We start from the raw sequence: 56,784 nt of genomic DNA on the forward strand, positions 1-56,784 counted from the left end.
AGTAAAACATGCCTCCTGCGCAGATAAAAGGCAGGTCACCATCCTCGCTTGTCAGAGTAATGAAACGTGTTCTAGCCTGACGGAATGGGTAACCCTGTCATCGTTGAAGCCACTCGTAGCCCCATCGGCAAGCGGAACGGATGGTTGTCCGGTCTGCACGCCACCGAGCTGTTGGGTGCGGTCCAGAAGGCGCTGGTCGAGAAGGCCGGCATCGACGCCGGCGACGTCGAACAGGTCATCGGCGGCTGCGTGACACAGTACGGCGAGCAGTCCAACAACATCAGCCGGGTCAGCTGGCTGGTGGCCGGGCTGCCGGAGCACGTCGGCGCCATGACCGTGGACTGCCAGTGCGGCAGCGGTCAACAGGCCAACGGCCTGGTCGCCGGCCTGATCGCGGCGGGCGCGATCGACATCGGCATCGCGTGCGGCATCGAGGCCATGAGCCGCGTCGGGCTCGGCGCGAACGCCGGTCCGGACCGCACCATCCTGCGGCCCGCATCGTGGGACATCGACCTGCCCGACCAGTTCACCGCGGCCGAGCGCATCGCCAAGCGGCGCGGCATCACCCGTGAGGACATCGACGAGTTCGGCCTGGCGTCCCAGACCAAGGCCAAGCAGGCCTGGGAAGAGGGGCGCTTCGACCGCGAGATCTCCCCGATCGAGGCCCCGGCGCTCGACGAGAACAAGCAACCGACGTCCGAGCGCGTGACCATCAGCCGCGACCAGGGCCTGCGCGACACCACGCTGTCGGGGCTGAGCTCGCTGAAGCCGGTCCTCGAGGGCGGAATCCACACGGCGGGAACCTCGTCGCAGATCTCCGACGGGGCGGCGGCCGTGCTGTGGATGGACGAGGACAAGGCCAAGGCGCTGGGCCTGCGGCCGCGGGCCCGCATCGTCAGCCAGGCGCTGGTCGGGGCCGAGCCGTACTACCACCTGGACGGCCCGGTGCAGTCGACGGCGAAGGTGCTGGAGAAGGCCGGGATGAAGATGGGCGACATCGACATCACCGAGATCAACGAGGCATTCGCTTCCGTGGTGCTGTCGTGGGCGCGCGTGCACGACCCGGACATGGCCAAGGTCAACGTCAACGGCGGCGCCATCGCGCTGGGCCACCCGGTCGGCAGCACCGGCAGCCGGCTGATCACCACCGCGCTGCACGAGCTGGAACGCACCGATCAGACCACCGCGTTGATCACCATGTGCGCGGGCGGCGCCCTGTCGACGGGCACCATCATCGAGCGCATCTAGCGCCCGGCCGGTTTCCATCTCTCTGGTGAGCGTCTCCGACGACAGCCGCATCGCCGCGGCGCAGGCCTACATCGACGCGTTGGTCAACCACGACGGTGACGCCGTTCCGTTCGCGCGCAGGTGCACCCGCATCGAGCAGGGAATCAAGAACGGTTTCTCCGGAAATCACCTGCGGCGCAGCCTCAATCGCGGGCTGCAGTACCGGTTGCTCGCGGACACCACGCCACCGGACTACCGCGTCGACGGCGACCGGGTGCACGCGACATACCAGGTGCTGACCAAGGTGGCGTTCGTCGGCCGGCGCCTGGCCGCGCACGTCAACGAGACCTTCGTGATTCCGGCCGAAAGCCCAAGCGGGAAGGCCGAAATCCACCACATCAGGGTTCGCTTCCAACCATTCATCCAGCGTTAGGGACGTCAAGGAGCTCCCATGCCGAAACCGAAGCCACGTGCACTGAATGCGCCCTGGGTCAGCTTCATCATCAAATGGATGGCCAAGGGCAACGCGTGGATCTACAAGCGCAGCAACGGAAAGTTCGGCGACACGTTTCAGAAGGCTCCGGTCGCGCTGCTCACCACCATCGGCCGCAAGAGCGGCGAACCGCGGGTCAGCCCGCTGCTCTACCTGCGCGAGGGGAACCGGGTGATCCTGGTCGCCTCCAGGGGCGGCAGCGACAAACACCCGCAGTGGTACCTCAACCTCAAGGCCGATCCCAAAGTCTCTGTGCAGATCAAGGACGAGGTGCTGCAGCTGCAGGCGCGCGATGCCACCGAGGCGGAACGCGCCGAGTACTGGCCGAAGCTGGACCCCATGTACCCCTCGTTCGACGATTACCGGGCCTGGACCGATCGGGTCATCCCGATCGTCATCTGCGATCCCTAAGTTTCATCTCACCCAGGTGGGGAATCATCTGGGCACCATGTCCGACCGCCGCTGGATTCGCAACTCGCGCCCGATTGCGCTGCTGCTCAAGTATTTCGCGCGCGCCCACATCTGGGTGTACCGACGAACAAACGGCAAGGTCGGTGCCAAGCTGCTGCGGTTCCCGGCGGCCTTGCTGACCACCACCGGACGCAAATCCGACGAGCCGCGAACCACCGCGACGCTGTACCTGCGCGACGGCGAGCGGGTGATCCTGCCCGCGTCCTTCGGCGGGCGCGACGAGGATCCGCTGTGGTATCTCAACCTCAAGGAGAACCCCGACGTGCGGGTGCAGATCCGCGCCCAGCGCCTGGACCTGGTCGCCCGCGACGCCACCGACGCTGAGCGCGAACGGTATTGGCCACGATTGACGCGGATGTACCCGCCCTATCGCAAGTACCGCGAGACCGCCGACCGGGTGATTCCGCTGGTGGTGTGCGAGCCGCGCTAGGCGCCGTAGACCGGGACCGGGGGTCGCGCCTTCGCGAGCAGATCGGCGACGACGCGTCCCAGTTCCGCGGGATCCCACCTGGCGCCCTTGTCGATCTCCGGCCCGTGCGCCCAGCCCTCGGCGACCCGGATCTTGCCGCCCTCGACCTCGAACACCTTGCCGGTGACGTCGCGCGATTCGGCGCTGCCCAGCCAAACCACCAGCGGTGAAATGTTTTCCGGCGCCATGGCGTCGAAGTCCTGGTCCTGCGTCGCCATCATCTCGGCGAACACCGTCTCGGTCATGCGGGTGCGAGCCGAGGGCGCGATGGCGTTGACGGTGACGCCGTAGCGCCCCATCTCGGCGGCGCCGACCAACGTCATCGCCGCGATGCCGGCCTTGGCGGCGCTGTAGTTGCCCTGCCCGACGCTGCCCTGCAGGCCGGCGCCCGAACTGGTGTTGATGATCCGGGCGTCAACGGTTTTGCCCTCCTTGGACAGCCCGCGCCAGTACGACGCGGCGTGGCGCATCGTGGCGAAGTGCCCCTTGAGGTGCACGGCGATGACGGCGTCGAATTCCTCTTCGCTGGTGTTGGCCATCATCCTGTCGCGCACGATGCCGGCGTTGTTCACCAAAACGTCCAGGCCGCCGAAGTTTTCGACGGCGGTCTGGATCAGGCTCGCCGCCTGCTCCCAGTCGGCGATGTTGGATCCGTCGGCGACGGCTTCACCCCCGGCGGCGACGATTTCGTCGACCACACTCTGGGCGGCGCTGCCACCGCCGGCCGGCGAACCGTCCAGGCCCACCCCGATGTCGTTGACCACCACACGCGCGCCTTCTTCCGCGAAGGCCAGCGCATGCGCGCGACCGATACCGCCGCCCGCTCCGGTGACGATGACGACGCGGCCGTCAACCACTCCCATGCTTTTGTCTCCTCTACTTAATCGCGCTCGCGTTGGTGCTGGCCAGATAGTGCGGCGGCTCGCCGCCGCCGTGCACCTCCAACGACGCCCCGCTGATGTAGGACGCGGCGTCGGAAGCCAGAAAGGCTGCGGCCCAACCGATATCGGCGGGCTCGGCCAGCCGGCCGAGTGGCACATTCTTCGAAATCGCCGCGATGGAGTCGGCATCCCCGTAGAACAGTTCGGACTGCTCGGTCTCCACCATGCCGACCACGCAGGCGTTCACCCGGACCTTCGGACCCCACTCCACCGCCAGGGTCTGCGTCAAGCTTTCCAGGCCGGCCTTGGCCGCACCGTAGGCACCTGTTCCGGGAGACGGCCGGCGGCCGGACAGGCTGCAGATGTTGATGATCGAGCCGCCCTGCTGCTGGCCTTGCATGTGAGCGTTCGCATGCTGCGAAACCGACAGCGCACCAATCAGATTGAGTTCGATGATCTTGCGGTTGAAATTGGCGCTGGACTCCGCGGTCAGCACGTAGGGCGATCCGCCGGCGTTGTTGACGACGACGTCGAGCCGCCCGTGCCGGTCCACGATGGTGTCGATCAATCCCTTGACGGCGTCGTCGTCGCGGACGTCGCATGAGTGGAAGTCGTAGGGCAATCCGTCGACCGCCCGTCGCGCGCAGGTGACGACGGTGGCGCCCTGCCTGGCGAAAACGGAGCTGATGCCGGCACCCACCCCGCGGACACCGCCGGTGACGAGAACGACCCGCCCGGCCAGCCCCAAGTTGATGGCGTCGGATGCTTCGGCGCGAGTCACTGTGCTAGCGTACCAAGCAAGTGCTTGCTTAGGTAGTTACCCCCCACAAGGAAGTGGCACCTTGCCCATCACATCCACCACCACCGAGCCGGGCATCGTCGCGGTCACCGTCGACTTCCCGCCCGTCAACGCCATCCCGTCGCGCGGCTGGTTCGAACTTGCCGACACCATCACCGCGGCAGGCCAAGACCCCAACACCCACGTGGTGATCCTGCGCGCCGAGGGCCGTGGCTTCAACGCCGGGGTCGACATCAAGGAGATGCAGCGCACCGAGGGATTCACCGCGCTGATCGACGCCAACCGCGGCTGCTTCGCCGCGTTCCGCGCGGTCTACGAGTGCGCGGTGCCCGTCGTCGCCGCCGTCAACGGCTTCTGCGTCGGCGGCGGCATCGGGCTGGTCGGCAATTCCGACGTCATCGTGGCGTCCGACGACGCCACGTTCGGGCTGCCGGAGGTGGAACGAGGCGCGCTCGGTGCGGCGACGCACCTGTCGCGACTGGTTCCCCAGCACATGATGCGGCGGCTGTTCTTCACCGCGGCCACCGTCGACGCCGCCACCCTGCACCACTTCGGCTCGGTGCACGAAGTGGTGCCGCGCGATGAGCTCGACGAGGCCGCCCTGCGGGTCGCGCGCGGCATCGCCGCCAAGGACACCCGCGTTATCCGCGCGGCCAAGGAGGCGCTGAACCTGATCGACGTGCAACGAGTCAACTCGAGTTACCGCATGGAACAAGGCTTTACGTTCGAGCTCAACCTCGCGGGCGTTTCCGACGAGCACCGCGACGCGTTCGCCGGCACCGAGAAGGGCAACAAGTGAGCGACAAACGCACCACCCTCGACGAGGCCGTCGCCCAGATCAGCAGCGGCATGACCATCGGGATCGGCGGCTGGGGATCGCGGCGCAAGCCCATGGCGTTCGTGCGTGCGCTGCTGCGCACCGACATCACCGACCTGACCGTTGTCACCTACGGCGGGCCGGACCTGGGCCTGCTGTGCTCGGCCGGCAAGGTCAAGCGGGCCTACTACGGATTCGTCTCGTTGGACTCCCCGCCCTTCTACGACCCCTGGTTCGCCAAAGCCCGTGTCGATGGCGCGATCGAGGCCCGGGAGATGGATGAGGGCATGCTGCGCTGCGGACTGCAGGCCGCCGCACAACGGTTGCCGTTCCTGCCGATTCGGGCCGGGCTGGGCAGCTCGGTGCTGGACTTCTGGGAGGGCGAGCTGCAGACGGTGACCAGCCCGTATCCGGCACCCGGCGGTGGGCACGAGACCCTGATCGCGATGCCGGCGCTGCGCCTGGACGCCGCCTTCGCGCATCTTAATCTCGGTGACGCGCAAGGCAATGCGGCCTACACCGGCATCGACCCCTACTTCGACGACCTCCTCCTGATGGCCGCCGAGAAGCGCTTCCTGTCGGTTGAGCGCATCGTGTCCACCCAGGAATTGGTCAAGGCGGTCCCGCCGCAGGCGCTGCTGGTGAACCGGATGATGGTCGACGGCGTGATCGAGGCGCCGGGCGGCGCTCACTTCACCACCGCGGCGCCGGATTACGGGCGCGACGAGAAGTTTCAGCGGCACTACGCCGAGGCGGCCTCCACCGACGAGGGTTGGCAGCAGTTCGTGCAGACTTTCCTGTCGGGCAGCGAAGAGGACTATCAGGCGGCCGTGCGCACGTTCAAAGAGGAGGCCTCGTCATGAGCGGCGATGCGATCACCCGACCCGAGATCTGTGCGATCGCCTGCGCCGAATTGTTCAGGGACGCCGGCGAGATCATGGTCAGCCCGATGACCAACATGGCCTCGGTCGGCGCGCGGCTGGCCCGGTTGACCTTTTCACCGGACATCCTGCTGACCGACGGCGAAGCGCAGCTGATGGCCGAGACCCCGGCCCTGGGCGCGTCTGCTCCCGTCGAGGGCTGGATGCCCTTCGGCCGGGTCTTCGAGACCCTGGCGTGGGGCCGGCGGCACGTGGTGATGGGCGCCAATCAGGTTGACCGCTTTGGCAATCAGAACATCTCGGCGTTCGGTCCGCTGCAGCAGCCCAAGCGCCAGATGTTCGGCGTGCGCGGTGCGCCCGGCAACGCCGTCAACCACGCGACCAGCTACTGGGTGGGCAATCACTCCAAGCGGGTGTTCTGCGAGAAGGTCGACATCGTCTGCGGAATCGGCTGGGACAAAGTGGACTTCGACAACCCGGCGTTCCGCTTCGCGAACACCTATCGGGTGGTGTCCAACCTCGGCGTGTTCGACTTCGGCGGGCCGGACCGCGCCATGCGCGCGGTGTCGCTGCATCCCGGAGTCACGGCCGATGAGGTCGCCGAGAACACCTCGTTCGAGGTGCATGGGCTGGAGGACGCCGCGGAGACCAGGCTGCCGACTGACGACGAGCTGCGCCTGATCCGCGAGGTCATCGACCCGAAGTCGCTGCGCGACAGAGAGATCCGTTGATGAATATTTCGTCTCCTCATCGCTTCGTCCCCCTCGCCGCTTCGCGGCTGGGGGTGCCCCCACTGCATCGTCGGCGGCGGATATGAAGCTGCGCACGCCGCTGACCGAGCTGGTCGGTGTCGAGCACCCGGTGGTCCAGACCGGGATGGGCTGGGTGGCCGGCGCCCGGCTGGTTTCCGCCACGGCCAACGCCGGCGGGCTGGGCATCCTAGCCTCGGCCACCATGACGCTGGACGAACTGGCCACGGCCATCGCCAAGGTCAAGGCCGCCACGGACAAGCCGTTCGGGGTGAACATCCGCGCCGACGCCGCCGACGCCGGCGACCGCGTGGACCTGATGATCCGCGAAGGCGTCAAGGTGGCGTCCTTCGCCCTCGCGCCCAAACAGGAACTCATCGCGCGGCTGAAAGAGGCCGGCGCGGTGGTGATTCCGTCGATCGGCGCCGCCAAGCACGCCCGCAAGGTGGCGAGCTGGGGCGCCGACGCGATGATCGTGCAGGGCGGCGAGGGCGGTGGCCACACCGGGCCGGTCGCCACGACCTTGCTGCTGCCCTCGGTGCTGGATGCCGTGCAGGGCAGCGGGATCCCGGTGATCGCGGCCGGCGGATTCTTCGACGGACGCGGCCTGGCGGCCGCGTTGAGCTACGGCGCCGCGGGCGTCGCGATGGGTACCCGCTTCCTGTTGACCTCGGATTCGACCGTGCCGGATGCGGTGAAACGCCGTTACCTGGAATCGGCGCTGGACGGCACGGTCGTCACGACGCGGGTGGACGGCATGCCGCACCGGGTGCTGCGCACCGGCCTGGTCGAGAAGCTGGAAAGCGGTACCCCGATCAGGGGTCTGACCGCCGCGGTGCGCAACGCCGCCAAGTTCAAGCACATGTCTCAGATGACGTGGCGATCGATGATCAGCGACGGCCTGGCGATGCGTCACGGCAAGGAGCTGACGTGGTCGCAGGTGGTGATGGCGGCCAACACCCCGATGCTGTTGAAAGCCGGCCTGGTTGACGGGGACACCGATGCCGGCGTGCTGGCTTCCGGCCAGGTGGCCGGCATCCTCGAGGACCTGCCGTCATGCGCCGAACTGATCGACTCGATCGTGCGCGACGCGGTCAAGCACCTGCAGGCGGCATCCGGGCTGGTGGAAGGGCCGTAACCGACCGAGTCAATGATTGAAGTGCATAGCTAAAGTTTTGTGCTATTAAGCTATAATCTTCATATGGTCCGGATGAAGCATTACCCTTCACCGCGAGCAACCCTCATCGGCGACGTCGTCGGCTCCCGGCGCGCCGTCGACCGGCCGAAGCTGCACCGGGACCTGGCGACCGCCCTGCGGCAAGTCGCCGGCGACGCCATCGACCCCCCGGCGTTCACCGTCGGCGACGAGTTTCAGGGCAGCTACCCCTCCGTGGGTGCCGCGATCGATGCGGCCCTGTCGCTGCGGCTGGTCGTCGGCCCCGAAGTCGACGTCCGGTTCGGCATCGGCTGGGGCGCGGTCACCGTCCTCGATGCCGACGCGGGAATCCAGGACGGGCCGGGCTGGTGGACCGCGCGGGAGGCCATCCAGCAGACCGCAGCGGCTCAGCGGCAGCCGGGCTTCACGCTGGTGCGCACGACGTTCCGGGCCGACGGCGACACACGCGACGACGTCGCGGCGGTCAACGCGGCCCTGATTTGTCGGGACCATCTGCTTGGATCGCTCGATGAGAGATCGTTGCGGATTGTGACGGGGTTGATGACAGGCCGGACCAAAAGAGAGCTCGCCGCCGACGAGGGCATCAGCCCGTCGGCGGTATCGCAGCGCGCCAGTCGCGATGGCCTGGATCTGATTGTCCTTGCCAGCCAATATCTTCGGAGCCTGCCGTGAGCGCCATCGCGGTCTTTCTCATCGCACTGGGCGTCGCCGACCTCTGCCGGCGGGCGACCCGCGCCCTCTGGCCGCCGCTGTTGATCGGGCCGGTGGTGGTACTGGCATGCGCGGCACTCGGGGCCCTGTGGCATGCCGGCGACATCGCATTGCTGGTGCCGGCCGCCGGGGCGGTCATCGCCTGGGAATGGCTGTGCGCGCGAAGCGAGCGCAGCGGCACCGCGCAAGGTGCACCGTTGGCCGTCTTCGGCTCCACGCTGGCGCTGCTGACGGTGTCGTCCGGCTGGTCCTCGCCGGCCAGCGGCGCCGTCGCGCGGTGGTCGGCCTGGGTTCACCTGCCGCTCGACCATGTCGCGCCCACCCGGCTGCTGATGCTCGTCGGTGTGGTCCTGGTCCAGTTCGCCACCGCAAATCAGTTGGTGCGCTTGGTGCTTGGCTCGGTGGGCGCGGTGCGCCCGGCCGGCGAGCCGCAGCCGTCGGACCGGCTCAAGGGCGGCAGGCTGTTGGGACCGATGGAGCGCCTGCTGATCCTGAGCCTCGGTGTCGGCGGACAGGTGGCCGCGGCCAGCGCCGTCGTCGCCGCCAAGGGCATCATCCGATTTCCCGAATTGAACGCTCAGACAAACCGCAACGGCGACGTCGGCATCGACGAGGTGACCGAGTACTTCCTGGTGGGCAGCTTCACCAGTTGGCTGCTCGCCCTGGGCGGCATCGGGATGGTCGTGGCCACCCGCTAGCGCGGCAGCGAGTTACAGACGCTCGATGATCGTGACGTTGGCCGTGCCACCGCCTTCGCACATGGTCTGCAGGCCGTAGCGACCGCCGATGCGCTCCAGTTCGTTGAGCATGGTGGTGAACAGCTTGGCGCCGGTGGCGCCCAGCGGGTGGCCGAGCGCGATCGCGCCGCCGTTGGGGTTGACCTTCTCCGGGTCGGCCTTGATCTCCTTGAGCCAGGCCAACACCACCGGCGCGAACGCCTCGTTGATCTCCACGGTGTCGATGTCGTCGATGGACAGCCCGGCCTTGTCCAGCGCGTAGCGGGTCGCCGGGATGGGCCCGGTCAGCATGAAGACCGGGTCGGCGGCGCGGGCGCTGATGTGGTGGATGCGTGCCCGCGGCGTCAAATTGTGCTCCTTGACGGCCTTTTCGGACGCCAGCAGCACGGCACTGGCACCGTCGGAGATCTGGCTGGCCATGGCCGCCGTCAGCCGGCCCCCTTCGACCAGCGGCTTGAGTCCGGCCATCTTCTCCAGCGACGACTCACGCGGGCCCTCGTCAACCCGGAACGGCCCGGATTCCGTTTCGACGGTGATGATCTCGTTGTCGAAGTGACCGCCGCGGATGGCCGCGAACGCGCGCTCGTGACTGGTCAGCGCGTAGCGTTCCATCTCCTCGCGAGACAGGTTCCACTTCTCCGCGATCAGCTCCGACCCGCGGAACTGCGAGATCTCCTGGTCGCCGTAGCGGTGCAGCCACTGCTTGGACTCGTTGGTGGGCGAGGTGAATCCGAACTGCTCGCCCACCGTCATGGCCGACGAGATCGGGATCTGGCTCATGTTTTGCACGCCGCCGGCGACGATCAGGTCGGCCGTGCCGGACAGGACCGCCTGTGCGCCAAAGGAAATGGCCTGCTGGCTGGAACCACACTGCCGGTCGACGGTGACGCCGGGAACCTCTTCGGGATAGCCGGCGGCCAGCCACGAGAGCCGGGCGATATTGCCCGCCTGCGCGCCGATGGCGTCGACACAGCCGGCGATCACGTCGTCAACGGCGGCGGGATCGACGTCGACCCGGTCAAGCAGTCCGCGCCAGCCCAGGGCACCCAGATCCACCGGGTGAACCCCGGCCAGCGATCCGCCTCGCTTACCGACCGCGGTACGCACAGCGTCGATGACGTACGCCTCTGGCATTTCAGACTCCTTCTTCGATCTTCTTCGATTCCGCAGTAATTCCGCCAAGAACGATGGCGAGGTATTGCTGGCCCACCTGCTCCGCGGTGAGCGGCCCGCCCGGCTGATACCAGCGCACCGACACCCACGTGGTGTCCCGGATGAAGCGGTAGATCAGGTCGACGTCGAGGTCGGGCCGAAAGTAGCCCTCCGCCACGCCCTGATTGAGCAACTCGAGCCACATCTTGCGCTGCTGCCGGTTCATGTCCTCGATGTAGGAGAACCGGGGCTGGGACAACAGTCGCTGGGCCTCGTCCTGGTAGATGACGACCTGCGCGTGCCGGTGCTCGATCGCCTCGAACGACACCATGAACAATCCCTTGAGCCGCTCCAGGGGATTGGCTTCGCTGTCCACGATCTCGCGGTAGCGCGCGAACAACCAATCCAGGAAACTGCGCAAGAGCTCGTCGACCATCTCCTCCTTGGAGGAGAAGTGGTGATACAGGCTGCCGGACAGGATGCCGGCGCTGTCGGCGATGTCGCGCACGGTGGTGGCACGCAATCCACGCTCGGCGAACATGGTCGCCGCAAGCTCCAGTAGCTCGTCTCGCCGGCTGTTGGCCTGACCGGGCACTCGGTCCACCCGATCAGAGTATCAACCAAGCGCTTGCTTGGCCACCGAGGTGTGGTTTCCCGTCGCCGGGCCGCCCCCGAGGGTCAGCGCAGCGAGACCACCGGCGGGTTCTGCGACTCGTCGGCGTTGCCGGACACGAACGCGTTAACCACGCTCGTTTTGGTGCCTCCCGATCGGGTCTGTGCGGTCAGCGGGAAGTTGACCGGCCCGGAGAACGACGCCTCGAGACGGAACGGGTCGAACAGATTGATCTTGAGGCCACTGATGTCCGGCTTGCCCCACGCCGCGGTCCCGTCCACCAGGTCGTAGTCGAACGCGTGCTGGGGGCAGTCCGCCGGCCGCAGCTGGGTGGAGTTCGCGCAATTCGCCAGCGCCGCCGAGATCGCGGAACTGGTCGCAGCCACACCCTTGTCGCTCAGTTTGAATTCCAGGTCGTTGAAGTACGCGCCCGCGGTCGTCAGATTGTCAAGCAGGAACGGCTTTTTCGGGTTGACGGCCAGATTCGGGTTGCTGCTGGCAACGTCCAGCCAACCGGGAAAGACGTAGACCGGTGCGGTGCCGACGGGCTTGCCGAAGAACGTCGCGGTTTTGACGGCGGCCTGTTCGATGCCCGCGTTGAGGGTGTCCACCTTGATCGCGGCGTGGTCGAGCTTCCAGTCGTTGCCGGCCTTCTTGATCGACATGGTCACGTCCGAGGTGTTGTCGCCGAATTTCGCCGACACATGCACCTGCCCGAAGCCGAAGCCGCGCGCGGAATTGTCGTCGAGGATCTTGATATCGGTGATCGGCCATCGCGCGATCTGCCGTTTGAGGATGTCGTCGGTCAGGAATTCCTTCGACGCCGGCTGGTCGGTGCTGTACGTCAGCGCGGCTTGCGCGTCCCCGCGGGCAAGCGCTTCCAGGTAGCCCTTGGCGGCATCACCGGCGCTGCCCGATCCACCGCCGCTGCTGACGGCGATCACGACGATGACGACCACGACGAGCACGGCGGCCGCCACACTCAGTCCGATGATCAACGGCTTGCGATTGCGTTGACCGGGCGGCCCACCGTGCGGCCCGTTGAAGTGCGCGACGGTGACCGGCGGCGCCGACGACCACGGGCCGTACGCGGGCTGGTCGAAAGGCGTTGCCTGGCCGCCCTGCCCCCACTGTTGCGGCCAGCCCGCGCCCGATTGCCACGGGGCGCCCGGAGGCTGGCCGGGTGTGCTTGCGGGAGTCGGGTTCTCACCCCACGGCCGGTGACCCGGTCCTTCGCTCACAGCGTCCTCCCACCTGCATCAACCGCGTTGGTCGACAATTGTAAACACGTCGCGGGCTCGCGCTAGTCAGCGAGATCGCAGCTCACGGGTGCTGGCTGGAAACCGAGATGACCTCGCCGGTCAGGTAGCTGGAGTAGTCGCTGGCGAGGAACGCGATGGTGGCCGCCACCTCCCACGGCTCGGCGGCCCGCCGGAAGGCCTCGCCGGCGGACAGCCGGTCGAGCAACTCCGACGACGACGTCTTCTCCAGGAACTTGTGCCGCGCGATGCTCGGCGACACCGCATTGATCCGCACGTCATACTCGGCGGCTTCGATTGCGCTGCAACGGGTCAGCGCCATCACCCCGGCCTTGGCCGCGGCATAGTGCGACTGCGAGTGCTGCGCGCGCCAGCCCAGGACGCTGGCGTTGTTGACGATCACCCCACCGTGCGGCGCGTCACGGAAGTAGCGCAGCGCCGCGCGGGTGGCGCGAAACACCGACGTGAGGGTGACGTCCAGGACGCGGTCCCATTCCTCGTCGGTCATGTCGACCACCGGGGTCTGCCCGCCCAGGCCGGCGTTGTTCACCAGGACGTCGATGCGTCCCATCCGCGCGGTGGCCGACGCGAACAGCCCATCGATCTGAGCGGTGGACGTCACGTCGCACAACACGCTTTCGACGCGGCCCTGCCCCAGTGCGGCCAGCTCCTCGGCGGTCTCCCCCAGCCGGCGTTCGTGGTGATCAGAGATCACCACGTCCGCACCCTCTGCCAGCGCCCGTCGTGCCGTCGAAGCGCCGATGCCGGTGCCCGCGGCGGCGGTCACGACCACCACCTTGCCCTGCAGAAGCCCATGTCCGGCAATCTCTTTCGGAGCTTCGGACAGACTCATCCTTTGACCTCTCGGGGTAGGCCGAGCACCCGCTCGGCGATGATGTTGCGCTGGATCTCGTTGGATCCGCCGTAAATCGTGTCGGCGCGGGTGAACAGGAACAGCCGCTGCCACTCGTCGAACTCGCCGTCGGTCAGCGTCAGCCCCGGCTTGCCGATGACGTCCATGGCCAGCTCGCCCAGATCGCGATGCCAGTTGGCCCACAACAATTTCGACACGTTGTCCTGGCCGGGCTGCTCGACGTCCATGGTGGCCAGCGCGTAGCTGCGCATGGCCCGCAACCCGGTCCACGCCCGGGTCAGCCGCTCGCGGATGAACGGGTCGTCGGCGGCTCCGGTGCGCTGGGCGAGCTCGGCCAGGTTGGAAAGCTCACGGGCGTAACGGATCTGCTGTCCCAGCGTCGACACGCCGCGCTCGAAAGTCAGCGTCCCCATCGCGACCCGCCAGCCGTCGCCGGGCTCACCGACCACCAGAGAGGCCTCGGTGCGAGCGTCGTCGAAGAACACTTCATTGAATTCCGAGTCGCCGGTCAGCTGGATGATCGGGCGGACTTCCACGCCCGGCTGATCAAGCGGCACCAGCAGATACGACAGCCCGGCGTGCCGCTTGGACCCCTTCTCGGTGCGCGCGACCACGAAGCACCACTGCGCCCAGTGTGCCAACGATGTCCACACCTTCTGACCGTTGATCACCCACTCGTCACCGTCGAGTTCGGCGGTGGTCGCCACGTTGGCCAGGTCACTGCCGGCGCCGGGCTCCGAATAGCCCTGGCACCACAGCTCGGTGACGTCCAGGATGCGCGGCAGGAAGCGCTGCTGCTGCTCGGGCGTCCCGAAGGCGATCAGCGTGGGACCGAGCAACTCCTCACCGAAGTGGTTGACCTTGTCCGGGGCGTCGGCCTTGGCGTATTCCTCGTAGAACGCCACCCGGTGCGCGGTGGACAGGCCGCGGCCGCCGTGCTCGACCGGCCAACCCAGGCAGGTCAGCCCGGCCTTGGCCAGATGCTGGTTCCACGCCCGGCGTTCCTCGAACGCCTCGTGCTCGCGCCCGGGCCCACCGAGCCCCTTGAGAGCTGCGAATTCGCCGACCAGATTGTCGGCGAGCCACTGACGGACCTCCGCCCGGAACTTCTCGACGTCCTGCATGCCCTGTAGGCTAACCTACCAAGCACTTGCTTTGTTAGACCGTCGGTGACTGCGCTTCGCGGGCGCAACTCTCTAGGAGCATTCGATGACCAACGATCCGCGCACGGTGCCCGCGGCATTGGATCGTTTCGCGGGCCGGCTCCCCGATCACGACGCCTTGATCACCGACGAAAGATCCTTCACCGCGGCAGCGCTGCGCGACGAAGTGCGCCGGGCCGCTGCCGCCCTGATCGACCTCGGCGTGCGGGCTGGCGACCGGGTGGCCGTCTGGTCGCCGAATACCTGGCATTGGGTGGTGGCCTGCCTGGCAATCCACCACGCCGGGGCGGCGATGGTGCCGCTGAACACCCGCTACACCGCCGCCGAGGCCAGTGACATCCTGGCCCGCACCGCCGCGCCCGTGCTGTTCGGGATGGGCCGATTCCTCGGCAACGATCGCATCGCCGACCTGGACCGCGCGGCACTGCCCGCGCTGCGGCACATCGTGCGGATACCGATCGACGCAGACGACGGAACCTGGGACGAATTCGTCGCGCGCGGCAGCGACCTGCGCGCGGTTGCCGCGCGCGCGTCCGCCGTCGTACCCGATGACGTCAGCGACATCCTGTTCACCTCCGGTACCACCGGCCGCAGCAAAGGCGTGTTGTGCGCGCACCGGCAGTCGCTGTCGGCCTCGGCGGCCTGGGCGGCCAACGGCAAGATCACCAGTGACGACCGCTACCTGTGCATCAACCCGTTCTTCCACAACTTCGGTTACAAGGCCGGCATCCTGGCCTGCCTGCAGACCGGCGCGACGCTGATCCCCCACCTGACGTTCGACCCGCTGCGCGCGCTGCAAGCCATTGAGCAACACCGCATCACGGTGCTGCCGGGGCCGCCCACCATTTACCAGACGCTGCTGGACCACCCGGCCCGCAACGACTACGACCTGAGGTCGCTGCGGTTCGCGGTGACCGGCGCCGCGACCGTGCCGGTCGTGCTCGTCGAGCGCATGCAGTCCGAACTCGACATCGACATCGTGCTGACCGCCTACGGGCTGACCGAGGCCAACGGCATGGGAACCATGTGCCGCGCCGACGACGACGCCGTCACCGTAGCCACCACGTGCGGACGCCCGTTCGCCGACTTCGAACTGCGCATCGACGCCGAGTCACCCGGGGAATCGGGCGAGGTGTTGCTGCGCGGCCCGAACGTGATGCTGGGCTACCTGGAAGACCCGGAGGCCACCGCGGCCGCCATCGACGCCGACGGGTGGCTGCACACCGGTGACATCGGCGCCGTCGACGCCGCAGGCAACCTGCGGATCACCGACCGGCTGAAAGACATGTACATCTGCGGTGGATTCAACGTCTACCCCGCCGAGGTCGAGCAGGTGCTGGCGCGCATGGACGGCGTGGCCGACGCCGCCGTGATCGGGGTTCCCGACGAGCGGCTCGGCGAAGTCGGCCGGGCCTACCTGGTGACCCGGCCCGGCGCCCAACTCGACGAACAGTCTGTGATCGCTTACACCCGTGAGCATCTGGCGAACTTCAAGGCACCGCGGTCGGTGCGGTTCGTCGACGCGTTGCCGCGCAATGCGGGCGGCAAGGTGGTCAAACCACAACTGCGAGAGCAGGGCTAATGGATCTGGAACTCGACGAAGACACCCTGGCCTTCCAGGCCGAGGTGCGGGAATTCTTGTCGGCCAATGCCGATTCGATCCCGACGAAGTCATACGACAACGCCGAAGGCTTTGACCAGCACCGGCATTGGGACCGTGTGCTGTTCGACGCAGGGTTGTCAGTGATCAACTGGCCGAAGAAGTACGGGGGCCGTGACGCGCCGCTGCTGCACTGGGTGGTGTTCGAGGAGGAGTACTTCCGGGCCGGGGGGCCCGGCCGGGCCAGCGCCAACGGCACCTCGATGCTGGCGCCGACGCTGTTCGCGCACGGCACCGAGGAACAGCGGATGCGCATCCTGCCGAAAATGGCCAGCGGCGAGGAGATCTGGGCGCAGGCATGGTCGGAGCCCGAGTCCGGCAGCGACCTGGCCTCGCTGCGGTCCACCGCCACCCAGACCGACGGCGGCTGGCTGCTCAACGGGCAGAAGATCTGGAGCTCGCGGGCGCCGTTCGCCGAGCGCGGCTTTGGGCTGTTCCGCTCCGACCCCGGCGCCGAGCGACACAACGGGCTGACCTACTTCATGTTCGACCTGAAGGCCCAGGGCGTCACGGTGCGCCCCATCGTCCAGCTGGGCGGCGACACCGGTTTCGGCGAGATCTTCCTGGACGACGTCTTCGTGCCCGACGAGGACGTGATCGGCACACCGCACGAAGGCTGGCGCGCGGCCATGAGCACGTCGAGCAACGAACGCGGCATGTCACTGCGCAGCCCGGCCCGCTTCCTGGCCACCGCGGAGCGGCTGGTGCAGCTGTGGAAGGACAGTGGCTCACCCGACGCGTTCGCCGACCGGGTCGCCGACGGCTGGATCAAGGCGCAGGCCTACCGGCTGCAGACCTTCGGCACGGTGACCCGGCTGGCCCTCGGCGGCGAGCTGGGCGCCGAATCGTCGGTGACCAAGGTGTTCTGGTCCGACCTCGACGTCGAGCTGCACCAGACGGCGCTCGACCTCCTCGCCGCCGACGGCGAGCTCACCGGCCGGTGGACCGAGGGTCTGCTGTTCGCGTTGGGCGGCCCGATCTACGCCGGCACCAACGAGATTCAGCGCAACATCATCTCCGAGCGGTTGCTGGGTCTGCCGCGCGAGAAATCCGGGGGCAAGAAATGAAATTTGCGCTAGACGAACAGCAGCGCGACTTCGCGGCCAGCATCGACGCCGCGCTCGGCGCCGCCGATCTGCCCGGCGCGGTGCGCGCGTGGTCGGCGGGCGATACCGCACCGGGCCGCAAGGTGTGGGAGCAGCTGGCCAACCTCGGCGTCACCGCCCTGGCCGTGCCGGAGAAATTCGACGGCATCGAGGCCCATCCGGTGGACCTCGTCGTCGCCATCGAGCGCCTCGGGCGTTGGTGCGTGCCGGGTCCGGTGGCCGAATCCATCGCTGTGGCACCGGTGTTGCTCGCCTCCGACGATCACGCCGACCGCTGCGCCGGATTGGCGTCCGGCGAGCTGATCGCCACCGTCGCGCTGCCGCCGCAGACACCGCGTGCCCTCGACGCCGACTTCGCCGGCCTGGTGCTGCTGGCCGGCAAGGACGGCGTCACCGAGGCGACACCGGGTGACGTTCACGAGTCCATCGACCCCAGCCGGAAGCTCTCCGACGTGACCGCGACCGGCAGAAGCTGGCAGGTTCCGGAAGGAATAGTCAAGCGCGCCTACGAATTCGGTGCATTGGCCACCGCGGCACAGCTGATCGGCGCGGCTGAGGCGCTGCGCGACGGCGCGGTGGACTACGCCAAGCAGCGCACCCAGTTCGGCCGGGTGATCGGGTCGTACCAGGCGATCAAGCACAAGCTCGCCGACGTGCACATCGCCATCGAACTGGCCCGGCCGCTGATCTACGGCGCGGCGCTGACGATGGACCCGCGCGATGTCAGCGCGGCCAAGGCGGCCGCGTCCGAGACGGGACTGCTGGCGGCGCGGTCGGCGTTGCAGACCCACGGCGCAATCGGTTTCACCCAGGAACACGACCTGTCGCTGTTGCTGCTGCGGGTGCAGGCATTGCGATCGGCCTGGGGGACGCCGGAGGAACATCGGCGGCGAGTGCTGGAGGCGCTATGAGTACCACCGAAGAACGCGAGCTACTCCGCGAGACCGTCGCCGCCCTGGTGGCCAAGCACGCCGGCCCGGCGGCCGTGCGCGCGGCCATGGAGTCCGACCGCGGCTACGACGAATCACTGTGGCAGCTGCTCTGCGAGCAGGTTGGCGCAGCGGCCCTGGTGATACCCGAGGAGTTGGGCGGCGCGGGTGGCGAATTGGCCGACGCCGCAACCGTTTTGCAAGAGCTCGGCCGCGCCCTGGTGCCCTCCCCGCTGCTGGGCACCACGCTGGCCGAGCTGGCGCTGTTGAGCGCGACCGAGCCGGACGCCGCGACGCTGGAAGGCCTCGCCGAGGGCGCCTCGATCGGCGCGCTGGTGCTCGACGCCGACTACGTGGTGAACGGCGATGTCGCCGATGTCGTGGTCGCGGTCGAGGACGGCAAGGTGAGCAGGTGGACGCGATTCGGCGCGCAGCCCGTCACCACCATGGACCCGACCCGGCGCCTGGCGCGGCTGACAGCGCAGGAGACCGAGTCGATCGGCACCGACCCGGGGCTGGCGGACAAGGCGGCCGTCCTGCTGGCCGCTGAGCAGATAGGCGCCGCCGAGCGCTGTTTGGAACTGACCGTCGAATACGCCAAGGACCGAGTGCAATTCGGCCGGCCGATCGGCAGCTTCCAGGCCCTCAAGCATCGGATGGCCGACCTGTACGTCACCGTCGCCGCCGCGAAGACGGTCGTCGCCGACGGTTGCGATGACCCGACTCCCACCAACGCCGCCGCCGCCCGCCTGGCCGCCACCGAGGCGCTGAACACGGTGGCCGCCGAGGGCATCCAGCTGCACGGCGGCATCGCGATCACGTGGGAGCACGACATGCACCTGTACTTCAAGCGCGCCCACGGCAGCGCGCACCTGCTGGATTCGTCGCAAGAACTGCTTAGGCGACTGGAATCCGAGGTACTCAAAACGCCGTGACCGACCGTGTCTCGCTGCGCGCCGGCATCCCACCGTTTTATGTGATGGATGTCTGGCTGGCGGCCGCGGAACGCCAGCGCAGCCACGGCGACCTGGTCAACCTGTCGGCCGGCCAACCCAGCGTGGGGGCGCCCGAGCCGGTGCGCGCGGCGGCGGCCGCCGCCGTCCATTCCAACGAGCTCGGTTACTCGGTGTCGTTGGGCACTCCCGAGCTGCGGGCCGCGATCGCCGCGGACTATCAGCGTCAGCACGGGCTCGACGTCGAGCCGGACGCGGTGGTGATCACCACGGGCTCCTCGGGCGGCTTCCTGCTCACCTTCCTTGCCTGCTTCGACGTCGGTGACCGGGTGGCGCTGGCCAGCCCCGGCTACCCGTGCTACCGAAACATCTTGTCGGCGTTGGGATGCGAGGTGGTGGAGATCCCCTGCGGCCCGGAGACGCGTTTCCAGCCGACCGCGCAGATGCTCGCCGAGCTCGACCCGCCGGTGCAGGGGGTCATCGTGGCGAGCCCGGCCAATCCGACCGGCACGGTCATCGAGCCGGCGGAGCTGGCCGCCATCGCGTCCTGGTGTGACGCATCCGGAGCGCGGCTGATCAGCGACGAGGTCTACCACGGGCTGGTCTACGAAGGGGCACCGCAGACCAGCTGCGCGTGGCAGACATCGCGGAATGCTGTGGTGGTCAACAGCTTTTCCAAGTACTACGCGATGACGGGCTGGCGGCTGGGCTGGCTGCTGGTGCCGACCGAGCTGCGCCGCGCGGTGGATTGCCTGACCGGAAACTTCACCATCTGCCCGCCCGTGCTGTCCCAACTCGCGGCGGTGGCGGCCTTCACCCCGGAGGCGACCGCCGAAGCCGACGGCCACCTGCATCACTACGCGACCAATCGCTCGCTGGTGCTAAATGGACTGCGCAGCATCGGCATCGAACGCCTGGCCCCGACCGACGGCGCCTTCTACGTGTATGCCGATGTCTCGGAATTTACTGACAACTCGATGGAGTTCTGTTCGAAGTTGTTGGCAGAGACCGGCGTTGCGATCGCGCCGGGCATCGACTTCGACACCGCGCGCGGAAATTTATACGTGCGCTTATCCTTCGCGGGGCCGACGAACGACATCGAGGAAGCGGTGCGGCGCCTCGGCCCCTGGCTTGTGGCCCGCTAGCCAAAGCCGGCCGGCTGCCTACGGGTCGAGCACCTGCGCGATCCGCGCCTCGAGCGCACCGCGGTCGCCGATACCCGCCACGTCGATGCCGAACCGCTCACCGAGCACGTCGATGACCGCCGCGGCGTCGTCCAGGCGGATCTTCTCGCTGCCGTCGGCGCGGTGAATGGCCAGGTTGCGCCCGGCCAGGTTGTAGCGGGCCTCGTCGGTGGTCAGCGCGACCATCAGGCCGGTCACGAAGGTCGACGACGGGTGGGTGGACACGTACCAGCTGCCCACCCGCAGGTCGACCTGCGGCACGGTCTGGGTGCCGAACACGTAGAGCGGTTGCCACTCGTCCCGGACCAGGGCCTGCAAGATCAGGCCGTCGCCTCGGTCGTTGAGCCGGTACGGCTCGTGCGTGGTCTGCTGGGCGTTGCCGGTCTGCAAGCGAATGGGTGACGTCAGGGTCTGGCCACCGAACCCCACGTCGACCAGGAACGAGCCCTGCGAGCCCGGAAACGTCACCGCCAGCACCGTGTGCGTCTGGGCGCCCAGGGGGCTGTCAGGCGGCTGCATCCAGACCACCCGGCCGGCCAACCGCCGCACCCGGAACCCGATCTCGGCCAGCACGTACCCCATCAGGCCGTTCTGCTCGTAGCAGTAGCCGCCGCGGCGACGGCGGACCAGCTTGTCGGTGAGGGCTTCCGGGCTCAGGTCGTCGACCGGCACGCCCATCAGCGGATCGAGGTTCTCGAACGGGATCGACCCCGTGTGCGCGGTCATCAGATCCTGCAGCACGTCGAGGGTCGGCTCGGCGGCGCCGCGGTAGTTGATCCGGTCGAAGTACCCGTCCAGGTCCAGCGTCATGACACCATTCTGTCCGAGCGCCCGAGTCCGAACATCCCGGTGCGGTCGAATCTCCAAGCCGGCGACTGCGATCAAAAGGGCCTCGCCGAGACGTGGCTGACCTCGGCATTACCGTCCGTCTTGTTTGATTCGTGCCGAACTAGGGCAATCGGCTAGGACGGGGCAGCCCGGGAATAGCAAACATCGATTGATCAACGGAGCTCGCCATGAGTACCAACCAGATCACCTGGATTGTGATCGCCGCGGTAGCAGTCGTCTTAATTGTCGTCCTGATCATCGTGGCCAGGCGGGCCACGATCCACCGCCGTCAGCGCCAAGCCGCACAGATCCGTCAAGAGGCCAGTGTGCAGACGCAGAAGGTTGAACGCCGTGAAGCGCTTGCCGCCGAGACGGCAGCAAAGGCGCGTGCCGCGCAGGCGGAGGCCGACGCGAAAGCCGCAGAGGCAGCGCGACTGCAGGAGCGAGCGGGCACGCACCAAAGCGAAGCCGCGACTTCACGCGAAGAAGTCCAACAGCAATGGGAGCGCGCCGACAAGATCGACCCGAGGGTTGACGCCGACCGGGGTGCGGCTAGGGATCAATCGCGCTCCGAGCGCGACACGGCGCCGACCGGGGAGCAGCCAACCGACGCCGACCTGCCCCGGCACGGCACATCCCCCGACCATCGCGACACGCGACAGTAATCGCGCCGGTCTCGCCCAGGGTCCGTGGCCCGGTCGCCCGTCAGAGCCGCCGGGCCTCGCGACGGCATTGGCGAGCGATCTGCTGTTCGCGCGCATACATCATGCCAAAGGTAAAGCCGTTCTCTCCGACCGTGGTTCCGGCCGCTAATCCCATGCTGCGCAGCGCTTCCGCGGCGACCACCGAGTCCTGATGATCGCCCAGCGTGCTTTGTATCTGCTTGTAACGCTTGATGGCTCGTTTGGCGCGACTTCGCTTGCCCAAAGGCCCGCACAGTTCTGGGCATACCGTGCACGCTTGGCCGCCTTGCGCGCACGGTGCAGCATTGCGGCGTCTTCCGATTCGAGCGCGGCCGCCAACCGCCGGTCCGCCTTGCGCTGCGCACGACGCGCCCGCTGTCGCAGCGTGCCGGTCGCCACGGCCCCGGCGATGGGAGGTTCGGCGCGCCAGCGTCGTAGCGCGGTCATCATGCTCTGGTAGCGCGCGGATTCCAAAGTCTCACTTACGTGTTCGCGTGCCGGAAACTCGATGGACGCGAAATGACTGCCGATCCGCGATTTGACCGGACCCAGGATCAGTTCGTCGGGCATGCCGTCGAGCACCCGATTGAACCGGGCGCGCTGGACTTGGCAATCGCGAACATCGCCAAGCAATCCGGCAAACCACTTGAGTTCGGTTTCCATACCATCGATTTCCGATGCGTCCAGCACTTTGGCGAACACTCGCAGTGTGCTGCGCAACCACCGGATCGCCACCCGGGTGTCGTGAATGGTGTCGTCGTCCTCACCGTGGCGCAGCGCGATGTCGCTCGCCTCTGTCCGATCGATTGGGTATTGAGATATTCGACGAGCACCCGGGTGCCCCGGGCCGTGCGGACCCGTGACGGCGCGGTCGCGTGCATGCGTCACGCATTCCCGCCCGAGCGCGTGCGAAACATCGGCGCCGAGCCGGGCGTTCTCAGGAGATCGTTGGACGCGAAGTACCGGCCGGAGCGAACGAGTCGGGATCGGCCGCAACCCAATCTGACCGCCAGGTGGCGTGGCGCCCGCGCGGGTCAGCTCAGAGCCAGGTGTCCTGCGTGGTGGTGGTCAGGAACGCTTCCAGATCGTCGCGCCATTGCGCCGGCGTCGTCTTGTCCGGCTCGATCCCGGTGTATTCGCCGCGATAGAACAGCAGCGGCCGGGGCTTGATCTTCGGGGCCTCTGAAAGCGACTGCACCGCACCGAAAACCACGAAGTGATCGCCCCCGTCATGCGCGGAAGCCACCGTGCAGTCGATGTAGGCCAGCGAACCGTCGATGATCGGCGAACCGAGTTCGGAGGGGTGCCAGTCGATCCCGGCGAACTTGTCGGGCTCCTTGGAGCCGAATCGGGCCGAGACGTGCTTCTGGTGCTCGGTCAGCATGTTGACACAGAACCGGCCGCTGGCCTCGATGGCCTTCCACGACCGGGACACCTTGGTGGGGCAGAACAACACCAGCGGCGGGTCCAAGGACAGCGCCGCGAAGGACTGGCAGGCGAAGCCGACCGGGGCGTCGTCGTGCACGGTGGTGATGATGGTGATCCCGGTGCAGAACTGGCCGAGCACGCTACGGAACGTGCGCGGGTCGATCGGCGCGGCAGTCATAACCCCGAAATTACCCCTTGAAGCCGACGCTGAAGTCGTGGCCCCACAGGCTGATCGCGGTGCTCTCCCGGGCGATCCAGTCGTCGTCTTCGACTTGCCTTCCCTCACAGCCGAATTCGATATCGAACCCGCTGGGCGTCTTCATGTAGAAGGACAGCATCAGGTCGTTGACGTGGCGGCCCAGGGTCGCCGACATCGGCACCTTCTTACGCAGCGCCCGGTCCAGGCACAGCCCGACGTCGTCGGCCTCTTCGACCTCGACCATCAGGTGCACGATGCCGCTGGGGGTCTGTCCGGGCATGAAGGCCAGGCTGTGGTGGCGAGGGTTGCAGCCCAGGAACCGCAGCCAGGCCGGCGGGCCGTCGGCAGGCCGACCGACCACCTGGGGCGGCAGCCGCATCGAGTCGCGCAGCTTGAAGTCCAGCACATCCCGGTAGAAGTGCAGCGTCTCTTCGTCGTCGCGGGTGGTCAGCACCACGTGCCCCAGGCCCTGCTCGGCGGTGACGAACTTGTGCCCGTACGGGCTGACCACGCGACGGTGCTCAAGGGCGGCGCCGTGGAAGACCTCCAGGCAGTTGCCGGACGGGTCAGAGAACCGAATCATCTCGTCGACCCGGCGATCGGCCAGTTCGGCGGCGGTGGCCTCCTTGTAGGGCGTGCCCTCGACGTCGAGCCGGTTGCGAATCTCTTGCAGGCCAGCCGCATTCGCGCACTCCCAGCCGGCCTCGATGAGCCGGTCCTGCTCGCCGGGCACAATCACCAGCCTGGCCGGGAAATCGTCCATCCGCAGATACAGCGCACCCTCGGTCGCGCCCTTGCCCTCCACCATGCCGAGGACCTTCAGGCCGTACTCGCGCCAGGCCGCCATGTCGGTGGCCTCGATACGCAGGTAACCCAGAGAGCGGATGCTCATCGCGCACCTCCCAGGAAATCGATGGTGAGCTTGTTGAACTCGTCGAACTTCTCCACCTGCGCCCAGTGCCCACATTGCCCGAAAACGTGAAGCTGTGCACGCGGAATGGTTTTCAGCGCGACCAGCGCCCCGTCCAGCGGGTTGACCCGGTCCTCGCGCCCCCAGATCAGCAGCACCGGCTGACGCAGCCGATGCACCTCGCGCCACATCATGCCGAGCTCGAAATCGGCTCCGGCGAACGACATTCCCATCGCGCGCGTCGCCGTCAGCGATTCGGGGGTGCTGGCCAACTCGAAACGCTGGTCGATTAATTCGTCGGTGATCAGTTTCTGGTCGTAGACCATCACCCGCAGAAAAGCCTCGAGGTTTTCGCGGGTGGGTTCGGCGGAGAACTTGCCCAGCCGCTTGACGCCCTCGGTCGGGTCGGGGGCGAACAGGTTCACGCTCACCCCGCCCGGCCCCATCAGCACCAGGCGTCCGGCCCGGTCCGGGTAGTCGAGCGCGAAGCGCACCGCGGTGCCACCGCCCAGCGAATTCCCAATCAGCGGAACACGTCCCAGACCCAGCTGGTCGAAGAGGCCCTTGAGCGCCCGCGCCGCGTAGTGGTTAAACTGTCCGTGCTCGGCGCGCTTGTCGGAGTGGCCGTACCCGGGCTGGTCGACGGCCAGCACATGAAACCGCTGTGCCAGCATCGGGATGTTGCGCGAGAAGTTCGTCCAACTCGCCGCGCCCGGGCCGCCGCCATGCAGCAGCACCACCGTCTGGTCGTTGCCCACGCCGGCCTCGTGGTAGTGCAGCTTCAGCGGCCCATCCACGTCCACCTCTGCGAAGCGCGAGGTGGACTCGAAGGTCAATTCCTCGGTCGCAGTCATGGATCAGACCATGGTGTCGCCGGGCGGCAACCCGAACTCGTTGTTCCCGAAGATCTGGTAGGCCCGCTCGGGATCGTTGGCCGCGTGCACCCGGCCGGCGTGTGCATCGCGCCAGAACCGTTGCACCGGTTGGTCATTGCCCAGGGCCGTGGCGCCGGAAGCCTCGAACAGCCGATCGATGGAGGCGATCGCGCGGCCGGTGGCGCGCACCTGGTCGCGGCGAGCGCGGGCACGCAGGTCGAACGGGATGTCCTTGCCGGCCGACAGCAGCGCGTACTCGTCGGCGACGTTGCCGCTCAGCTGTCGCCACGCCGCGTCGATGTCGCTGGCCGCTTCGGCGATGCGGACCTTGGCGAACGGGTCGTCCTTGGCCTTCTCACCGGCGAACGCGGCGCGCACCCGCTTGCCCTGGTGCTCGACATGCGCGTCGTACGCGCCGTACGCCATGCCGACGATCGGCGCCGAGATCGTGGTGGGGTGCATTGTGCCCCAAGGCATCTTGTAGACCGCGGCGGTGTTGTTCTCGTATCCGCCCGCGGTGCCGTCGTTCATCGCCTTGTAGGACAGGAACCGGTGCCGCGGCACGAAGACGTCCTTGACGACGACGGTGTTGCTGCCGGTGCCGCGCAGGCCGACGACATGCCACACGTCGTCGATGCGGTACTCGCTGCGCGGAATCAGGAAGCTGCCGAAGTCGACCGGCCGGCCGTCCTTGATCACCGGACCGCCGAGGAACGCCCACGTCGCGTGGTCACACCCCGACGACCAGTTCCACGAACCGTTGACCAGGTAGCCGCCGTCGGTCACCACGCCCGCACCCATCGGGGCATACGACGACGAGACCCGGGTCTTGGGGTCCTCGCCCCAGACCTCCTCCTGCGCCTGCTGGTCGAACAGCGCCAGGTGCCAGTTGTGCACGCCGATGATCGAGCTCACCCAGCCGGTGGAACCACACGCGCTGGCGAGCCGCCGCACCGCCTCGTAGAACAGCGTCGGATCGCACTGCAGCCCGCCCCACTGCTCGGGCTGCAACAGGGTGAAGAAGCCCACATCCTGAAGGTCCTGAACGGTCTCGTCGGGCAGCCGCCGCAGGTCCTCCGTCGCCTGAGCGCGTTCGCGAATCTGCGGGAGCAGATCATCGATGCCAGCCAAAACCGACTGCGCATCACGCTGTTGAATGGACGTCACTTACGTTTGCCTCCTGCGCCAGACTTACTCAGCGGACTTACACCAGAGACTAGAACACGTTCCGATTTGTGTCGAGCAGGGTATTCCTGCGGCTGGTAGCGATACGAATCCGCTTTTCTGTAACATGTTCTAGTTGCAACGAAAGGAAGGGACGGGCCTTGACCGAGGCTGATCCGGACCAAACACCCGACGAGCCACTCGGTGACCACGTCCTTGAACTGCAGGTCGCCGAGGTCATCGCAGAGACCGACGATGCGCGGTCCCTGGTGTTCGCGGTGCCCGACGACGTGGGCGACCCCGAAATCCCGCCCGAGCGGCTACGGTACGCGCCGGGCCAGTTCCTGACGCTGCGCGTTCCCAGCGAGCGCACCGGCTCGGTGGCCCGCTGCTATTCGTTGTGCAGCTCGCCGTTCACCGACGACGCTCTGACGGTCACGGTCAAACGCACCTCGGACGGTTACGCCTCCAACTGGCTGTGCGACCACGCGCACAAAGGCATGCGGATCCACGTGCTGGCCCCGTCGGGCAACTTCGTGCCCAAAACGCTGGGCGACGACTTCCTGTTGATGGCCGCCGGCAGCGGGATCACCCCGATCATGTCGATCTGCAAGTCGGCCCTGGCCGAGGGCAGCGGGCAGGTGGCGCTGGTCTACGCCAACCGCGACGAAAAGTCGGTGATCTTCTCCGACGCCCTGCGGGAGCTGTCCGCCAAATATCCCGACCGGCTCACGGTGCTGCACTGGCTGGAATCGCTGCAGGGCCTGCCCAGCGTGGCCGCGCTGGCCAAGCTGGCCGCCCCCTACACGGATCGGCCCGTCTACATCTGCGGCCCTGGCGCCTTCATGGACTCGGCGAAAGAAGCGCTGCACACGCTGAAAGTGCCTGCGCCACAGATACATATCGAAGTGTTCAAGTCGCTGGAGTCTGACCCGTTCGCGGCGGTGAAGATCGAGGACACCGCCGAAGGTGACGAGCCGCCGGCGACCGCGGTGGTCGAGCTGGACGGCGAAACCCACACCGTGTCGTGGCCGCGCAACGCCAAGCTACTCGACGTCCTGCTGGCCAAGGGCCTCGACGCGCCCTTCTCCTGCCGCGAGGGTCACTGCGGCGCGTGCGCGTGCACCCTGCGCAAGGGCGACGTGAGCATGGAGGTCAACGACGTGCTCGAGCAGCAGGATCTGGACGAGGGCCTGATTCTGGCCTGTCAATCTCACCCGGAATCTGATTCGGTAGAAGTCACCTACGACGAATAGTCGCGGCGTTAAGTTCACCCTGGGGTCAGAGGGAAGGGAAGCATCGATGATGCGGCTGGTATCGGGATTCGCAGTCTTCGCAGTGATGCCGATGTTTCTGCCCGCCGCGGTGTGCGCGGCGGCGAGCAACACCGCGACCACGCTGTTCCCGCTGGATGGCCCGAATCAACTGGAGACGCGCGTCATCCTCAATTGCTTCAAGGCCGACGGCCACTGCGACTTCACCGCCGGGGCGGACGTGTTGACGCCCGGTGGGGTGACCGGCTTCCCGCCCGGCCTGTGGGCCCGGCAAACCACCGAGATCCGCTCCTCGAACCGGCTGGCCTACCTCGACGCGCACGCCGACGGCCAGTACGAGCGGGTGATGAAGTCGATGGGTTCCGACGAGATCACCACGATCTACATGGGTGAGGGCCCGCCGGAGAAGTACCAGACCAACGGGCGCATCGACTCCACCGACTGGCAGACCGGCCAGCCCAAGACCGACAACAACGTCATCGCCTGCACGCACATTCAGGTCGTCTACTCCGGGGTCAACATCACGTCGCCGAGCACCTGCGCGGTCACCACGTTCTCCTGAAATCCGGGCGAGCCAGCGGTTTATCTCCCCATTCGTAAGATGCGAGCCGAAACATCCCGATAGGCTGCCGCACTCGTGGATCCCACCGGGACTTACCTGAACGTGTCATAGCTTCTACCCCGTGGAAGATTCGCGGGGTGTGTCGTCATCTCACTGACGACGGAACGGCCTTGTCCGCGAGGAGATTCCTTTGCTGCGGACAGCAAAACATCGACAGCGCGCGCGATTCCGGTGGCGATATCGTCGACTCCAGGCACGCTGTCGGGGCATGCGCAAACGCTCACGTCCAGCTTCTCACCATGGGAGGTCAGCGCAACGTTCAGCCCACCCCCCTCGGCTAGTGGCGCTACGCTATGCATACCGACGACCTTGGCGCCGGCGCAATACGCCGGCACCGGCCCATTGGCGATGTAGGAGACGCTGCCGTGACAGATCGGCTCGAACCGGTGCCGCAGACCTGATCGTGTGTAGAGCTGCCTACCGACGCGAGCTACGCTCGGTGGCATAAGCGAAGCCAGCGTCGCCACATCAACTGTAGGACAACCCTTTTGATTGCTTCCGCCGCGGATGGCGTTCAGCCGTTCGGTGGCGGTATGCAGATTGGCGAGAACCTGCACAGGGTCGTCGAGGTGTACCGGGATGCGAAGTCGCCCCACAGTCAACGACTTACCGATGTGTGGCGGGTCCGTGGCCGGTAACTCGAACGGCATCCGCATGAGCAGCGGATCGTCGGGCACCTTGTCGTGCTGTTGCAGCCAAGCGCGCAGTGACAGCGTGCAGGCGGCTAGCACAACGTTGGGGATGCTGCCGCCGAACGCGTCGCTGACCGTCTTCACGTCTGCCAGCCGGATCGAGGCAAAGGCGACTGCGCGCCGCTCGGTCGGTGGCGCGTTGAATGCGGTGTGCGGCACCGGCCCACTCATCGGCGATGCAGGCGCCATGGAGTCCCGTCCAGCGGTGCCGGACAGCCGATCCCTTAGTGCCCGCAGCACACCAGACATGGTCTGAGCAGCCAGCCACAGGCCCGTGACATGGTTCTCGGCGATCTCGCTTACCACATCGGTAACGACGTCGCCGGCGGACGGCGCCGAGCCGAGGCTAGGCTCGGCCGGCAGATTATTTGTCGCGTCGGCGTGCGGCAAAGTCGTCAGCAGCCGCGGCCACAGAGACGCCATCCCTGCCGCTCCGTCATTCAGCACAGGCGACGTCTTCACCGCCAATGCCCAGCGGCCGCCCGCCAGACCGTCGATACTCCACGCTTCCCAGAGCCGGTCACGGGAATCGTGACGCGCCGTACTTAGGTCGCCGATGAGATCGGCCAACTCGCGCCGGCCGCCGGGGGCGCGAACTGTTGCGCAATGGATCTGCGGAGAGGCGTCATAGTCCTCGATCTCGGCCCATAGCGGCTGCCCGAGACCTAGGGGCTTGTCCACCAATCGGCTGCGAAAGCGCGCCATCTGCGGCAGCGATGCCACCACCAGTTGGTGTAGCCGATGGTGGCTGAAGCGATCGGGCGCATCGATGATGACCAGCGTGACCGTGTGGGCAGGCATCTTCGAGCTCTGGGTGTGCAGCGACAACGCATCGATCCCCGACAATCGCGCAACCATCAGCGCACCATCCCCTTTCCAACGAATCCTTGTGCGCCGCTGCCCTAACGACCACCATGCCGCCCGGCGAAGGGATAAAACAACGACTGTGGCAATGGATGACCTAGTTACGGTCCGGTGGAGCGCCGCGGTATGGAAAAGGCGCCGGAACAAACTGCCGCAGGGTCGAGAATCGATCGTGACGCTTCGACCGGTTTGGCGTTGCATTGCGAATCCCAGCGCTCACGCGCGGCGTCCCGCTCGGTGCGGCTTTCCCTGTCCTGCACGCTGATCATGAGCAGGGTGTCGACGCTTGACGCGTTGCCCGACGCGGCGGCTGCCATCACAATCGCGTGCGCCTGGTCTGGATCGATGTGAGCCGGGACGACCAGGAAGAGGAGCTTGTTGCCTTTGGCGTCAAGCACTTCGACCGTGTTGGGGTGCTGGCCACGGGATCCGTCAAGGTGGACCGCACGCTCGCTGGTGAAGAGTTCAGTGGGCGTCGTTGCCCATTCGCCGGGATGATACATCACCTGACCGACGGCACCCAGGCGCCCCGACAGACCCGCGATCGGATCCGGCAGCTCCATCATCAGGTCATCGCTGCGTGGCCACCATGCGCCATCCACATGCCCGCTGCCATGCGCCTTGGGTTTCAATCGAAACCGCGGCATACGGAAGTTCCGCGTGCCGCCCAAACTCACTCCGTTGCCGACTTTTACTCGCGTCATAGCGACGCTCCCGTCTGGACCGCGAGACCGGCCAAATCATTCGAATCGGCGATGACGCAACCATGACGGTCACGAACGGAAGACCCCCGACGCTTCTTCCACGCTACGCCGGCCTGGTCTGGAACCAAGAGGCGCCGGCAGCCGCGCCGCCGCCACTGTCCCGGCGACACCAGCTCAGCTGTCGCAAACCACGAGGGGGGCCACGGAAGCGAGTAACGCCTGACTTCGGCACTTGCCCAGGAGCTGTTGAGTCCGCAGGCCCGCGCCGAATTATTGGCTTTATCGGAGACGTACTGCGTTGGCGCACACAGTGAAGCATCGACGGCGGCCAGTCTGGTGCTGACTGCTTAACACCACAGTTGCACACCAACGGCCATCTCGCAACGGACTACAAACGCAACCTGCTCGATCAATTGCTGACTCCCACGGTATGTCAAATACGGCAAAAATAAAAGGCTCGAAGGTCAGCCACAGCCACCACTGGGGACAGCCTTCACCGTGTCGCCGCAACCGAAATTCGGCCCTCGCAACTCGGGCGCAAGCCTGAACCGACTGACGGGCTCAAGCGGCCTCATCGGCAAATCCGGGGGAAACTTTGCTCTCCAGCGAAGTGTCTGCCGTGATCACGCCCGCCGGGCAGCGACCCGTCGGCGGTGCTGCTACGCGTGCGCGAAGCGGGGCAGCCGCCGTACCCGCCTACCCTCTCGACAGCGCGTGTAGCGTAGGAATCATCGGCGATATTCCGTACCTGACTAATCAATGCCATGTCGTCGCCGAGTCGAATGAATTGACCGTTCTCGCGGTCAAGACGGGAGCGTCACTATGACGCTGAAAAAAGACCAAACGGACGCCGCGCACCGGCATACCCCGCCCGCACACACGCCGCGCCTGAGGCTGAAATCCAAAGCGCCGACGAGCGGATACGTCGACGGTGCATGGTGGCCGCACAGTGACGACCTCACTGCAGAGCTGCCAGACTTGTTATCGGTCCTCTCGGTTCGGCTCGGACCGATCGGCCGCGTGATCTACAACGTCAACGAATGGGCAACGCCGCCAAAGAAAATCGCGACCGGCGGGCGAACGGTACGTATCGACGGATATCGCCGCCAGCCGGCCAGCACCGTCGAAGTGCTTGGCCTTAATTCCGGCAGAATCGTCTTATTGGTTGTCTCCCCGCAGGCTGACTCAGCCCAGGCACACGCCATTATGATGACCGCGGCCGGCCCGAGCAATGCCTCGGCGGTCGAGAACCTCCTCGCGACAAGCGCTGCCGACGCGGAAACTTCCACATAAGCCTGTCCGTAAAGCCCTAGATCTCAACGATCCGCACAGCACTCGCCGACACGGGACGCGCGTCGGGCGGACCGGGCTCGGCTCAATCCCGACGGTCTTGGGGCATCACCGCGCAATCCGCCGCGCGCCCCGCGCTTCGAACATTTGCTCGCCTCGGGCCAAGCGAACGATCGATTCGGCTACCTGAAAGGCGCGAGAATTGCGATGCGCCTCGAACACGGGCTGACAACGAAACAGCTCGCCAACGACGTTACGCCACAATTCGCTCTGGGTGGGGCCCTCCCAGGTGCGAAACCGTCGTCGCGCGCCATTGAGGTTCGTGCCGTCGCCACCTCAATGGAGTTAGCCCTTTTCGGATCCGGGACGTGCGCGTCGTACTGCGCGTATGCACAGTCAAATGGTTCAACAACGACAAAGGTTTCGGGTTCATCGCCCCTGACGGCGGCGCAAAAGATGTATCCGCCCACCATTCCGATATCCAGGGGGACGACTTTCGCTCCCCTGAGGAAAACCAGCGAGTCCAGTTCGAGATCAACCAGGGACCCAAAAGGCCCCTGGCGGTGGGGAGTGACCGCCACCTAGCGATCAGTACAGACCCCGGGGAGCCGGCCAAGGCATCGTTCTGGTCATGGGCGCAACCTGCCTCGTAAGGCAACACCGGGTGCTTTGAGCAACGGTCGAGTGAGTCCCGTTGGAAGGCAGGCGCGCTCGGCGAAACTAGGGACAACCAACCCGTAACTGATCGGCATCGCCCTCGCCGCATGAAACCCGCGTTTCTCGTCCAGGAGACGCTGCACGCGTATTCGTCGCTTTCGATCCCCGAGATGGCCACAGCTGTCCTGGCGGCGGACCAAATGCCGCAATATGTTTCGGGCATACCGTCGAATCTAAGGTCATCGCGGCGCGCCGTAGTCCGGCGGCTTCGCATCCGGGCAAGAGGCGTAAAGGTGGCGTATCGTTCGGCAAACGCCGGTCACGGAGCCATGCGGCCCGGCGTCTCTAGCGCCGCCGGCACCAGAACGCCAGTCCCGTGCTCCCCATGTTTTGTCCGCTGATCGGCCGCGCCGCCTTCGGAATCCCATGTCGACTCCGCCGCAGCAGTTTGTCTGCGCTCCGCGGTGCGGCGCATTCCCGCACGAAGCACATCCCCGGCGGTCAGATACGGCCTGGCGCTGGCCGTAGTCGTCGATCTGCTCACGCCGGCAGCGTTGGCAGTAACTGGTCCTTCGAGTACGTACGTCATCTCATCTCTTTCTCTATTTAGCCGCAAAAGCGAGCCGGCTGGTTTGGGTGCGGCTGTCAATGGCGCGCATCGCCGATAACGCTTTGCGGCGCTGCTGATTACGCTGCAGCCCGACGACCGCTACCAGGTGCGCAGCGGCGGGCGGGCTGGGTGTGCAAGGTGGCGCGCTTCCCCTTGTCATTGCGGCCCTGTCAGGAGAAATCCACAACCACCAACTTGGGGTTCCCACCTTCTCAGGTGGGCCCGAGGATCGACCACGCCTCCGCTAGGTGCCGACGATTCTTCTCAGTCAATTCCGTACTTAGATGAAAGGCGTTTCCGCCGTGGACATCTAGCTGTTCTTCTTCGGAGTTATTCATTGTGACCCGTTTGGGCGTCCCGGTGTCCCACAGGCAAAGACGTCTAGCAGCGGCTGAGTCGATGATGCTAGAGCAACCGAGCGTTTCCCTTCCGTGGCAGTGCCCGCCGTTGACCGGAGGCGTGCGCCGAAGTGTTCGAGATTGCCGCAACTCGTGTCGTCGCGCGGCGACCGGCCTTGCGTCACTCGGACCAAGCTGAATCGAATTCACGACACCAGCAAACTCAGGAGAGCGCCGCTTCTATTCGCTTTCGATCTCGGCGCTCAGTCAAATCGCTTGTGAGATATCGTCTCAACACCGGCCGTATGTCGCAAGTCTACACGATTGGTGAATGCTTGGCGAAGTCCGATACGTGGTCAACGTTCAAATGCGCCCGAAGCCATCGACGCGTCCGGGCGGCGGCGCGAGGGCGTGTCTTGCTCGCAGCAACCGCGTTGATTCGTATGGGGCGGAGACCAGAGGGTGTTCGACGTGAGGTGGCCTTGGATGGTCACCATCGCTGCCTCGACTGTTTTCGTCGCGGGTAGCAAGCCATGTGGGTCGCCGATCCGCAGCACCCGAGAGGCTGCCTCACCGGCCACCACCGCCCAGCCTACACCGGCGCGTGCGCAGCAAACGGAAAGCCTGTGCAGCGCCGAGAAACCGTCAGCTCCAAAGAAATCCAGGCTACGCAGGTCCAGGATGATTCCGCGGCAGCGCATCAGATGCCCCAGCGTGTACTCAGTCACGATCTCAGCGTTGGATGCGTCGATGTGGCCACAGGCGCTGATGACGCCAACCGAGGATCTCAGCCGACGACTGGCAAGCCGGAGGGTGTGACTATGCAATGGTTGGGAAATGATGCCGCCCAACGGCGGCATGTACGAGGGTCGTGTGTTCATGGTGATTCCCGACAGTGCGGTTGTCACCGGCTTGTTCGGCGCGAGCCATTGCTCTGCGAGGAGAGCGGCGGACGGCAGACCCCACTCCGAACTGGTTGAGAGTCTCAACCACATTGACGTTGCACCCCCCGCGTGCATTTGTCAAGGATTAATGGTTGGTGTGATAGGGCTTTCGAGATCCCCTGGTTCAGAACCACGGCCCCTTATCCGCAGGTTCTCGCGGCCAATTGCGCTGCGCCTCTTTAAATTAGCGGGCCAGTCATCGGAGCATGACGAGATCGGCAAACCCTGGTTCGAGCCTGCACAGTCGCACCTAATTGACGGGGCGTTGACTCCGACCATGAAAACACCGGTCGTGCGACGGATCGCGAACGCGCAATCGGATGACAGGCCCTGAGAATCTTGGACACTGGAGCACCGCTGAAAGGGTGATGCGCCCAGAGTAACTCCTGGATCCCTCGCGGACGGCCCGGTCTTCGGGAATGCGTTGGGAGATCCTCAGTTCAAGCGAATCGGCAATGTGGCGACGATAGCGTCGGTGCGGGCGCGAACTGTTGTGGCGAGCAGCGGTCCGCGTTGGTTATGCAGGATTCGGTAGCGCCGGCGCCGCGGTTCGATGTAGGCAAGCAAGACGATGACGAATCGGCCCTTCTCGACTTGGCTTCGGACAAACCCGACGGCGGGCGACACTAAGGCGCGGTGCGGGCTGGGCAGGACCCGTAGGTCAAGCCCGGGGTCCCATTGTTTCCAGAGCGCGCAGAGCCGGCGGGTGGTGTCGGGGTCGGTGTCGACGGCGACCGGGACGACTTCGCCGCCAAGCCGCATCGCCACCTGCAACGCACGCACGACGACGTTGCTGATTGTGACGACCGGGACTATGACCAGCGCTTCGCCGCACGGTCTCCCAACGGGTTTGGGTGGCAGCTGGCCGAGATTCAATTGTGCGGCGACACCGTTGTAGTAGCGTTCGATCCGATCGAAGAGGAGCATTAGCCCGGGCACGATCAGCAGCAGCAGCCAGGCACCCTCGGTGAATTTACTGGCGAAGAGCACTAGTCCCGCAACGGCGGTGAGCACCGCCCCAGTCCCGTTCAGTGCGGCCTTGCCCACCCAGCCGCGGCCGCGTTGTTGCAGCCAGTGCCGGACCAATCCGATTTGGCTGATTGTGAATCCGATGAATACACCGATCGCGAACACTGGCAACAACCTGTGGGTTTCAGCACCGACGAGGAGTAGCACCGCGGCGGCCAGCAGGCCCAAAGTCGCAACGCCGTACCGGAACACGGGGCGTTCGGCGCGAAGCGTGAACAAGTGCGGCAGCCGGTGGTCCTTGGCCAGCAACTGCAGCAGCACCGGCAGACCGCCAAAGCTGGTGTTCGCGGCGAGAGCCAACACCAGCGTTACCGACAGGTTGGTCACATAGAATAGCCACCCGGTCCCGAATGCCCCCGCCGAGAGCTGCGCAAGGACGGTGACGTCGCCGCGTGGTGTCACTCGATGCTGGCGGATCAGCGCGCTCAGGCCCAGGAGCATGACGGCCAGCAACAGTCCCAACGCAACCTCGGTGTGTTGGGCCCGCGTGACGGCGGGTGTCCGGAATTGGGGCACCGAGTTGGCGATTGCCTCGACGCCGGTCAGCGATGAACAACCCGCCGCAAAGGCTTTGAGAATCAACACCAAACCCAGTGCCTCGGTCGCACCGACCGGGCCCAGATCGGCACCGATGACGGCCACCGGGTGCGAACGGATGAACCCGACGATGATGGTGGCGAAGATACTGGCGATGAATACCAGGGTCGGTCCGATCAGTACCTTGGCCGACTCGGCGATTCCGATCAGGTTGATTGCGGTGAGCAGGGCAAGCCCGCCCAGGGCCACCGCCAGCAAGTGATGCGACAGCACCGGAAAGATGCTCCGCAGACTGGCTGCCCCTGCCGCCAGACTGACCGCAACGGTTAACACGTAGTCGACTACCAGGCTCGCCGCAGCCAACTGGCTCACCGTCCGGCCGAGGTCCTTTTTGGCCACCGCGTAGGCTCCGCCGCCGTTCGGGTGGACCGCGATCACCTGCCGGTAGGAGACCACCAACACCAGTAGCAGCAGCGTGATCGCCGTCGAGATCGGCAGGGTCAACCGCACTGCCGCGGCACCCGCAGCGACCAAGATAAGCACGATCGCTTCGGGACCATAAGCGACGCTGGACAATGCGTCCAACGACAACGCGGCAAGGCCCCCGATCGCCGTCAACCGATGCGAATCACCGCGCAGATGACGCCGCACCCGACGATCAGCAATCTCGTTAACCTGTTGTTCCCGCTGGGTGACTACCATTGTGCCGATTGAACACCCCGACGCCGGGATACGCGACCTAAGCTCGGCAGGCCGTCCAAGCTGACCGGCACCCTCCCCAAGAGTGCTGGCGCCTCGGTGCTGGCAGGGCCGTCCGCCGCAGCGAACCCGAGCGGCGGTTCGTGACCAAACGCATTGGGCTGACGCTGCCAATCATCAACGGGGATCAATGAAGTGCGCACCCCGGCACCGGTGATGTCGCGTCGTCACCCGACCGCTACCACGACGTCATCACGCACGTCCGGTGTTTTGTTTCATCCGGCAAAGGCGGTCTTCAAGGTCAGACCACGCGCCCTGGCCCCGCGGCAAAGATCGCCCAGAACAGACATCGAACATGAGAATTGGCAGTCGTCCCTTGATCGCATCTCAGTTCTGATCAGATTCGTCGATTCGTCAGGCCGGCATCGCGCCCGTGGTCGCGATGAAGTCGTCAAGGATCTCGACCACCGCCGTCGGGGACTCGACATGCGGGAAGTGCCCGACACCGGCAAGCACTTCAAGTCGACTATCCGGCACGGCGTCGTGAGCGGCGTAGCCGTGGGCGACAGGAATGATCCGGTCTTGCTCACCCCAAATCAGCAAGGTGGGTAATTTATGACTGAGATGGATCTTGTTGAGCGCACTGACCGCCTGGCCGCGGTAATCCACCACCGAGCGCGTCCGCAGGAACGCCTGCCGCGTCTTCCGATTTGACGACGAGGAATAGGCGTTCCACATCTCGCCGGCGCGCGGCGACTGGATTCCGGCCGACGTGAGCCACGACCCCAGCTTGTTGCCGATGTTCAACACCGGCCGCGGCGCGACCACCGGCAGCACCAGCTCGCTCCCAGGTGCCGAGAGGATGCGCAATATCCAGTTCAGGTCGGGGCCGAGGCCACCGCTGCTGATGAGAACCAGCCGCTGGCAGTAGTCGTGATGTTGGTAGGTGAACTGCATGGCCACACCGCCACCGAGCGATTGACCGACCACGGTCGCCCGCCTGATGCCGAGTTCATCGAGCAGATCACGCAGCAACGCCGCGAACGCACCCAGCGAATAGTCACCGCGCGGCTTGGCGGATTCACCGTGCCCCAACAGGTCCGGTGCCACCACCCGATACTTCTTCGACAATTCGGGAATGACCGCCCGCCAGGTCGCCGAGCTTCCGGCCATGCCATGAATCAACAGCAGCGCCTCGCCGGCCCCGGCGTCTCGATAGGCAAGGCGTTCACCGTGCAGATCGACATAGTCCATCTCGGTCACGTGAACCGCCATTGGCGGACCGCTGCGATGGCCGTCTTGAGACCGCGGCGGCGTCCTGTCGCTAGGTCGGTCCCGGCGAAACCAGGTTCCAGTTGGCTAAACATTCGCTCGCTGCGAGTCTCGGGCGCGTCGTCGGCGGTGTCGCGCAAGTAGCGGTCCGGCAGCGACAGTTTTGCGATGGTGCGCCAAGTCTTGGCGTACTGCATCAGGAATGAGCCAGTGGTGTAAGGCAAGTCGTACTTGTCGCAGACTTCACGCACTCGCACCGCGATCTCATGCAGCCGGTTGCTGGGCAGATCGGGGTAAAGGTGGTGCTCGATTTGGTGACACAGGTTGCCGCTCATAAACCGCAGCACCGGTCCGGCTTCGAAGTTGGCACTGCCCAGCATCTGGCGCAGATACCACTGGCCCTTCGTTTCGTCGATCATGTCGTTTTTGGTGAATTTCTCTGCGCCATCAGGGAAATGCCCACAGAAAATGACCGCGTTGGCCCAGATGTTGCGGATCACGTTGGCCGCCACGTTGGCCGTCAACGTCGATTTGTAGGTTGCGGCCGGCGATAGCGAGGTGAGCGCAGGCAACGCGACATAGTCCTTGACCACCTGCCTGCCGGCCTTGGCTGAAAACTCGCGCACCTGCTCGACGGTCATTGCACGGTCCGTGCCGGCCTTGAAGACCTTGCCGAACTCTATGGGCTGCAAGCCAATTCCCCACTCAAATCCGAGCGCGAGGATGGCGTTGAACAACAGGTTACCGATGTTGAAGGGCTCCCAGGGTTGGTCGCGGGTAACTCGAAGCACGGTGTAGCCGACGTCGTCATCCATGCCGAGGATGTTGGTGTACTTGTGGTGCTGAAAGTTGTGGGTGAAGCGCCAGTGTTTTGACGCCCCACTCATGTCCCACTCCCACGTCGAGGAATGGATCTCGGGATCGTTCATCCAGTTCCACTGACCGTGCATGACATTGTGGCCGATTTCCATATTCTCGATGATCTTGGCCAGGCCGAGTGCCACCGTCCCGCCCCACCAGGCCCAGCGTTTCGAACTGCCGGTCAGCATCAGCCGGCCGACGACATCGAGGGCGCGTTGCGCCGCGATAGTGCGGCGGATGTAGCGGGCGTCCTGCTCGCCCAGGGAATCCTCGATTTCCAGCCGGACCGCGTCCAGCTCGACGGCCAGATTCTCGACATCGGCGTCGGTCAGGTGCGCGAACGCCGGAATGTTTGTAATTGCCAATGTGTTCCCTTCCGTGCTTGTTGGGTTCCCAGCGTCATAAGCCACCGACAAAAGCCCAATCGCGATAAGCGAGGCCACTACTTTCGATGGCTCGATTCGACCAAATGCTGGGCTGCGAAGTTCAGCCGCAGACGGTCAACGGTCTGCGGTTGCTTCTGGTTGGCGGACTTAGCTCGTGAGGCCGCCGGCTCGCGCCGATGAGCGGCCGAGCCGGGTAGCCACTGCTATACCTGGCCGGGTCAGTAGTAGTGGCGGCGGCCGCCGACGGCGTGTCCCATCCGTCCCACCACTGCGAGTAACAGTCCGACGACAAGGAGGATTACCCCAATGACCAAGCAAATATGAGCGTAGGCGAAGGTGGGGACGAGGGCAGGCAGGAGGAGCCCGAGGACGATAAGAACGATTCCGAGAGTGATCATGATGTCTACCTAATTTCTGGAGAGATGTTGGGAGAATTTCCGGGGTCAGTGCCTGAAGGTGGTCATTTAGCTTGGTCCCCAGCTGATTTGAATTGTCCTGTCGACAAGCCGACGGGCACGGACCGGGGTGAACGCGGAGTTGGTGGTCATCCGAGGTCCCGGGTGACGAGGGGATGACTGGAATGCATGTCGTCTCGACCGCTCAGTCAGGTATCGGAACGTACGGCGCGAGCTGAAGCTCATCGAGTTCGGCGGCGTACAGCTAAACTCTTTCCGGACTGGCTGAAGGACTCAGCAACAACAACGTTACCCTTCTGGGGGATCCGCGGCTAGTCGACCGTCGAGTGCCGGCGCGAGCGCGGTGATGAACGCGGGTGTGCGGCCAGATGGTGAGGACTTGGTGGCGTTTCGGCGCGGGGCCCCGGGGCGGGCCAGGCGACGCACCATCACTGCACCTTTGACTTATGCCAATTCCCGATAGTTGGCGGATCCTCAGAACGGACAGTCAGATTCGGTACCCCCATACGGGACCGTCGTTGCCCACGGGCTGTTTCCCAACAGCTTGCCCTACAACCGTCGGTACACCGGCAGTGTTCAGCTTCGTCAGTTTCAACGGCCGCTCGCTGATCGACAACGCGCCGAAGGTATTGACCACCCTGGCGATGAACACGCCCGTCGCCCAGGGAATCGGGCCCGAATCCGTCACCGCGAAACCTGCCACCCGGCCCGAGGCCACCCTCATCACCGTGTGCTCGGGTCTGAAATTCACGGTTAGCTTGGACGCCAGCATAATTCGGATCTTCCATGCTGCGATCGAGGCGTCCGTTGTCGCTGCTGTGTCGCAGGTGGACCTGGATTGTTGTTACGCAGCGAGCGCATTGGTTGACCCGCTGCGGAGATGCCGCTTACACCACACGCCCCGGGCATATGGGCGCTACCGCGCCGCCTGGCTTTGCGCAATCAATGCACTCAGCCGATATTGGGTCCTGATCCGCGTGCGCCGCGTTGTTCCGGGTCTCCGGCGGCGAGCGTGTCGAGGATGAACTGCGCGATGGCGTGTCGCTCGGTACTCGATCGTTCGCCCTGAGTGTCCAGTTCTCGATCAGCTTGCTCCGGGGTATAGCCGCGTCCGATGAGGACGCCGATGGCCTGATTGATGACCGACACCGTCCGCAGATACGTCCCGGCGTCCGGCCTGGCTGGGCCGGGCAGGTGCTGATCGAGAACGAAGTCGCTGGGCGGGCGTCCGGTTAACCACGCCAGGTCAGCGGTGAGGTCGATAAAGGTTCCCGGCGTCGCAGCGTAGAGGATGAGGGAAACCGATAGCGATGACCGGCCGCCACCGACACCGGGCAGCCTCAGCCGAAGGGATGAGCGAACATCGTCCGCCGCGGCACGGTCCTCGAGGATAGTGAACGCGAACGGCGGATCACTGCCGTCAACGGTAACGCGTAGGCCGAGATAGGTGGGCACCGCCGCTCGCGCGTTGACACCCAGTTGATGCAGAGTGTGCAGCACATCGGCGCCCGGTTGATCCAGGGCGGCGGTGAGGATGTCCAAATCAGCGGCCAGGGCCGCACCGATTTTCATCACGGGATGGTTCCGCTGGGCGCTCCCGAGCGCGGATCGAACCTGCCGGGCCGAACAGGCAAGTCGCCTGCAGGGTGGGGAACCTGCGACGCGAGCCAGGACCCGTCGCCTTGACTGTTTCCCCGCCCTTTAACCTACGCGCGCCACTTCGTGCGGCAGCAGTTCGGGCGTAGGCCGACCTCCCGGTCAGGCTCAGGTCAGATTGTGCCGGGCGCGGGCGCGAGCTCGGCGCACGGCTTCATCGACGATATGTTCGGCCACTTCACCCAATTTGCGGTGTTCGACTTGGCTGATCGTCCGCAGCTGAGTGAACGCCTCCTCCGCACTGCGCCCGGTGCGTCCCCGAATCAGGCCGATCGCCTGATCGATCACCGGTCGCGTCGACAGCGCCATCCGCAACTGGGTGGTCAGCGTCAACGCGTGCGCGAGGATCTGTGCATTGTGCACCGCCACCGCCGCGGGTTTGGCGAACAGCTCCCCCAACTCGGCGGCGTGCTCATCGAAGACGTCTTTGTCGTGGGCGTAGACATTGATAGCTCCAATCACCTGATCCGAGAGCAGCAGTGGCAGCGACAGCGCACTGTGCACCCCCAAACGCCCCACCCGGGGACCGAAGCGCGGCCACATCTTCTCCCCACCCAACGACCCAGACCGCACCGTGCGCCGCTCCAATGCTGCGGTAATGCAGGGCCCCTCCTTGAGGGTCACGTACTGGATCTCGTCGATCTCGGCGACAAACGGAGCGCTGGCCGCCAACGCTTCCACCATGTTGTCCCCCCGGTCGACCTCCAACAAGGTCACCCCGGCACCGTCGGCACCCGGTATCGCGTGCACCGCGAACGTCGACACCTCAGCCAGCAACTCAGGCAAGCCCAGACTGCCCGCCACCAAGCCCGCCAGGTCGTCGATCCCGGCCCGCAAATCGGCCGCATCGGCACTGGCCTGCTGCACGCTCAGCGACGCCAACGGCAAACCCCTGGCGTCCTCCGTAAACTCCGTCATAGCTGCGCCCAATTATCTTGCCGGAACTGCACATCCACACCGGAGCCCGGCGCCCCAGCCGCGGACCAACCGTCAAAAGGCGGTTGTCAAAATAATAGTAGCGCCCACTGTTGAGACGGACTGTGAGAGCGACGAGCCGGTGCGTGTGCGAAAAGCAGACACCGTCACCGGATTCCGGTGTCGGCGGCCAGACGATGGGCCCGACAGTGTTGCTGCCTGCTGTCTATGCGTCGGAACCCCCCGCTGCGCAGCATTGACGAAGTGGCTAGTCAATACGAGCGGTCAAACGGGTGTAGCGTCGAGGGTGCTGAGAATCTCAGCTGGTCCGGGATGAGTTCGGCTGTCCGCCGCCTAACTCAAGGAGCATCGGCTCCGAACCCTCACACGCCGTTGATCAATGCGCGTCAGGTCACCCATCACCACTTCACTCGATTCCCCTCAGCCCACCCACGCGCGGGCGTCCCAGATCCCGACGACGCCTGCCTCGCCGGCTAACTCACGCCTGACATCGGCTTCGTTTGCGACGAGGCCCGAATGCCAGATCCCTCGATATCGTTGAAGGACATGCCATGAAAGCTCTGATCATGCTGGTGGTGGTGCTGCTCGTTGTCGCCCTGGCCGTGTTGTCGTTGTCGGTCAGAGTGGTGACCCAGTACGAGAAGGGGGTGTTGTTCCGCCTCGGCAAGGTGGTGGCGGTTAAGGACCCCGGGCTGGCCTTGATCATCCCGGTCATCGACCGGCTGATGAAGGTGTCGTTGCGAATTGTGACGATGCCGATCCAGTCCCAGGGCATCATCACCCGCGACAATGTCAGCGTCGACATTTCGGCGGTCGCTTACTTCCGGGTTATCGACGCGGTGAAATCGGTGATCGCCATCGAGAACGTCCACGCCGCAATCAACCAGATCGCGCAGACCACCCTGCGTAAGGTCGTCGGCCAGCACACCCTTGACCAGGCGCTGTCGGAGACCGACACCATCAACGCCGATATCCGAAAGATCCTCGACATCGCAACACTTGAATGGGGTGTCGAAGTGACACTGGTCGAGCTCAAAGACATCCAGCTGCCCGACAGCATGAAACGCGCGATGGCTCGGCAAGCCGAGGCCGAGCGTGAGAAGCGAGCCAAAATTATTGCGGCAGAGGGCGAATCGATGGCCGCAGCCGCGTTGGGTGAGGCGTCGGACACGATGATGGCACACCCGCTGGCGTTGCAACTGCGCAACCTGCAGACGCTCGTCGAGCTCGGGGTGGAGAAGAACACCACCATTGTTTTCCCGGCACCTCTCATGAGTGCGATCGGTGAACTGGGCGCCTTCCTCGCCAGAGAAAATGCGGCCGCCGCGTCCCCACCCCATCCGGTCAGCACCGCGATTGGGGCCGGCACGTCGACGCAAACCGGGCCTCGGCCGACGAATGGCGTCGTTGCCGGACCCGGGTCCAAGCCCGCTGAAACCCCCTGACCGGCCGTACTTTCCGGCCGCACCCACCGTGATGTCATACGGGAGCGAGCAGGCTGCGAAACGCACGTGAAATGGGATACTCCAACTGTAGACCCACACCAGGGGTCAACGGTGTTGACACGGTTGAGATTGAGGCGTGTAATGAACTTCTGCACTGCAAATTGGAGACTTCGACATGATTGTCATCGTTGGATTGGTTGTTCTGCTCTTCGCCGTCATCGTGGGATTCAGCGGCGTCCTCAACAATGCCGGAGCCACGCATCCGTTGAGCGAGAACTTCTCGGTGTGGGGCTATCACGTCACGGGGTCGACCGGCACCCTGTTCCTCTTCGGGATCGCGATTGGCGCGCTGGCGATGCTGGGTATGAGCGTATTGCTGGCCGGTGCGCGGCGCACCGCGGCACGCGGCCGCGACGCCCGACGTGAACTGCAAAGGTCCCAGCGTGAAGCGGAGTTCTTGAACAGAGACCGCGACTTCGACCGCCAGCCCGCCGTGGCAGGCGGCGCAACCGTGAACTCGGAAACAGCAGGGATCCGACCGAAAAGTAAGTGGGGTCCCCTCGTCCGCCGGTCGTACGGTCGACAACCGACCTCCCCGCGCGCCGGTGGCGGACGCTGGTAGCCGCCAAGTCAAGGCGACACGCACGGCCTCAGTCGCCAGCTCTGGGATACCTGAAGTAAGAACGCGCAACGAAAATAGGTGAGAAGCAATGACTATCGGTAAGAAGATCGCCCATAAGCTCGAAGGGGCAAAGGGCGCCACCAAGAAGATTTTTGGCCGCGCCACCGGTAGTACCCGCCTGCGTACCGAGGGGCGCGCCGACCAATTCAAGGGCAATACCAAACAAGCAGGGGCCAAGGTCAAAGACGCCTTCAAACACTAACTCGGGCAGCCAAGGCCCGCGCCGCGCAAGCGCAAGGCCGAGAACTTTCGCGGGAAGACCATGCATGGCGCGCATGTCACGGGCTCTCGGCGATGGGTGGTGTCTGCGACCGGCTGCAACCACCCGAAAACACCGTACGCGCACGCCGGTGGCGTTCTGACGTCTAAGGCACCCTTCCGGTATATGGTGTGGTGCGGTTGACTCCCCAGCCTCCCGGAAACGTCCGGTGGCGATCTGTTCAAGGTCCCCGCCTGTACCGTGTCCGCACACCGCATAGCCGACAGTTACAGGGTCGTGCTGTTGGACCGACATCGACGGAGTCGCGTGCTCAGGGCTTCAAAGGGGACGACCGCAGCTGGCGGAGATTCGGCGCGCCTCGGCACCTGGGTGCCGGTCAGTACGTATGGTCATCACGTCTGCACTGCTCGACCCCTCGCTTCGCCCGGAGTGACGGTCCCGTTCCGGTGCGGGTGTGAAAGGAGCAGGCGCTCCCGCCGCAGTCAGCGTCAGCCTCAGTTCCGGGCCGGCGGCAGTCACAGCGCAACGGCACGAGTGGTCGCGGCGCGCCCGCAATTTTCGAGGCGAGCTTCGCGGCTCATACCCACCCATTCAGCGCTTACGCGTCATGCGTATACGCCCTTGAACACCCGCACTCGCAGTCGGAGGTCAACCGCAGCGCCGGAGCCAGAGGGAGGATCTTGAGTAAATTCACCGACACCATGTATGGCACCGCCCAGTCCAGTTCGAAGGGCCTGGTCACCGGGGAGCCGAACTGCCCGGTCAGGCATACCTGGGGCGAGGTGCACGAGCGGGCCCGTCGGATTGCGGGTGGCTTGGCCACGGCCGGCGTCGGCTGCGGTGATGCCATCCCGGTGCTGGCCGGCGCCCCGGTCGAGATTGCGCCGACCGGCCAGGGCATCTGGATGCGCGGCGCCAGCCTCACCATGCTCCACCAGCCGACTCCCCGTACCGATCTTGCGCGCTGGGCCCAGGAGACCACCGCCGTCGTCAACATGATCGGCGCCAAGACGGTCGTCATCTCGGACCCGTTCATTGCCGCGGCCCCGGTGCTGTCCGAGCTGGGCATGCAAGTGCTCATGGTCGAGCAGCTGCTTGGCAGCCGCCCGATCGATCCGGTCGAGACCGACGATGACGACGTCGCGCTTCTTCAGCTGACGTCGGGTTCTACCGGGTCACCCAAGGCGGTACGGATTTCGCACCGCAATGTCGTTGCAAACGCCGAGGCGATGTTCACCGGCGCGCAGGTCAACATCGAAACCGACGTCATCGTCAGCTGGCTGCCACTGTTCCATGACATGGGCATGACCGGATTCTTGACCGTGCCAATGTATTTCGGAGCAGAACTCGTCAAGGTCACCCCGATGGACTTTCTGCGCGACACGCTGCTGTGGGCCAAGCTCATCGACAAGTACAAGGGCACCATGACCGCGGCGCCCAACTTCGCCTACACGCTGCTAGCGAAACGCCTTCGCAGGCTGGCCCAGCCTGGCCAGTTCGACCTCTCCACCCTACGATGGGCCCTGTCGGGCGCCGAACAGGTCGAACCCGCCGACGTCGAAGACCTTTGCGAAGCGGGCAAGCCGTTCGGATTACGTCCGGACGCAATCCTGCCGGCTTACGGCATGGCCGAGACGACCGTGGCCGTGTCGTTCTCTGAGTGCGGCGCAGGCCTATTGATCGATGAGATCGACGCGGACCTGCTCGCCGTACTGCACCGGGCTGTCCCCGCGACCAAGGGCAAAACCCGGCGACTGGCCACGCTCGGACGTCTCCTCCAGGGCCTGGAGGCGCGCATCGTCGACGAAGACGGCAACATTCTGCCCGCCCGCGCGGTCGGCGTCATCGAGGTGCGCGGTGAGCCGGTGACGCTGGGTTACGAAACAATGGCCGGATTCGTCGCGGCACAGGACGACCAGGGCTGGTATGACACCGGCGATCTGGGTTACCTCACCGAGACCGGTCACGTCGTCGTCTGCGGCCGGGTCAAGGACGTGATCATCATGGCTGGGCGGAACATCTACCCGACCGACATCGAACGCGCCGCCGCGCGCGTGTCGGGGGTACGGCCGGGTGGCGCCGTGGCGGTGCGACTGGAAGCGGGTCACGCGCGAGAGACGTTCGCGATCGCCGTGGAGTCCAACGACTGGCAGAACACGGCCGAGGTGCGCCGCATCGAGCAACAGGTGGCACACGAGGTTGTTGCCGAGGTCGACGTCCGGCCGCGCAATGTGGTGGTGCTCGCGCCCGGAACTATCCCCAAAACGCCGTCGGGCAAGCTGCGGCGCGCCCACACGTTGGCACTGGTCGGCTGACTTTCGGTACTCGACCGAGAGTAAGTTTGTGGTCGAGGGTGTACGCGAGGAGGGAAGTTGGCCGACTTCGACGCCCAACCGAACCGTATGATGCCGCGATTGCCCGAACTCTCCGCTACCCAGCGGGAGGCAGACGAGGCAGAGCTCTACGCGGGGCTCCGTGGAGTGGCCGGGATTGTGGCCGTTGGCCGCGGGGTGATCGACCTTCTCCGGGATGTGGCGGAGTTCGCGGCGCAGGCTATTCCGGGCGCCGACGGTGTCGGGGTCGCACTGATCGATCCGGAGCAGGGCATCTCCGGCGTCCGTACCTGGGCCGCGACAGCGGTGCTCGTCCACGACATCGACACCGTACAGTACAGCGAACTGCACGAAGGTCCGTGCATCACCTGCATGGAGTCCCAACGCCCTACCGTGAGCGGATCGCTGGGCAGTGACATCCGTTGGCCGCACTTCGGTGGCCGGGTGGCCCGCATGCGCACCCACTCCGCGTTAGCGCTGCCGCTGATCGTCGGCGACCAGGTAATCGGTTCGATCAATGCCTACGCAGCAACCCGCGACGCGTTCGCCGACCACGCGGTGCAGTTAGGGTCCCAATTCGCCAAACCCGCCGCCGTTTCGGTGTACAACGCCCAGTTGCTGGCCGTCGCACATGAACGGACACTGCGATTACAGCGGGCATTGGACAATCGATCGGTGATCGATCAGGCGATCGGCATCATCCGTAGCCGATCGGGTGCGGGCGCGGAGGAGGCATTTGAACGTCTCGCCCAGATCAGCCAAATTGAGAACGTCAAGCTGCACACCGTCGCCGAGCGGCTGGTCGAGGAATCCGCGCGACGCGCGCGAGCGCGGCGTCGCTGAGGCCGCTAGTGCGGTCGCGCGGCCGGGAAGTCGGCCAACTCCGCCACAAGTATCGGGCGGGAATACCGATCAGTCATCAATCTGCGGGAAACGTCGGTCAAGTGTTCGCCGTGGGCCCGCGCGTAGCTCCGCAACAGTTGGAACGCCTCCTCTACAGATACATCCAGCATTTCGCGGAGGAAGCCCTTGGCCTGCTCGACGATGACGCGGCTGTTCAGCGCGGAGCGTAAATGCGGCACGAGGACGGCGGGTGTGGGTGCGTGTTCCTGGAGGATCGCGACACATGCGATGTGGGCCAGGGTCTGGCCAACGAGCAGATCGGCCTCGTTGAGCCCGCCCGGGCGGGTGCCGAACAAGTTGAGCGCGCCCAACACGATGCCAGCGGCGCGCATCGGGACGGCGTGCACGGAGGCGAAGCCGGCGCCAACGGCGGCGGGGACGAACCGCGGCCACCGCTCTATTGCCCCTTGGATGTCGGCGACCGAGACCGGTTGGCCGGTGGCATAGCAATCCAAGCACGGGCCTTCGTCGGCTTGTAACTGGAAGAGCTCGAGTTCGCGGGCCCGCTCCGACGTCGCGGCCAGCAGGCGGAGCTGGTTCAGCGGGTCGGCGAGCAGAAATCCCGCGGCGTCGATGTCGAGCAGCTCAGCACTGCGCTCCGTGAGCACGGTCAGCAGCTCAACCACGTCGAAGTCGTCGAGCAGGCTGTCGACGAGCGAGACGACGGCGTCGAGTACGCGGGTTTCACGAGGGGTGTCAGTCACTTCGCCCTCTCACTTCCTGGACTGTCTAGTCCGCCAGGCGCACATCAGTCGGCCTCGAGCCGCAGGCGGCGGTCGAGGATGTCGCGCGCGACGTCGGTGGCGCTGCGGCCGGTGGCGTAAGCATGGGCGCGCAGCCGGACCAAGGCCTCGGTCGGCTCAATCTCCAGCTGAGCAACGAGCATGCCGGTGGCCTGGCTGACCTCCGCGCGGCTCAGTGCGTTGAGTTCGGCCCAGGCATTGCTTTTAGGGTCTGCGACCGCCGCCTGCAGGTCAGCGTCCAGGAGATCAAGCAGCGAAATGCCTGCGAGCTCTGCGGCGGCGACAGCACTGGTCAGGCCCTCGCCCGGCAGCGGGCCCGGCTGCGCGCGGAAGAGGTCGAGCGCACCGACGAACTCGCCGGCAACCACGACGGGGATCGCGTAGACGCCTCTGATCTGGTGGGCAAGCATGGCGGGCCCGTACGCGGGCCAGCGAGCCTCCTCAGGATTGGCGAGGTCGACGACCAGAACCGGATTCCGCCGGGCGACAGACTCAAGGCACGGGCCCTCCCCGAGGATGAACTGGAGTTCGTCATACATACGGGCAGGTTCGCCGCTGGCTCCCAGCGTTCCGCTGCTCGCGCCGTCGAACACGATGGAGATTGCGGCTGCGTCAACGTCGAGCAGGTCCACGCAGGCCTCGCAAAGGCGGTCCGCGGCCGCTATCCCGCGTCGGCCGTCGACAGCAGCGCGGAGCTGCTCGTGGATTGCCACATTTAGCCGAACAGGAGCCGGGCGGCAGCATTGCTGCCCAGCTGGCTCGTTGGGGACGTCATCCTCCCAGCCTGTCACTAATTAAGTCGCTTTACGAGCGCGACGCCGTTGTCGTGGCCGACCGGGCTCGGCGGCCGGGTGAATGTGTCATTGACCGGTGCGGTTGAGGAGGAGAATCCTCAGGTGATCGCCGGGACGAAATCGCGTCTACTACGGTGACGGCGGCGAAGAGATCGATTCGCGGTACGTGGTCGGTCTTGTCAATCGCCAGGTACGGGAGTGACCGAAGCGATAACGACCCACACGGCCGAATTCCGTTTCGTGCCACCTTGATTAGGAGGCGTCAGCGGCGAACGGCCGCCGGCTTCGGCGCCCACCAGAGTTGCTTCGGGCGATGATTGCGGTCGACAATCCTCGCCGCTTTGCATCCTCGCCTGCACCCGAGCGGCGCGACGGTTCCCCCGCAATCCGAAACCTGTTCTCCGAGGCCGTTTCTGGTGCGTCGTCAGAAGAAGCGGACAGGAACCGGTCCGGCAACGCCAATTTGAAGATGGTACGCACGGTCAGCAGGTACTGACGAACCAACGGGCCGGTCGTGTACGGAAGGTCGTAAGCGACGCACAACGCGCGGACCCGCGCGGCAATCTCGGGGTACCGATTACTTGGCAGGTCGGGGAACAGGTGGTGCTCGATTTGGTAGCAGAGGTTTCCGCTCATGAACGCCATCACCGGTCCGGCGTGGAAGTTTGCGGTGCCCAGCATCTGCCTGAGATACCACGCGGCCTTCGTCTCATCCTCCAGCACGGCCTCGGTGAACTTTTCCGCACCATCGGTGAAGTGACCGCAGACGATGACCAGATACGCCCACGCATTGCGCAGTCCGTTGGCCACCACGTTGGCCCCCAGGGTACGGCGCCACCGCCGGCGACTCAGCACAGGGAACAGAACATAGTCTTTGCCGACCTGGCGAGCGATTTTGCGGCGCAGGGCTTTTGCGTGGGCCGATTTACCGGCAGCTGTCTTCTCGCGTTCCTGCACCGAGTACAAGCAGTGCAGTGCCACGCCCCACTCAAACAAGAGGGCCAGCAGCACCGCCCGCAACGGTTGCACCAAGGCGCCCCGCTGCCAATTCTCGTCACGAGTGACGCGCATGATGCCGAACCCGAGGTCGTCGTCGACGCCGACGACGTTCGCGAAGACGTGGTGCCGGTAGTTGTGGGAGTGCTGCCACTGCGAGGAGAGACCGGCCATGTCCCATTCCCAGGTACTGGAATGGATTTCGGGATCGTTCATCCAATCCCATTGGCCGTGGCTGATGTTATGGCCGAGCTCCATATTCTCAATGCACTTGGCCGCGGCCAGGGCCGCCGTGCCGACGGCCCATCCGCGCTTGCCTCTGCTCGTGGCAATGACCAGCCGCGCCGCGATCTCCAGGCAACGCTGAAAAGCGATTGCCCGCACGATGTATGCCCGGTCCTTGGCGCCGCGCGAAACCTCAATATCGCAACGGATCGCTTCCAGATCGGCCGCGAACGCCTCGAGGTCCTCGTCGCTCAGATGAGCGTATTCAGGTAATTCGGTAATAGCCATTGGAAATCATCGAAATTCGGGCGCGTTGGACGGCGTATGCGCGACGACACGCAGCCCGGGACAGTTTGCGAAACGCAGCATGAGTAAATAGGTCCGATCTATGGGAGTCAGTCGCACGCGAGCCACGACATCAGGGCGCAAGGTCAGCTAAGCCGGACAATTCTCGGTCAGCAGAACTGCGGCATCGGGCGACAAGCTACTTCTGTCGGCCGCGAATACGGCTGCACTACTGGTGCAGTTACCGTCGTTGCCCTCGTCACCGGAGTCGGACCGTACGGCCTGCCCGGACCCCTAGGGATCCGGAGGGCGTTGAGCCATTCTGCTTGACACACCTGCCTTAGCGGCTCTACGCCGTGAGCCCTGACCGTAGGCCTTCGGGGCACACTCATGCAACACGCTGACGCGTGGGCGACCCCGACGCTACCTCAACCGGCGGATCCCCCGCGCTGCGCGTGACTGTGGTGATCGAATCGAGATTCGCGGCCGGTCAGTGAGTTACTGGAACTCGCCGGCGGAAAGCGGCACGCTAAGCGCCAGCACAGCGACGTCGTCCTCGACTCCCGAACCGAGGCCGTCGAGCAACGCGTGGACAGCTTCGACGATGCCTGACGCCGTCGCCGGCGCATGGGATGTTGCGAAGCGCAGCAGGGCCCCTCGGTCGTCGAATCGTTCGCGGCCGACACCGGTACTGGCCTCGGTGAGTCCGTCTGTGTACAGCACGAGGGTGTCGCCGGGCCCGAGATGGAACCTGATGGCCACGAAGCGCGGTTCGGTGACGAGGCCGACGGCGTGACCCCCGATGCTATCCACGTAGTGGGCACCGCCGTCGGCGTGCAATTGCAGCGGAGGTAGATGGCCGCCGCTGCCGAGCTCGACGTCAAAGCCAGTGCCCCGCCTGGTCAGGTTGCCGTAGATCACGGTGCAGAAGCTCTCGCTCCGGGTGCCGAGCTCCTGGCCGAGGACGGCGTGGAGGTTGTGCAACACCTGCACCGGGTCGTCGTCGGATACAGCCGCGGAGCGCAGCACATACCTGGTCAGTCCGGTGACCACCGCGGCCTCAACCCCTTTCCCCACGACATCACCGAGGAAGAAGCCCCACTTCGTGCGGGACAGCGGGAAGAGATCGTAGAAGTCGCCGCCGACGTCGTCATCGGACGCCGTGTGGTAGTAGTCTGCTGCGTCCAACCCGTTCGGGGGGGACAGCACCGGCGGCAGCAACGAGCGTCGCAGCGTGTCGGCAAACGCCCGTACCCGGTCGTGCTCCGCCTCGGCCCGCCGCCGCTCTTCCAAAAGCTCCCGCTCGTAGGCGCGGCGGTCCGCCGCATCGACCGCACTGATTCGCAGCAACTCCGGCTGCCCGCGCGGGCCTGTCTTGACGTTGGCCGTGAGAAACATGGGCAGGCGTGCACCGTCGGCCGCCACGAGGTCGACCGTGACACCGTTGAGCTCACCGCTCATGCGCAGCAGCGGCTCGAAATGGGTCTCGTAGTGGATCCGACCCCCAGCGGTGAAGAGATCGCTGAAGAGCGTTCCCTGCAATGCATTTGGTTCGTAGCCCAACCAGCGGACCATGGTGTTGTTGATCCGGACGATTCGGCCGTCGGGCCGGGCGATGAGGTGGCCACAGGGACTGTTCTCCCAGAAGTCTTCCAGGCTGGGCTCGCTCACGCCCATCGGACGAACGCCGAAATCGCGGACGCGGTGGCGTCCGGGGCGCTCACCTGGGGGCAGTGGCCAGTGGCATCGAGAGTGATCAATCGACTGTCCGGAACGTGTTCGTGGACATACGCGCCGACCTCGCGCGGTGCGATCGCATCCGTGGCACACTCAATCACCAACGTGGGAATCGGGATCCGTGCAAGGTCGTCGCGGTTGTCGGAAAGGAATGTGGCGCGGGCGAACACGCGAGCATGCGCGGGGTCGTTGCGGCAGAAGGTATCGACCAGTTCGTCCTGCAGCGCGGGCCGATCCGGGGTCCCCATGATGACGGGTGCCATCGCGTGCGACCAGCCCAGGTAATTGAGCTCCAAGGATTCAAGGAGTTCGTCGATATCGGACTGCGAGAATCCGCCCCGATAGCCGTCGTCATCGATGTAGCACGGCGACGGTGTGAGCATGACCAGCTTCGCGAACCGATCGGGCTCGGCGATGACCGCCAGCGTGCCGATCATGGCCGCCACAGAGTGCCCGACGAACACGACATCGCGCAGGTCAAGTTCACGAACTATGTCGACGATATCGGCGGCGTATCCCGTCAGCGACGAATATTTCTGCGCGTCCCAGCACGCCGGATCCGACTCCCCGCAGCCGACGTGGTCGATGAGCAGCAGGCGAAAGTCCCACTGCAGCCGGTCGACGACCCGACGCCACAGCTGCTGATCGCAGCCGAACCCGTGCGCGAGGAGGATCAGTGGCCCGTCCGGAGCGCCAACGATCTTGATGTTGTTCCTGGCGTAGACGTCCACGCTTCCACTGTAAGCCGCCCCCGCGGCGCGGATCGCCGAGCCGTGACGCGGTGAGGATGCTCTCCCCGCTGCAGGCGAGGACCCGGCGAACCACTGCCCCCGGTGGGATCAATCCCAGAAACGGAACTTCTTCCAACTTTTTTCGTCGCCGGAAACGTCGGACCACTCGTCGCGCGCATACGTGTGCGGTCGTTTGACGCCACTGCGAATGACGTCGAGCGTGCCATCGCTGTGCTTACGGTAGGCGTCGCCGAATCGCATATACCTTTCGATTGCTCCGTCTCGCAGAGTCACGGTAACTGCCATAGTTGAACCTCCAAGATCGCCGGCCAAACGCCGACGGTCGTCCTTTGACAACGAATAGCGTTGCGGCGTCGTGTGATTCGCTTAGCCGCAGCAGATTGTTGGATATCGAAGCCGGTGACGTTGTGGTCATGCCCATACCCGTCGCTGCGCAACGACTTGACGCGCCAGCACCAGATAGGCGCCGGCGACGACCGGCCAGGCCATCTCAGGCGCCAATCGGCGGGCCTCGGCCGCCATCGCACCCGCGAACCGCGGCTCCGTCAGCACACGACGCAGGGCAGCTACCAGCGCATCCGGCTCGTCATGCCCGACCACGATTCCAGCGCCGGTTCCCAGCAGCTCCACGGCGTGTGGGAACGCGGTGGCCACAACTGGCCGGCCACTCGCGACAGCATCGACCAGGGCCCCCGAAGTGACCACATCGGCCGAGTCGTACGGCAAGACGACGACGGCCGCGGCCTGAATGAGGGCGGTCAGCATCGGGCCGTTGCGGTAACTCGCATCGAAGAACACCGAATCCGCGACACCACATCGCAATGCCTGAGCGGTCAAGGCATCGCGATACTCCTCACCAGCGGTGGCGAACACCCTGGGCTGTGTCGGACCAGCAATCAGGTACCGCGGTCGCCCGGGCAAACCGCTCAACGACCCCATCGCGTCGATCACCCGCTCGATACCCATGCCTGGTCGCAGCAAGCCCCACGTCAACAGGGTCGGTCGACCGCCCCGGATGCACGCGCTCATCGGCACACTCGCTCGGTGCGGGATGACGGCGACTTTGCGGCGGTCGATATCGAAGCCGCAGCGTAACTTCTCACCGGCCACGTCGGACATCACGATCACTCGATCGGCCCGCGCGGCAATGGCCTCGAACACGGTACGCTGTTGTCGCGTCGGGCTTTTGAGGACAGTATGGGCGATCACAATCGACGGCACGCGCAGTCTCTCGACGATGTCCAGCACCGCATCTTCGTCGACGTCTCCGTGGACGCCGTGCTGATGCTGGATGACCGCAACGTCGCTCTGGTTCAACACGTCAGCGCATGCCGCGACGGAGGCCGGTGAGTCATTGATCAGCTCTCCAATGACGCGGGCGCTCAAGGACGGCGCGGCGTCGGACACTCGCACGACGCTGACGTCGGCGCCATAAGCGGTCAACCCAGAGACAAGCCCGGCGCCGAACCGCGCCGACCCGCATCGCGTCGGTGGAAAAGCACTCAGGATGCCAAAACTAGGGACATTGGAAATTACCGGGTCCACAATGGGATCCGCCGGTCTACGAAGTGGAGCCAAAGCGCTCAAGCGATCCCAACTGCAGTGGGCACCCGGCGTGCCCGGCGTGAGCGGTTGCTCGGCGCGGTCAGCTCGAAATGGCTAACTCATCCCGGATTAGCTGGGCCTACTGATTACATTGACGATACACCAATAAGCGGTTGATAACGCCGGCGCGCAACCTGAGCCCGAAGATCGCGCACTCGCAGCCTTCTACCTCGATCCCACCCATTCATACACCCGTGACGAGACACACTTGAGCACAACGAGTTTCGGTTCACACGGTGGCGGCGTGGTCTGCGCCGCGCCTGCATGCCGCCACGGTTGCGTATCGAAAGGGGCCCGCAGCCTTGTTAAGGCCGCGCGCTGAACTGTCTCAATTGACTGTTTCCCTACGCTTTTCGTCTTTTAAGGGTACCTTGCGAGCTAGCTATCGGCCGTTGAGGCGGGCGAACCCAGGCAACGACCCCAGTGGTCGAAAGCCTTGTCAGCGGGGCAGACCGAGAAGCCGCTCCGCGGCGACGGTGAGCAGGATCTGCTCCGTGCCGCCGGCGATGGTCAGGCAGCGGGTGTTGAGGAAGTCGAACACCGCCTGGTTGTGCACCAGGCCGCCGCCCTCCGAGGAGTCCATCGTGAATTCGGCCAGCGCCTGGCGGTAGCGGACACCGATGAGCTTGCGCACGCTGGCCTGCGCTCCGGGGTCTTGGCCGCCGACGGCCAGCTGGGCGATGCGCTGGTCCAGCAGCGCGCCGGTCTGCGCGGTAACGATCAACCGCCCCAACCGATCTTGCTCCGCGGCGTCGAGGTCGAGCTCGGCCAGCAGCTCGAGAAGTTCCTCCATCGGGTTGCCCAACGCGGTTCCGTTGGCCATCGCGATTCGCTCGTTGGCCAGCGTGGTGCGGGCCAGCCGCCAACCGTCGTTCACCTCGCCAACGACCAGCTCGTCGGGAACGAACACGTTGTCCAGGAACACCTCGTTGAACAACGAGTCACCGGTGATCTCACGCAGCGGACGGATCTCGATGCCCGGCGAACTCATCTCCACCAAAAAGTAGGTGATGCCTTTGTGTTTCGGCGCATCCGGATCGGTGCGGGCCAGGCACACACCCCATTTGGCCTTGTGCGCGGCCGACGTCCACACCTTCTGCCCGGTCAGGTTCCAGCCGCCGTCGGCGCGGACCGCTTTGGTGCGCAGCGAGGCCAGGTCGGAACCCGCCCCGGGCTCGGAAAACAGCTGACACCAAAGGAATTCGCCGCGCGTGGTCCCCGGCACAAAGCGCTCGACTTGTTCCGGAGTGCCGTGCTCGAGGATGGTCGGGGCCGCCCACCAGCCGATCACCAGGTCGGGCCGGGCTACGCCGGCCGCCGCCAGCTCCTGATCGATCAGCAGCTGCTCGGCCGGACCCGCGCCGCGCCCGTAAGGCGCCGGCCAGTGCGGCGCCTGCAGGCCCGCTTCGGCCAGGGCTGCCTGCCGCTTCTCCTCGGGCAGCGCGGCGATCTGGGCGACGGCGGCGGCGATCTCCGCCCGCTGGTCCTCGACCTCGCTCAGGTCGATCCCCAGCCGTCGCCGCACACCCGCCTGGGTCAGCGCGGTGATCCGGCGCAACCAGGTCTCGGCCCCGCCCAGGAACCGGCCGATGGCATGCGCCCGGCGCAGGTACAGGTGCGCGTCGTGTTCCCAGGTGCAGCCGATGCCGCCGAGCACCTGGATGCAGTCCTTGACGTTGGCCTTCACGGCGGCGATGCCGGTGCCCGCGGCCAGGGCCGCGGCGATGGAGAACTGGGATTCGTCGCCCTCGGCGGCGGCGCGCGCGGCGTCGGCGGCGGCCACCTCGGCCTGCTCGGCGCGGCACAGCATCTCGGCGCAGATGTGCTTGATGGCCTGGAAGCTGCCGATCGGCTTGCCGAACTGCTCGCGGACCTTGGCGTAGTC

General features: G+C 65.6%; 54 protein-coding genes and 2 pseudogenes (1 of these 56 only partly in view). 25 read left to right on the plus strand and 31 right to left on the minus strand.

Going from position 1 to position 56,784, the window contains the following annotated elements; genetic code table 11:
* The first annotated feature begins 84 nt into the window (after positions 1–84).
* Genes ACZYVJ_RS11900 through ACZYVJ_RS11915 form a run of 4 tightly spaced genes read left to right on the plus strand, consistent with a single transcriptional unit; the run spans position 85 to position 2,621 of the window.
* The gene (locus tag ACZYVJ_RS11900; RefSeq protein WP_065050856.1) at positions 85–1,248 is read left to right on the plus strand and encodes a steroid 3-ketoacyl-CoA thiolase; all 1,164 of its coding nucleotides are present in this window, start codon (positions 85–87) and stop codon (positions 1,246–1,248) included.
* A 22-nt stretch (positions 1,249–1,270) separates the two neighbouring features.
* On the plus strand, positions 1,271–1,660 hold the full coding sequence (locus tag ACZYVJ_RS11905; protein WP_463832963.1) for a DUF8021 domain-containing protein: 390 nt from the start codon (positions 1,271–1,273) through the stop codon (positions 1,658–1,660).
* 18 nt (positions 1,661–1,678) lie between these two features.
* Entirely contained in the window at positions 1,679–2,131 is a 453-nt protein-coding gene (locus ACZYVJ_RS11910; RefSeq protein WP_463831174.1) for a nitroreductase family deazaflavin-dependent oxidoreductase, read from the plus strand.
* A 37-nt stretch (positions 2,132–2,168) separates the two neighbouring features.
* Positions 2,169–2,621, plus strand: a complete 453-nt coding sequence (locus tag ACZYVJ_RS11915; RefSeq protein ID WP_463832964.1) for a nitroreductase family deazaflavin-dependent oxidoreductase — start codon at positions 2,169–2,171, stop codon at positions 2,619–2,621.
* Here the strand turns inward: ACZYVJ_RS11915 and ACZYVJ_RS11920 are convergent.
* Positions 2,618–3,523, minus strand: a complete 906-nt coding sequence (locus ACZYVJ_RS11920; RefSeq protein WP_463831175.1) for an SDR family oxidoreductase — start codon at positions 3,521–3,523, stop codon at positions 2,618–2,620. The two genes, ACZYVJ_RS11915 and ACZYVJ_RS11920, sit on opposite strands and share 4 nt — an antisense overlap.
* Positions 3,524–3,536: 13 nt before the next feature.
* Positions 3,537–4,322: an SDR family oxidoreductase gene (locus ACZYVJ_RS11925; protein WP_463831176.1), complete on the minus strand. Its 786-nt coding sequence runs from the start codon at positions 4,320–4,322 to the stop codon at positions 3,537–3,539.
* Positions 4,323–4,383: 61 nt separating this feature from the next.
* Here ACZYVJ_RS11925 and echA20 point away from each other — a divergent pair, with 61 nt between their 5' ends.
* The 6 genes from echA20 (at position 4,384) to ACZYVJ_RS11955 (ending at position 9,373) form a co-directional block, all read left to right on the plus strand.
* Positions 4,384–5,139 (plus strand): (7aS)-7a-methyl-1,5-dioxo-2,3,5,6,7,7a-hexahydro-1H-indene-carboxyl-CoA hydrolase, encoded by a 756-nt coding sequence (echA20, locus tag ACZYVJ_RS11930; RefSeq protein ID WP_463831177.1) that lies wholly within the window; start codon positions 4,384–4,386, stop codon positions 5,137–5,139.
* On the plus strand, positions 5,136–6,020 hold the full coding sequence (ipdA, locus tag ACZYVJ_RS11935) for a cholesterol ring-cleaving hydrolase subunit IpdA (protein ID WP_463831178.1): 885 nt from the start codon (positions 5,136–5,138) through the stop codon (positions 6,018–6,020). The genes echA20 and ipdA overlap by 4 nt, the downstream gene beginning before the upstream one ends.
* Positions 6,017–6,769, plus strand: coding sequence for a cholesterol ring-cleaving hydrolase subunit IpdB (gene ipdB / locus ACZYVJ_RS11940; protein ID WP_463831179.1), 753 nt, complete (start codon positions 6,017–6,019; stop codon positions 6,767–6,769). Before ipdA ends, ipdB begins: the two co-directional genes overlap by 4 nt.
* An 82-nt stretch (positions 6,770–6,851) precedes the next feature.
* Positions 6,852–7,925, plus strand: coding sequence for a (3aS,4S,5R,7aS)-5-hydroxy-7a-methyl-1-oxo-octahydro-1H-indene-4-carboxyl-CoA dehydrogenase (ipdC, locus tag ACZYVJ_RS11945; RefSeq protein WP_463831180.1), 1,074 nt, complete (start codon positions 6,852–6,854; stop codon positions 7,923–7,925).
* A gap of 63 nt (positions 7,926–7,988) precedes the next feature.
* Positions 7,989–8,636, plus strand: a complete 648-nt coding sequence (locus tag ACZYVJ_RS11950; RefSeq protein WP_463831181.1) for a SatD family protein — start codon at positions 7,989–7,991, stop codon at positions 8,634–8,636.
* A complete protein-coding gene (locus ACZYVJ_RS11955; RefSeq protein ID WP_463831182.1) occupies positions 8,633–9,373 on the plus strand; it encodes a hypothetical protein in 741 nt (246 codons plus the stop codon). Before ACZYVJ_RS11950 ends, ACZYVJ_RS11955 begins: the two co-directional genes overlap by 4 nt.
* Before the next feature lie 12 nt (positions 9,374–9,385).
* On the opposite strand, the gene fadA6 is transcribed toward ACZYVJ_RS11955, so the two are convergent.
* The 5 genes from fadA6 to ipdE1 all read right to left on the minus strand — a co-directional run bounded on the left by fadA6 (position 9,386) and on the right by ipdE1 (position 14,434).
* Positions 9,386–10,546, minus strand: a complete 1,161-nt coding sequence (fadA6, locus tag ACZYVJ_RS11960) for a steroid 3-ketoacyl-CoA thiolase FadA6 (RefSeq protein ID WP_085292171.1) — start codon at positions 10,544–10,546, stop codon at positions 9,386–9,388.
* A gap of 1 nt (position 10,547) precedes the next feature.
* A complete protein-coding gene (gene kstR2 / locus ACZYVJ_RS11965; protein WP_463831183.1) occupies positions 10,548–11,168 on the minus strand; it encodes a TetR family transcriptional regulator KstR2 in 621 nt (206 codons plus the stop codon).
* 74 nt (positions 11,169–11,242) lie between these two features.
* Positions 11,243–12,418, minus strand: a complete 1,176-nt coding sequence (locus tag ACZYVJ_RS11970) for a hypothetical protein (RefSeq protein WP_463831184.1) — start codon at positions 12,416–12,418, stop codon at positions 11,243–11,245.
* Between the two features lie 82 nt (positions 12,419–12,500).
* Positions 12,501–13,289: a (5R,7aS)-5-hydroxy-7a-methyl-1-oxo-2,3,5,6,7,7a-hexahydro-1H-indene-carboxyl-CoA reductase gene (ipdF, locus tag ACZYVJ_RS11975; RefSeq protein ID WP_463831185.1), complete on the minus strand. Its 789-nt coding sequence runs from the start codon at positions 13,287–13,289 to the stop codon at positions 12,501–12,503.
* On the minus strand, positions 13,286–14,434 hold the full coding sequence (gene ipdE1 / locus ACZYVJ_RS11980) for an acyl-CoA dehydrogenase IpdE1 (protein WP_463831186.1): 1,149 nt from the start codon (positions 14,432–14,434) through the stop codon (positions 13,286–13,288). Before ipdE1 ends, ipdF begins: the two co-directional genes overlap by 4 nt.
* Before the next feature lie 85 nt (positions 14,435–14,519).
* On the opposite strand from ipdE1, the gene fadD3 reads away from it, so the two are divergent.
* From fadD3 to ACZYVJ_RS12005, 5 genes are read left to right on the plus strand one after another with little or no spacing between them, the layout of a single operon-like run.
* Positions 14,520–16,055: a 3-((3aS,4S,7aS)-7a-methyl-1,5-dioxo-octahydro-1H-inden-4-yl)propanoate--CoA ligase FadD3 gene (gene fadD3, locus ACZYVJ_RS11985; RefSeq protein WP_463831187.1), complete on the plus strand. Its 1,536-nt coding sequence runs from the start codon at positions 14,520–14,522 to the stop codon at positions 16,053–16,055.
* Complete coding sequence (locus ACZYVJ_RS11990) at positions 16,055–17,200, plus strand: acyl-CoA dehydrogenase family protein (RefSeq protein WP_463831188.1); 1,146 nt, start codon at positions 16,055–16,057, stop codon at positions 17,198–17,200. The genes fadD3 and ACZYVJ_RS11990 overlap by 1 nt, the downstream gene beginning before the upstream one ends.
* Positions 17,197–18,150, plus strand: a complete 954-nt coding sequence (locus ACZYVJ_RS11995; RefSeq protein ID WP_463831189.1) for an acyl-CoA dehydrogenase family protein — start codon at positions 17,197–17,199, stop codon at positions 18,148–18,150. Before ACZYVJ_RS11990 ends, ACZYVJ_RS11995 begins: the two co-directional genes overlap by 4 nt.
* Positions 18,147–19,103, plus strand: a complete 957-nt coding sequence (ipdE2, locus tag ACZYVJ_RS12000; protein ID WP_463831190.1) for an acyl-CoA dehydrogenase IpdE2 — start codon at positions 18,147–18,149, stop codon at positions 19,101–19,103. Before ACZYVJ_RS11995 ends, ipdE2 begins: the two co-directional genes overlap by 4 nt.
* The gene (locus tag ACZYVJ_RS12005) at positions 19,100–20,266 is read left to right on the plus strand and encodes a pyridoxal phosphate-dependent aminotransferase (protein ID WP_463831191.1); all 1,167 of its coding nucleotides are present in this window, start codon (positions 19,100–19,102) and stop codon (positions 20,264–20,266) included. The genes ipdE2 and ACZYVJ_RS12005 overlap by 4 nt, the downstream gene beginning before the upstream one ends.
* Positions 20,267–20,284: 18 nt before the next feature.
* Here the strand turns inward: ACZYVJ_RS12005 and ACZYVJ_RS12010 are convergent, their stop codons facing one another.
* Positions 20,285–21,115, minus strand: a complete 831-nt coding sequence (locus ACZYVJ_RS12010; RefSeq protein ID WP_463831192.1) for an arylamine N-acetyltransferase family protein — start codon at positions 21,113–21,115, stop codon at positions 20,285–20,287.
* Positions 21,116–21,321: 206 nt separating this feature from the next.
* Between ACZYVJ_RS12010 and ACZYVJ_RS12015 the strand changes: the two genes are divergently transcribed.
* Positions 21,322–21,798, plus strand: a complete 477-nt coding sequence (locus ACZYVJ_RS12015) for a hypothetical protein (protein ID WP_463831193.1) — start codon at positions 21,322–21,324, stop codon at positions 21,796–21,798.
* Between the two features lie 40 nt (positions 21,799–21,838).
* Here the strand turns inward: ACZYVJ_RS12015 and ACZYVJ_RS12020 are convergent.
* From ACZYVJ_RS12020 to hsaA, 5 genes and pseudogenes are all read right to left on the minus strand, one after another.
* Positions 21,839–22,704, minus strand: a pseudogene (locus ACZYVJ_RS12020) (CHAD domain-containing protein).
* Between the two features lie 151 nt (positions 22,705–22,855).
* Complete coding sequence (gene hsaB / locus ACZYVJ_RS12025) at positions 22,856–23,422, minus strand: 3-hydroxy-9,10-secoandrosta-1,3,5(10)-triene-9,17-dione monooxygenase reductase subunit (protein WP_463831194.1); 567 nt, start codon at positions 23,420–23,422, stop codon at positions 22,856–22,858.
* A 10-nt stretch (positions 23,423–23,432) separates the two neighbouring features.
* Positions 23,433–24,335, minus strand: coding sequence for an iron-dependent extradiol dioxygenase HsaC (gene hsaC, locus ACZYVJ_RS12030; protein ID WP_064882086.1), 903 nt, complete (start codon positions 24,333–24,335; stop codon positions 23,433–23,435).
* A complete protein-coding gene (gene hsaD / locus ACZYVJ_RS12035; RefSeq protein ID WP_463831195.1) occupies positions 24,332–25,207 on the minus strand; it encodes a 4,5:9,10-diseco-3-hydroxy-5,9,17-trioxoandrosta-1(10),2-diene-4-oate hydrolase in 876 nt (291 codons plus the stop codon). The genes hsaC and hsaD overlap by 4 nt, the downstream gene beginning before the upstream one ends.
* A gap of 3 nt (positions 25,208–25,210) precedes the next feature.
* Complete coding sequence (gene hsaA / locus ACZYVJ_RS12040; protein WP_463831196.1) at positions 25,211–26,395, minus strand: 3-hydroxy-9,10-secoandrosta-1,3,5(10)-triene-9,17-dione monooxygenase oxygenase subunit; 1,185 nt, start codon at positions 26,393–26,395, stop codon at positions 25,211–25,213.
* Positions 26,396–26,553: 158 nt separating this feature from the next.
* Between hsaA and ACZYVJ_RS12045 the strand changes: the two genes are divergently transcribed.
* Positions 26,554–27,648: a 2Fe-2S iron-sulfur cluster-binding protein gene (locus ACZYVJ_RS12045; protein ID WP_463831197.1), complete on the plus strand. Its 1,095-nt coding sequence runs from the start codon at positions 26,554–26,556 to the stop codon at positions 27,646–27,648.
* Positions 27,649–27,694: 46 nt separating this feature from the next.
* A complete protein-coding gene (locus ACZYVJ_RS12050; protein ID WP_463831198.1) occupies positions 27,695–28,228 on the plus strand; it encodes a hypothetical protein in 534 nt (177 codons plus the stop codon).
* Positions 28,229–28,320: 92 nt separating this feature from the next.
* Here the strand turns inward: ACZYVJ_RS12050 and ACZYVJ_RS12055 are convergent, their stop codons facing one another.
* Together ACZYVJ_RS12055 and ACZYVJ_RS12060 are read right to left on the minus strand one after the other, a co-directional pair.
* Positions 28,321–29,838 carry a wax ester/triacylglycerol synthase domain-containing protein gene (locus ACZYVJ_RS12055; RefSeq protein WP_463831199.1) on the minus strand — a complete coding sequence of 506 codons (1,518 nt, stop codon included), beginning with the start codon at positions 29,836–29,838 and terminating at the stop codon, positions 28,321–28,323.
* A 107-nt stretch (positions 29,839–29,945) separates the two neighbouring features.
* Positions 29,946–30,548, minus strand: coding sequence for a DUF5994 family protein (locus ACZYVJ_RS12060; protein WP_463831200.1), 603 nt, complete (start codon positions 30,546–30,548; stop codon positions 29,946–29,948).
* 822 nt (positions 30,549–31,370) lie between these two features.
* On the opposite strand from ACZYVJ_RS12060, the gene ACZYVJ_RS12065 reads away from it, so the two are divergent.
* Positions 31,371–31,841: a DUF5994 family protein gene (locus ACZYVJ_RS12065; protein ID WP_463831201.1), complete on the plus strand. Its 471-nt coding sequence runs from the start codon at positions 31,371–31,373 to the stop codon at positions 31,839–31,841.
* Between the two features lie 377 nt (positions 31,842–32,218).
* Positions 32,219–32,407: pseudogene (locus tag ACZYVJ_RS12070) on the plus strand (cold-shock protein); the annotation flags it as partial.
* 1,392 nt (positions 32,408–33,799) lie between these two features.
* On the opposite strand, the gene ACZYVJ_RS12075 reads toward ACZYVJ_RS12070, so the two are convergent.
* From ACZYVJ_RS12075 to ACZYVJ_RS12110, 8 genes are all read right to left on the minus strand, one after another.
* The gene (locus tag ACZYVJ_RS12075; protein WP_463831202.1) at positions 33,800–34,462 is read right to left on the minus strand and encodes an STAS domain-containing protein; all 663 of its coding nucleotides are present in this window, start codon (positions 34,460–34,462) and stop codon (positions 33,800–33,802) included.
* 360 nt (positions 34,463–34,822) lie between these two features.
* Positions 34,823–36,655: an APC family permease gene (locus ACZYVJ_RS12080; protein WP_463831203.1), complete on the minus strand. Its 1,833-nt coding sequence runs from the start codon at positions 36,653–36,655 to the stop codon at positions 34,823–34,825.
* A 411-nt stretch (positions 36,656–37,066) separates the two neighbouring features.
* Entirely contained in the window at positions 37,067–37,906 is an 840-nt protein-coding gene (locus ACZYVJ_RS12085) for an alpha/beta fold hydrolase (protein WP_463832965.1), read from the minus strand.
* 5 nt (positions 37,907–37,911) lie between these two features.
* The gene (locus ACZYVJ_RS12090; protein ID WP_463831204.1) at positions 37,912–39,150 is read right to left on the minus strand and encodes a fatty acid desaturase family protein; all 1,239 of its coding nucleotides are present in this window, start codon (positions 39,148–39,150) and stop codon (positions 37,912–37,914) included.
* 239 nt (positions 39,151–39,389) lie between these two features.
* Positions 39,390–39,569, minus strand: coding sequence for a DUF6131 family protein (locus tag ACZYVJ_RS12095; RefSeq protein WP_221045825.1), 180 nt, complete (start codon positions 39,567–39,569; stop codon positions 39,390–39,392).
* 505 nt (positions 39,570–40,074) lie between these two features.
* Positions 40,075–40,359: a hypothetical protein gene (locus ACZYVJ_RS12100; RefSeq protein WP_463831205.1), complete on the minus strand. Its 285-nt coding sequence runs from the start codon at positions 40,357–40,359 to the stop codon at positions 40,075–40,077.
* 179 nt (positions 40,360–40,538) lie between these two features.
* Positions 40,539–41,159 carry a hypothetical protein gene (locus ACZYVJ_RS12105; RefSeq protein ID WP_463831206.1) on the minus strand — a complete coding sequence of 207 codons (621 nt, stop codon included), beginning with the start codon at positions 41,157–41,159 and terminating at the stop codon, positions 40,539–40,541.
* 192 nt (positions 41,160–41,351) lie between these two features.
* Entirely contained in the window at positions 41,352–42,161 is an 810-nt protein-coding gene (locus ACZYVJ_RS12110) for a GAF and ANTAR domain-containing protein (protein ID WP_463831207.1), read from the minus strand.
* Positions 42,162–42,730: 569 nt separating this feature from the next.
* On the opposite strand from ACZYVJ_RS12110, the gene ACZYVJ_RS12115 reads away from it, so the two are divergent.
* From ACZYVJ_RS12115 to ACZYVJ_RS12135, 5 genes are all read left to right on the plus strand, one after another.
* Complete coding sequence (locus ACZYVJ_RS12115; RefSeq protein WP_463832966.1) at positions 42,731–43,624, plus strand: slipin family protein; 894 nt, start codon at positions 42,731–42,733, stop codon at positions 43,622–43,624.
* A gap of 175 nt (positions 43,625–43,799) precedes the next feature.
* Positions 43,800–44,246, plus strand: a complete 447-nt coding sequence (locus ACZYVJ_RS12120; RefSeq protein ID WP_463831208.1) for a hypothetical protein — start codon at positions 43,800–43,802, stop codon at positions 44,244–44,246.
* Positions 44,247–44,334: 88 nt separating this feature from the next.
* The gene (locus ACZYVJ_RS12125; RefSeq protein WP_463831209.1) at positions 44,335–44,508 is read left to right on the plus strand and encodes a CsbD family protein; all 174 of its coding nucleotides are present in this window, start codon (positions 44,335–44,337) and stop codon (positions 44,506–44,508) included.
* Positions 44,509–45,206: 698 nt separating this feature from the next.
* A complete protein-coding gene (locus tag ACZYVJ_RS12130) occupies positions 45,207–46,841 on the plus strand; it encodes a fatty acyl-AMP ligase (protein WP_463831210.1) in 1,635 nt (544 codons plus the stop codon).
* Positions 46,842–46,898: 57 nt separating this feature from the next.
* On the plus strand, positions 46,899–47,702 hold the full coding sequence (locus ACZYVJ_RS12135) for a GAF and ANTAR domain-containing protein (protein ID WP_463831211.1): 804 nt from the start codon (positions 46,899–46,901) through the stop codon (positions 47,700–47,702).
* 5 nt (positions 47,703–47,707) lie between these two features.
* On the opposite strand, the gene ACZYVJ_RS12140 is transcribed toward ACZYVJ_RS12135, so the two are convergent.
* The 8 genes from ACZYVJ_RS12140 to ACZYVJ_RS12175 all read right to left on the minus strand — a co-directional run.
* Complete coding sequence (locus ACZYVJ_RS12140; RefSeq protein ID WP_463831212.1) at positions 47,708–48,466, minus strand: GAF and ANTAR domain-containing protein; 759 nt, start codon at positions 48,464–48,466, stop codon at positions 47,708–47,710.
* A gap of 44 nt (positions 48,467–48,510) precedes the next feature.
* On the minus strand, positions 48,511–49,218 hold the full coding sequence (locus ACZYVJ_RS12145; RefSeq protein WP_463831213.1) for a GAF and ANTAR domain-containing protein: 708 nt from the start codon (positions 49,216–49,218) through the stop codon (positions 48,511–48,513).
* Between the two features lie 333 nt (positions 49,219–49,551).
* Positions 49,552–50,808, minus strand: a complete 1,257-nt coding sequence (locus ACZYVJ_RS12150; RefSeq protein ID WP_463831214.1) for a fatty acid desaturase family protein — start codon at positions 50,806–50,808, stop codon at positions 49,552–49,554.
* A gap of 495 nt (positions 50,809–51,303) precedes the next feature.
* Positions 51,304–52,482 (minus strand): SpoIIE family protein phosphatase, encoded by a 1,179-nt coding sequence (locus ACZYVJ_RS12155; protein WP_463831215.1) that lies wholly within the window; start codon positions 52,480–52,482, stop codon positions 51,304–51,306.
* Positions 52,473–53,273 carry an alpha/beta fold hydrolase gene (locus tag ACZYVJ_RS12160; RefSeq protein WP_463831216.1) on the minus strand — a complete coding sequence of 267 codons (801 nt, stop codon included), beginning with the start codon at positions 53,271–53,273 and terminating at the stop codon, positions 52,473–52,475. Before ACZYVJ_RS12160 ends, ACZYVJ_RS12155 begins: the two co-directional genes overlap by 10 nt.
* A gap of 108 nt (positions 53,274–53,381) precedes the next feature.
* On the minus strand, positions 53,382–53,579 hold the full coding sequence (locus tag ACZYVJ_RS12165; protein WP_221045815.1) for a hypothetical protein: 198 nt from the start codon (positions 53,577–53,579) through the stop codon (positions 53,382–53,384).
* Between the two features lie 126 nt (positions 53,580–53,705).
* Complete coding sequence (locus tag ACZYVJ_RS12170; protein WP_463831217.1) at positions 53,706–54,839, minus strand: glycosyltransferase; 1,134 nt, start codon at positions 54,837–54,839, stop codon at positions 53,706–53,708.
* A gap of 499 nt (positions 54,840–55,338) precedes the next feature.
* Positions 55,339–56,784: the 3' portion of an acyl-CoA dehydrogenase family protein gene (locus ACZYVJ_RS12175; RefSeq protein WP_463832967.1), read on the minus strand. It continues 690 nt past the right edge of the window; 1,446 of the gene's 2,136 nt are visible here — the last part of the coding sequence; its start codon lies off the right edge, out of view — the gene reads right to left on this strand; the stop codon is at positions 55,339–55,341.

The sequence above is a fragment of the Mycobacterium sp. IDUB_3 genome (assembly GCF_055419585.1).

Excerpts from the sequence above, each read along its gene's own strand:
- ipdB (WP_463831179.1), top strand. The coding sequence starts at position 6,017 with ATGAGCGGCGATGCGATCACCCGACCCGAGATCTGTGCGATCGCCTGC.
- ipdE1 (WP_463831186.1), bottom strand. The coding sequence starts at position 14,434 with ATGCAGGACGTCGAGAAGTTCCGGGCGGAGGTCCGTCAGTGGCTCGCC.
- ipdF (WP_463831185.1), bottom strand. The coding sequence starts at position 13,289 with ATGAGTCTGTCCGAAGCTCCGAAAGAGATTGCCGGACATGGGCTTCTG.
- ACZYVJ_RS12060 (WP_463831200.1), bottom strand. The coding sequence starts at position 30,548 with ATGACGCGAGTAAAAGTCGGCAACGGAGTGAGTTTGGGCGGCACGCGG.
- ACZYVJ_RS12165 (WP_221045815.1), bottom strand. The coding sequence starts at position 53,579 with ATGGCAGTTACCGTGACTCTGCGAGACGGAGCAATCGAAAGGTATATG.
- ACZYVJ_RS12080 (WP_463831203.1), bottom strand. The coding sequence starts at position 36,655 with ATGGTAGTCACCCAGCGGGAACAACAGGTTAACGAGATTGCTGATCGT.
- ACZYVJ_RS12110 (WP_463831207.1), bottom strand. The coding sequence starts at position 42,161 with ATGACGGAGTTTACGGAGGACGCCAGGGGTTTGCCGTTGGCGTCGCTG.
- ACZYVJ_RS11910 (WP_463831174.1), top strand. The coding sequence starts at position 1,679 with ATGCCGAAACCGAAGCCACGTGCACTGAATGCGCCCTGGGTCAGCTTC.
- fadA6 (WP_085292171.1), bottom strand. The coding sequence starts at position 10,546 with ATGCCAGAGGCGTACGTCATCGACGCTGTGCGTACCGCGGTCGGTAAG.
- fadD3 (WP_463831187.1), top strand. The coding sequence starts at position 14,520 with ATGACCAACGATCCGCGCACGGTGCCCGCGGCATTGGATCGTTTCGCG.
- hsaD (WP_463831195.1), bottom strand. The coding sequence starts at position 25,207 with ATGACTGCGACCGAGGAATTGACCTTCGAGTCCACCTCGCGCTTCGCA.
- ACZYVJ_RS11950 (WP_463831181.1), top strand. The coding sequence starts at position 7,989 with ATGGTCCGGATGAAGCATTACCCTTCACCGCGAGCAACCCTCATCGGC.
- ACZYVJ_RS12105 (WP_463831206.1), bottom strand. The coding sequence starts at position 41,159 with ATGAAAATCGGTGCGGCCCTGGCCGCTGATTTGGACATCCTCACCGCC.
- ACZYVJ_RS12150 (WP_463831214.1), bottom strand. The coding sequence starts at position 50,808 with ATGGCTATTACCGAATTACCTGAATACGCTCATCTGAGCGACGAGGAC.
- ACZYVJ_RS12015 (WP_463831193.1), top strand. The coding sequence starts at position 21,322 with ATGAGTACCAACCAGATCACCTGGATTGTGATCGCCGCGGTAGCAGTC.
- ACZYVJ_RS11990 (WP_463831188.1), top strand. The coding sequence starts at position 16,055 with ATGGATCTGGAACTCGACGAAGACACCCTGGCCTTCCAGGCCGAGGTG.
- ACZYVJ_RS12065 (WP_463831201.1), top strand. The coding sequence starts at position 31,371 with ATGACGCTGAAAAAAGACCAAACGGACGCCGCGCACCGGCATACCCCG.
- ACZYVJ_RS12115 (WP_463832966.1), top strand. The coding sequence starts at position 42,731 with ATGAAAGCTCTGATCATGCTGGTGGTGGTGCTGCTCGTTGTCGCCCTG.
- ACZYVJ_RS12125 (WP_463831209.1), top strand. The coding sequence starts at position 44,335 with ATGACTATCGGTAAGAAGATCGCCCATAAGCTCGAAGGGGCAAAGGGC.
- hsaB (WP_463831194.1), bottom strand. The coding sequence starts at position 23,422 with ATGACTGCCGCGCCGATCGACCCGCGCACGTTCCGTAGCGTGCTCGGC.
- ACZYVJ_RS11900 (WP_065050856.1), top strand. The coding sequence starts at position 85 with ATGGGTAACCCTGTCATCGTTGAAGCCACTCGTAGCCCCATCGGCAAG.
- ipdE2 (WP_463831190.1), top strand. The coding sequence starts at position 18,147 with ATGAGTACCACCGAAGAACGCGAGCTACTCCGCGAGACCGTCGCCGCC.
- ACZYVJ_RS11995 (WP_463831189.1), top strand. The coding sequence starts at position 17,197 with ATGAAATTTGCGCTAGACGAACAGCAGCGCGACTTCGCGGCCAGCATC.
- ACZYVJ_RS12055 (WP_463831199.1), bottom strand. The coding sequence starts at position 29,838 with ATGGTTGCGCGATTGTCGGGGATCGATGCGTTGTCGCTGCACACCCAG.
- ACZYVJ_RS11915 (WP_463832964.1), top strand. The coding sequence starts at position 2,169 with ATGTCCGACCGCCGCTGGATTCGCAACTCGCGCCCGATTGCGCTGCTG.
- ACZYVJ_RS11920 (WP_463831175.1), bottom strand. The coding sequence starts at position 3,523 with ATGGGAGTGGTTGACGGCCGCGTCGTCATCGTCACCGGAGCGGGCGGC.
- ACZYVJ_RS12155 (WP_463831215.1), bottom strand. The coding sequence starts at position 52,482 with ATGGGCGTGAGCGAGCCCAGCCTGGAAGACTTCTGGGAGAACAGTCCC.
- ACZYVJ_RS12120 (WP_463831208.1), top strand. The coding sequence starts at position 43,800 with ATGATTGTCATCGTTGGATTGGTTGTTCTGCTCTTCGCCGTCATCGTG.
- ACZYVJ_RS12010 (WP_463831192.1), bottom strand. The coding sequence starts at position 21,115 with ATGACGCTGGACCTGGACGGGTACTTCGACCGGATCAACTACCGCGGC.
- ACZYVJ_RS12050 (WP_463831198.1), top strand. The coding sequence starts at position 27,695 with ATGATGCGGCTGGTATCGGGATTCGCAGTCTTCGCAGTGATGCCGATG.
- ipdC (WP_463831180.1), top strand. The coding sequence starts at position 6,852 with ATGAAGCTGCGCACGCCGCTGACCGAGCTGGTCGGTGTCGAGCACCCG.
- ACZYVJ_RS12085 (WP_463832965.1), bottom strand. The coding sequence starts at position 37,906 with ATGGACTATGTCGATCTGCACGGTGAACGCCTTGCCTATCGAGACGCC.
- ACZYVJ_RS12100 (WP_463831205.1), bottom strand. The coding sequence starts at position 40,359 with ATGCTGGCGTCCAAGCTAACCGTGAATTTCAGACCCGAGCACACGGTG.
- ACZYVJ_RS12095 (WP_221045825.1), bottom strand. The coding sequence starts at position 39,569 with ATGATCACTCTCGGAATCGTTCTTATCGTCCTCGGGCTCCTCCTGCCT.
- ACZYVJ_RS12075 (WP_463831202.1), bottom strand. The coding sequence starts at position 34,462 with ATGCACGCGGGGGGTGCAACGTCAATGTGGTTGAGACTCTCAACCAGT.
- hsaC (WP_064882086.1), bottom strand. The coding sequence starts at position 24,335 with ATGAGCATCCGCTCTCTGGGTTACCTGCGTATCGAGGCCACCGACATG.